Origin of the sequence: Galbitalea sp. SE-J8, from assembly GCF_030345695.1 — a bacterium.
Classification (GTDB): Bacteria; Actinomycetota; Actinomycetes; order Actinomycetales; family Microbacteriaceae; genus JAUASV01.
Map to the genome: position 1 here is coordinate 1 of NZ_JAUASV010000021.1, position 57,671 is coordinate 57,671.

Consider the following 57,671-nt stretch of genomic DNA (forward strand, 5'->3'; position numbering starts at 1 on the left):
ATCTCGTGCGGCTCGCACGCAACGCCGACCGCGGCGAGCTGTTCCCCACACGCCGAGCCGCGGTGACCGTGCACGTGCGAGCCCGCGACCTACGCGACGGCACCGGCTTCGCGTGGATCGAGGGCACCACGGCGTCCGTGTCGACCGTGACCGCTGAACGCATCGCGTGCACCGACGGTTCCGTGGCCGTGCGGTTCGACACGAGCGGGCAACCCATCGACCTCGGCACCGAGCAGCGCACATTCACCCGCGCGCAACGCCGCGCTCTCGCGGCCCGCGACGGCGGATGCGTCATCGAGGGATGCACCGCCCCGCCCGCGATGTGCGAGGCACACCACACCAACGAACACAAACTCGACAGCGGACGAACCGACATCGCCGACGGGGTCCTGCTGTGCCGGTTCCACCACCTGTGGACACACGCCAACCACTACCGGATACAACGACGACACACCAGCACCTACGAACTCGTCGCCCGCGACCCCCACACAACACCCCCACCCATCACCCTGCGATCACAGAACCCGATCACACAACACACCCCCTAACCACCACACCCCGCACCCACCACACCCACCACACCCCCGCACAGCCCACCCCACCCGCAGCACGCGCTACACGAGCACGCGCTACACGAGCACGCCGGGCGACGCTTACGCACCGCACCGACGAGATCCGCAGCGGCCGCTCGCGAACCTCGGGCCTCGTCCTGTTCGCCGTCGGCTGGACGGGGTCCAGCAGGTCATCCACGGGGCGAGACCCCTCGCGGATCTCTCCGATCTCGACCGACTCGCGACAGTGTTCACGGTGGCGACCATATTCACGCGACCACGTTCACGTTCACGTTCACGGTGGTGACCACCGCATGCTCAGGACCCCGCTCCCGTCGATCCCGTGCGCCACTCAGCGGCCGTTCGGACTGAGTCACCTGCGAGCCGAACTCGCTGGGCGCTGACGCCGTCGACAGCTGGAGGAGGCTCGACTTCTGCCGCCTCCCGATGTAGCTTCGACTTGATACTGCGCGGTATCGAGTCGGGGGGAAGCACAATGATCCGTGTTCGACGTGCCGTCATGGCGCTCGTCGTCATCGCCGCCGTTGCGGCGGGTTCGCTCGTCAGCGCCGCGCCCGCGAGCGCGTTCCCCGGGGACGTCGTCTCCGTGTCGCCGACCGGACCATACGCTCCGAACACCATCATGGTCGTGCGCTTCATCTGCACGGCCGACTCCCCCTACGACGACGGCCGCACCCTCGTCAAGGCCTCGTACAACATCTCGACCGGCTCGGGCACACACGGGCCCGACCAGCCCGTCACCCTGATCGGGACCGAGTCCGGCACCAGCACCTTCGAGTTCAGCTACAGCGACACCCGGTCGGCGACCGTTCTGATGATCTGCTGGTACGGCGGCAGCTACTACTCCGGTGTCGGGTCGAGCGTCGAGTACACCATCGCCGTGCCGACGACCACCGTGCTCAGCGGTGCGACGTCGACCAGCTACGGCGCCAGCGCGTCCCTCACCGCGACGGTGACGAGCGAAACCGGCAGCCCGAGCGGCTCCGTCACGTTCCACCTGGGGTCGACGGATGTGCCGGTCGCCCTCAGCGACGGCGTCGCCACGCTCGATCTCGGCACGCTGACGCCGGGCGACTATGTCGTGACCGCGACCTATACGGGATCGGGCGAGTGGACCGCCTCCGAATCCGGAGCGAGCACCGTCAGGGTGAACAAGGCGTCATCGGCAGTGCGCATCGACGCGCCATCCGTCACCTGGGGCGCCGCGAGCACCGCGACCGTGCAGGTGGCGAGCGTCGGCCGCACGCCGACCGGACTCATCGGCTACCGACTCGACGGAGATTCCGGCTACGCACTCCTCGCGGACGGCACTGCTCTGCTCGCACTCGGCTCCCTGGAGCCGGGTGACCACACTCTCGTCGTGAGCTACGCCGGGGACGACTACTACGACGCCGTGATCGCGTCCACCACGGTCCATGTCGACCCCTCGGCGCCCACGATCACCGCGGAGACACTGCCCCGCGCCACCGTCGACGCCGCCTACGACCACACCTTCCTGTCCGCCGGTCACCCCGCGCCCGCCTGGGCCCTCGCCGCGGGCAGCGGCCTGCCGCCCGGGCTCAGCCTGGCGTCCTCGACCGGACAGGTCAGCGGCACTCCGACCGTCGCAGGCAGCTACACCTTCACCCTGACCGCGAACAATGGCGCGACGGCCTCGCAGACGTTCTCCCTGACGGTCGACCCGGCGCAGTTCACCGGTGCAAGCCTCACCGTCGACGTCGTCGATAACGGCGGCGCCACGATCGATCGCGACGCCACCGCCGTGCTCACGAGCGCCGTCGCTCCGACGAGCGTGCGCTACGACTGGTACGTCGGCGCGACGTTGGCCCAGTCCGGCGCGAGCCCGACGTTCCACCTCGGCTCAGGCGCGGCGAACAAGACGGTGACGGCGGTCGCCCACATCGAGCGCGACGAGTACATGCCCGCGGATGTGCAGAGCGACCCGTTCGTGGTCGCTCCCGTGGCGCCCGTGATCGCCACGGCATCCGTGCCGGACGGCACGTTCGGGGCGTCGTACAGCGCGCGACTGGACGCGAGCGGCGATCCTCGGCCCGACTGGCGGCTCGCGCCGGGCGATGCGCTCCCGGACGGGCTGACGCTCGCCACCGATGGCACCATCACGGGCTCGCCGACGACCGACGGCGACACCACGTTCAGCGTCGTCGCGGACAACGGCCTCACTGCCACGAAGCAGTTCACGATCACGATCGCGAAGGCCGAGTTCGCCGGCGCCGGCGTCGACGTCGCCTGGAGCGACGACGGCGGCGGCCGCACCATCGACGCCACACTCACCGCGAGCGTGCACAGCACACCGGCCCCGTCGACCGTGACGTACGACTTCGTCGTCGGCGGGACCGTCGAACAGAGCGGCGCGTCGAACACGTTCCACATCTCGAGCGCCTACGCCGGTCGCACGGTGCACGTCGTCGCGCATCTCGGGCGTGAGCACTACGTCGACGTCGACGCCGAGAGCGCACCGCGACTCATCGCGCCGATCACGCCCGTGATCACGACCGACTCCCTGCCGGACGGCACCGTCGACGCCGACTACGACACGCAGCTCCTCGCCACCGGCGACCCTGTTCCCAGCTGGCACGTGTCGCGCGGCGTCCTGCCCGCCGGCCTCGAGCTGACGACCGCCGGCCGGCTGCACGGCACGCCGATCGCCGACGGCGACGCCACGATCGAGGTCACGGCGGACAACGGAGCGACCGCCTCGGCAGAACTCGACCTGCACATCGCGCCGGCCGCGTACTCCAGCGTGCCCGTGCCGACGATCGACGGGTCGGCGACGTTCGGTGAGACGCTCACCGCGGTCGAGTCCGCCAGCACGCCCACGTCGACGCCCGTCTACCAGTGGCGCGTCTCCGGAACGGATGTCGCCGGAGCCACCGGCACCGCGTTCGACCTCGACAACCCGGCCTGGGTCGGCGGGCACGTCACGGTCGCGGTCACCGTGCACCGCGACGGCTACGCCGACGTGACGGCGGAGTCCGAACCGCTCGCCGTCGCCGCGCGGCAGTTCACCGCGGGTCCGACCGTCGGGATCGAGGGCGCGGCGCGCGTGGGGCAGCCCCTCGACGCCGTCGTCGGCGAGAGCGCTCCGAGCGCCGACCGGTACGTGTACCGATGGTTCGCGGACGACGTGCTCATCCCCGGAGCCACCGGGGCTCGCTTCGCGCCGTCCGCGGCGGAGGAGGGCACGAGCATCCGGGTTGAGATCGACGCCGTGCGTGCCGGGTACGTGACGGCCGGCGCGGGCTCCGACGTCATCGGGCCGGTCGTCGCCGACCCTGCACCGGTCGCCAACGACCCTGTACCGGTCGGAACCGACCCCGCACCGGTCGCCACCCCCGCCGCGCCCGCGAAGCTGCGGGTCACGGCGCCGTCACGAGTCATCACCGGCGAGAAGTCCCGGATCCGCGCGACCGGGCTGGCCCCCGCCGAGGTCTACACCGTGACGATCGGCGGCCGGATCGTTGCGCACGGCACGGCGAGCGCGAGCGGCGTCGTGAACCGGCTCGTCGCGGTGCCGAAGAGCCTCGCCGCGGGCGTGAAGGGGGTCGCCGGAGTGAAGCGGGCCGTCGTCGTCACCGGGTCGGCTTCCGATCGCACCGGCCGTGACACGACCATCGCCAACCGGCTCGTGGCGCCGCGGGTCGCGCGGGCTGCGACCTGGTTGCGGGCCTCGCGCGATGAGACCATCACCGTGAGCCGGCTGCTGCCGGGGGAGCGGGTGCGGGTCGTCTACAACGGGCACCGCATCTCACCGAAGAAGGCGGCTGCGAACAGCCGCGGTCGGTACCGCCTCACCTTCGACGTCGGCGAGAACTGGGGCAGACGCACCCTCGTCGTGACCGCCGGTCACGACGGCCGGCACACGGTCAGCCACGTCACGGTGAGCCCGTTCCGCGCCGAGTAGGGGCGACAGCGCCACGAGCGACGGCCGCGTCGATTCAGCGACGGATCGCGAGCAGCACCTTCACGATGAGGTCGCCCGCCGTCGGAGTGCCGGGAACGTCGGCGTCGAGGGCGAGGCCGGCGAGGATCGCGTTGCAGACGCTCGCCACCTCATCCGGAGTGAGCGCCAGTCGGGTCTCCGGATGCAGCGCCAGGTAGCCCTGCACCCAACCGCGCACCTGGTCGTGCACCGCCAGACGCGTGCGCACGAATCCCGGCAGCGCCTCGGGATGACGTTCGGTGTGCAGGCGCAACTCGGTCGCGAGCGCCCACCCGGCTCGCCGCTCGGGCGTGATCGGACCGTACGCGGTGCGGATGACCTGCGCCATCGACGCCTCATCGCGACCTCCGACGGCGATCAGCTTCTCCGTCGCGTCGAGCTGCGCCGTCGTCAGATGATCCATGAGCGCGACGATGAGCTCGGACTTCGTGGCGAAGTTCGAGTAGATCGCGCCCTTCGTGAACCCGGCCGAGGCGGCGATGTCGTCGAGACTCGCCCCCGCGATGCCGCGCTGGGCGAAGAGCGCGGCGGCCGCCGCCAGCAGCCGCTCGCGCACCTCGGAGCGGGGAGTGCGGCGGCGGGTGTCGTCGACCATGTGCCGACTGTAGTGGCCGGGTGCGAGCGGCTGCGTGCGCGGGCGCCCTGCGCCGGGTCGGATACTCTCATTGAGGATTTGACCGCCCACCGCGAACAGCGCAGCGAGGAACCGCAATGAGCAGAATCATCGTCACCGGCGGCGCCGGTTTCATCGGATCGAATTTCGTGCATTACGTGCTCGCGAACACCGATCACAGCGTCACGGTGCTCGACGCTCTCACCTACGCGGGCAACCGGGCGAGCCTCGACGGACTGCCCGCCGACCGGTTCGAGTTCGTGCACGGCGACATCCGTGACGCGGCACTCGTCGACGAGCTGTTCGCGCGGCACGACGCCGTCGTGCACTACGCGGCCGAGTCGCACAACGACAACTCGCTGCACGACCCGCGCCCGTTCCTCGAGACGAATATCATCGGCACGTACACGCTGCTCGAGGCGGCGCGCAAGCACGACATCCGCTTCCACCACATCTCGACCGACGAGGTCTACGGCGACCTCGAACTCGACGACCCGTCGCGGTTCAGCGAGTCGACGCCCTACAACCCGAGCTCGCCCTACTCCAGCACGAAGGCCGGCAGCGACCTGCTCGTGCGCGCCTGGGTGCGCTCGTTCGGCGTCAGGGCAACGATCTCGAACTGCTCCAACAACTACGGTCCCTACCAGCACGTGGAGAAGTTCATCCCGCGCCAGATCACGAACGTGCTCACCGGGGTGCGCCCGAAGCTCTACGGCACGGGCGAGAACGTGCGCGACTGGATCCACGCCGACGACCACAGCTCGGCCGTGCTGACGATCCTCGAGAAGGGCGTCATCGGCGAGACCTACCTGATCGGTGCCGACGGCGAGCACAACAACAAGGCCGTCGTCGAGCTCATCCTCGCCGAACTGGGGCAGCCGACGGATGCCTACGACCTCGTCAGGGACCGCCCGGGTCACGACCTGCGCTACGCGATCGACTCGACCCGCCTGCGCACCGAGCTCGGCTGGCAGCCCAGCTTCGGCGTGTTCGCCGCCGGACTCGCCGCCACGATCGGCTGGTATCGCGACAACGAGTCGTGGTGGGGGCCGCAGAAGGCCGCCGCCGAGGCCCGCTACGCGGCCCAGGGCCAGTAGACCGTGGTCGCGTTCGGCAAGCAGCTCGCCGGCACGTCCACGAGCATCCCGGGTCTCGTCGTCTACGACCTGCCCGTGCACGGCGACAATCGCGGCTGGTTCAAGGAGAACTGGCAGCGCACCAAGATGATCGCCGCGGGCCTGCCCGACTTCGGCCCGGTGCAGAACAACATCTCGTTCAACGACGCCGTCGGCACGACGCGCGGCATCCACGCCGAGCCGTGGGACAAGTACGTCTCCGTCGCCACCGGCCGCATCTTCGGCGCCTGGGTCGACCTGCGCGAGGGGCCCACGTTCGGCGCGGTGTTCACCGCCGAGCTCGACCCGTCGAGGGCGATCTTCGTGCCCCGCGGCGTCGGCAACAGCTACCAGACCCTCGAGCCAGACACGGCATACGCCTACCTCGTCAACGACCACTGGTCGGCCGACGCGCAGGCGCAGTACACCTTCCTCAACCTCGCCGACGAGACCGCCGCGATCGCCTGGCCGATCCCGCTCGACGAGGCCGAGCTCAGCGACAAGGACCGCGCCCACCCGCGCCTCGCCGACGTCACCCCGATGCCCCCGCGGCGCACGCTCATCGTCGGCGCGGGCGGCCAGCTCGGCCTTGCCCTGCAGCGCGCCCTGCCCGCCGCGGATGCGCTCGGTCGCGCCGACCTCGACCTGAGCGATGCGGATGCGGTGGCCGCCGTCGACTGGAAGCGGTACGACACGATCATCAACGCCGCCGCGTACACGAAGGTCGACGCCGCCGAGAGCCCCGAGGGCCGGGCCGAGGCGTGGGCCACGAACGTCACGGCCACCGCGACGCTCGCCCGCATCGCCACGGAGCACCGCCTCACGCTCGTGCACGTGTCGAGCGACTACGTCTTCGACGGCACCGTCGAGGTGCACGACGAGGCCGAGCCGTTCACACCGCTCGGCGTCTACGGGCAGACGAAGGCCGCCGCCGACGCGATCGTGACGACCGTGCCGAAGCACTACATCATCCGCACCAGCTGGGTGATCGGCGACGGCGCCAACTTCGTTCGCACGATGGCGTCCCTCGCCGAGCGCGGCGTCGACCCGTCCGTTGTCGACGACCAGTACGGCCGGCTGAGCTTCACCGACGACATCGTCGCGGGCATCCTGCACCTGCTCGGCATTCGACGGGCTCAGGCAACGGACAATCCCTCCCCGAGCTCGTCGACGGGCGCTCCCCACGGCACGTACAACCTCAGCAACGAGGGCCCGGTGCAGTCCTGGGCCGACATCGCGCGCGAGGTCTACGTGCTCACCGGCCACGCCGGCGACCGGGTCACCGGCGTAACGACCGAGAAATACTTCGCCGGTAAGGTGGCGGCGCCGCGCCCCGCGCACAGCACGCTCTCCCTCGAGAAGCTGGCCGCGACGGGATTCCGCCCGCGGCCGGCAGCCGACGCGCTGCGCAGCTACCTCGACACGGGCAGTGCCCCCGACACGGGCAGTGCCCCCGACAAGGACAGTGCATGACCGAGTACCGCCTGATCGCCTTCGATCTCGATGACACCCTCGCGCCGTCCAAGTCGGCGATGGACGCCTCGATGGTGCCCGTGTTCGCGGGCCTGCTGGAGCGCTTCGAGGTGTGCGTCATCTCGGGCGGCCAGATCGGTCAGTTCCGTTCCCAGTTCCTCAGCTCGCTCGGCGAGGTGCCCGACGCGCTGCTCGCACGCCTGCACCTCATGCCGACGTGCGGCACGCAGTACTTCCGCTTCGTCGGCGGCGACTGGTCCCGCATCTACGCCGAGGACCTGACGACGGATGAGCGCGAGCGCGCGCTCGCCGCGCTCAAGTCCGGCGCGCTGAGCCTCGGCCTGTGGGAGACGACGACGTGGGGGCCGGCGCTCGAGGACCGCGGCTCGCAGATCACCTACTCGGCGCTCGGCCAGGAGGCGCCGCTCGACGCCAAGAAGGCCTGGGATCCGACCGGGGCGAAGAAGAACGCCCTGCGCGAGAAGGTGCAGGCCGAGCTGCCCGACCTCGAGGTGCGCTCCGGCGGGTCGACCTCGATCGACATCACCCGCAAGGGCATCGACAAGGCCTACGGGATGCGCAAGCTCGTCGAGCTCGCAGGCGTGCCGCTCGACGAGATGCTCTTCATCGGCGACCGGCTCGACCCGGACGGCAACGACTACCCGGTCAAGGCGCTCGGCGTCGCGACACGCCCGGTCGAGGGCTGGCAGGACACCCGTTCGGCGATCATCGAGCTGCTCAGTTGAGCCGAAGAAGCCCCGAAGAATCGGGCTCGCCGGCCTCGAATCGCCGAAATGCCCCCCGTTCGGGGGCCGATCTTGGGCAACGAATTCATGAAGATGTAACATTTCGGGCAGCGATCGCCCGCTACCATGGGCGTGCAGCCGGATCGCCAGATCCTCATTCGGTCAATGACTGACCACCTTCTTCGGGGGATGGCTTGTCATCCCTTTGCCCAGACCACAAAGGGAGAAATCACATGAGCACCACCATCAAGAGAAGCGTCGGTACCGCCGTCGCGGGCCTCGCTCTCGCGGGGGCCCTCATCGCGACGTCGGCCGTCTCGGCCGAGGCCGCGTACCCGCCCGTCACGCCCCCGTCCGTCTCGCTGAAGGGCACGCCCGCGTCGAGCACGGTCGGCAAGCTCGTGACCGTCAAGGGCGTGACCAAGAACACGAAGGCCGGCACCAAGGTCACCATCACCTACGTGAAGGCGACGACCCTCAAGAAGGCCAAGAAGGTCAAGAAGGCCACGAAGGTCGGCACGACCAAGGTCAAGAAGGGCGGCAAGTACTCGCTCAAGAAGCTCAAGATCAAGAAGGTCGGCACCTACTTCATCAAGGTGAAGATCGGCAAGATCACGACGTACAAGAAGATCGTCATCAAGAAGAAGAAGAAGTGACGTCAACGACGCACGTCGTCTGAGAGAGTTGAGCGGGCGCCCCGGCCGGGGCGCCCGCTCAACCGCGTTCTGGGGGTTCAATGAGGTCGACGCGCGCCGTCGGGGTCGTCACGATAGCCGTAGCTCTCGTGGCACTGCTGGTCATCGCGGGCTCCGTGGTGAGCTTCCGGGTCTCGACTCTCGCCGGGGCGTTCGCGACGTTCGTCTCGTACGCGAGCGTCACCAAGCAGCACGCGGCGAACGCCGACCTCGACGTGTTGGCGAAGGACGTCGAGCACCTCGATGACCTCGCACACGACATGCTCAACGCGGCGACCGATCCCGTCATCAGTGCGGCGAGCGGCGCACCGTTCATCGGCGACTATCTCGCGGCCACGCGCACGCTCGCGGCGGCGACCGTGCAGATCAGCACGGCGGCACGGCCGCTCGCCGAGCTGCTCCCCGAGCTCGATACGGCCTCCGTCTCGTCGGGCGGCCACTACAACGTCGACGCCCTGCGCCGGCTCGACACCCGCCTGACGGACCTGAACAGCGCGATCGGGGTCGCCTCGACGCAGATCGACTCGGTGGACACCACGGGTCTCGATTCGCGCGTCGTCTCGGCGATCGACTCGCTGACGAGCGCACTGGGCGGCGTGCAGCAGTTCATCTCGTCGAGCCAGCCGCTGCTCGCGATGCTGCCCATCCTGCTCGGCACGGATGGCACCTGGTTCGTCGGACTCCAGAACCTCGCCGAGGCGCGCGGCACCGGCGGCCTGCTCGGTGCGTTCTCCGTGCTCTCGACGAAGGGCGGCACCGTGACCCAGACGGCGAGCGGCTCCGACCTCGATCTCATCCCGGTCCCGATCTCCACGGCCGGCCTGTCGTCGGACTACCTCGACATCTGGGGCGACCAGCTCACGGAGTGGCGAAGCCTCAACAGCTCGGCGGACTTCCCCGACACCGGCCGAATGGTCAGCAACGTCTGGAAGACGAAGACCGGCACCGAGCTCGACGGGGTCGTCAGCTTCGGTCAGGGCACCGTGCCCTACCTGCTCGCCGCGACCGGGCCGATCGACGTCGACGGCACGACCGTGGACGCGTCCAACGTCATCCAGTTCCTCACCCTCGACGTGTACGCGAAGTACCCCGACTTCACGGACAAGAACGCGATCGTCGGCCACCTCGTGCAGCAGATCTTCGCGCGTCTGCAGAGCGGCCAGTTCGACTTCCAGTCGCTGTTCGCCGGCGGTTCGTTCGGCGCGACGCACGATCGGGTGCAGCTCTGGTCGCCGCACGCCGAGGTCGAGTCGGAGATCACGGCGGCCGGCCTCGACGGCGCCCTGAGCTCGGCGTACGGGCCCGACGTCTACGTCGCGCTCAACAACTCGGCGGGCAGCAAGATCGATCAGTTCATCGACGTCGCCGTCGACTACGAGCTCGGCACGTGCAATCCGACGGACGAGTGGAGCGAGGAGCGGGAGGCGAAGGTCACCGTGACCGTCACGAACAACGCGCCCACGTCGGGTCTGCCCGAGTACGTCGACATCCGCGCGGACCGGGAAGAGACCGGCGCCCCCTACGTGCGCGGCTCGAACGCCGACGTGATCTCCGTGTACGGGCCGGTCGGGTCGTACGAGAACGAGACGACGCTCGACGGCGAGACCATCGGCGGGTACGTGGGCGACGAGAACGATCGCCCGCTGTACGCCGTGAACGTCGACCTCGACCCCGGACAGTCGTCCACGCTCGTGATCGACTGGAATGAGCCGACGATCGGCGACGACATCACCGACGTGCTCTCCGCGCAGCCGAGCGTGCAGTTCGCACCCTCGATCCGGCCGTGGTCGGCGACGACGCCCGCGGCGCCGGTCTGCCCGGCATCCTGAATCCCGCGCGGCGGTCGTAACGCAACGGTTACGCGCCGAAAACGAAGGATGACATCCGCTCGATATAGTCAAGACTCGTGACTACTCGAATTAGCAAGGCCGTCATCCCCGCGGCGGGGCTCGGCACTCGATTCCTGCCCGCGACGAAGGCGATGCCGAAGGAGATGCTCCCGGTCGTCGACAAGCCGGCCATCCAGTACGTCGTCGAGGAGGCGGTCGCGGCCGGCCTCGACGACGTGCTCATGATCACGGGCCGCAACAAGAACGCGCTCGAGAACCACTTCGACCGGGTGACCGAGCTCGAAGCCACCCTGCAGGCCAAGGGCGACGCGGAGAAGCTCGCGAAGGTCATGCACTCCACCTCGCTCGCGCAGATGCACTACGTGCGTCAGGGTGATCCGCGGGGTCTGGGTCACGCGGTGTTGCGGGCGAAGATGCACGTGGGGCATGAGCCGTTCGCGGTGCTGCTGGGTGATGATCTGATCGATGCGCGGGATGTGCTGCTGTCGCGGATGATCGAGGAGGCGGAGTCGCGTACGGCGACGGTGATCGCGTTGCTGGAGGTGGAGCCGGAGGCGGCGCACCTGTACGGGATCGCGACGGTGGAGGAGACCGGCACGGATGATGTGGTGCGGGTGACGGGTCTGGTGGAGAAGCCGCCGACCGGTTCGGCGCCGTCGAACTTCGCGGTGATCGGGCGGTATGTGCTGCAGCCGGAGATCTTCGAGGTGCTGGAGCAGACGCCGCCGGGCAAGGGTGACGAGATCCAGTTGACGGATGCGTTGCAGACGCTGGCGCGGACCGGTCAGGCGGGCGGGGTGTACGGGGTGGTGTTCCGTGGTCGCCGGTACGACACCGGCGACCGGCTCGACTACATCAAGGCGACGGTGCGCCTGGCCGCCGAGCGGGACGACCTCGGCCCGGCGTTCACCGCCTGGATCAAGGAGTACGCCGCCGGCCTGTGACGGGACCCCCGGAACGGGGCGTATCGGCGCCGCCGCGCCATCCGTAGCGTGTGCGCCGTGAATCCAGCACGCTCGGCCGCCATCGTCGTCGCCGCCGCTCTCCCACTCGGCGCGGTCGCGGGCGCGCCGGGCACGGCGAGCGCCGCTGCGCCCGGCACCGTCTCGGGACGCATCAGCTTTCCGCCGGATGCCGTGCCGGCCGTCGCGCTCTACGACGGCAGCGACGAGGTCGCGGAGGGCGACGTGGCGCCCGACGGCTCGTACACGATCACCGCGCCCGCCGCGGGCGAGTACACGGTCGCCTTCAGTGACGACGGCGACACCTACCTGACCCGGTTCTGGAACGGCACGGCCGCGGGCGTCGTGCTCGACGACGGGCCCGACGGTGCGACCTTCTTCTCCGTGGCCGACGACGCGCAGGTCGCGGGGATCGACGGCACGCTCGGCCTCGTGCCGCTCGGCGCCACGGCGCCGACCATCGGCGGAACGCCTCGCGTGGGCAGGACGCTCACGCTCGTGTTCGGGGACTGGGCCGACGTCGCCGACCTCGACATCGTGTGGCGCCGGGACGGGGTGGCGATCGCGGGCGCCGAGGACGCGGAGTACGACGTCGACATCGCCGACGCGGGGCACCGGCTCTCGGCGGTGATCGTCGCGACCGCGGACGGCTACGAGGACGCGACCGTGAGCACCGCATCCGTCTCGGTGCCGGGCAAGAGACTGCGCGGGGCGCGGCCGACGATCACGGGAGCCGCGAAGGTCGGTGCCCGGCTCGTGGCGAAGCCCGGCAGGTGGACCGCCGGTACGAGGCTCCGATACCAGTGGCTCGCGAACGGCAAGCCGATCGCGAGGGCGACGAAGAGCGGGCTGCGTCTCACGAAGCGGCTCGCGGGCGCCCGGATCTCCGTGGTCGCCACCGGCTACCGGAAGGGCTACGCGCTGCTCGCCACGACGAGCAAGCGCACGGGCCGGGTGCGCTGAGCGGTCCCGGGCTCGCGCTGGCGATGGGAGCGCTTCCACGGGATACTCGTCGGATGAGCACCACCACCCCGTCGCGACCCTTCCCGCCCGACTTCCTGTTCGGCGCGGCCACCGCCGCCTACCAGATCGAGGGCGCCGCGCACGAGGACGGCCGCACCGACTCGATCTGGGACGCGTTCGCGCGCCTGCCCGGCGCGGTCGTGAACGGCGACGACGGCGAGGTCGCGTGCGACCACTACCACCGCTACCGGGATGACGTGGCGATCATGCGGGAGCTCGGCCTGCAGACCTACCGGTTCTCGACATCCTGGTCCCGGGTGCGTCCCGACGGCGGCGCGGTGAACCACGCCGGCGTCGACTTCTACTCCCGGCTCGTCGACGAACTGCTCGAAGGCGGCATCCTGCCCTGGCTCACGCTCTACCACTGGGACCTGCCCGAGGCGCTGCAGCAGACCGGCGGCTGGGCGGACCGCGACACCGCCTACCGCTTCCTCGAGTACGCCGAGACGGTGCACGACGCGCTCGGCGACCGCGTCACGAACTGGACGACGCTCAACGAGCCGTGGTGCTCGTCCTTCCTCTCCTACCTCGGCGGGGAGCACGCGCCCGGGCACACGTCCGAGACCGAGGCGCTCGCCGCCGGGCACCACCTCCTGCTCGGCCACGGGCTCGTGACGCGGGCGCTGCGCGAGCGCGACCCCGCGCTGCGCCTCGGCATCACGCTCAACCTCACCGTCGCCGATCCCGTGGACCCGACGGATGCCGGCGACGTCGATGCCGCACGCCGCATCGACGGACAGTTCAACCGGTTCTTCCTCGACCCGATCTTCCGCGGGGCGTACCCGCCCGACCTCGTCGACGACGTGCGCGAGTGGGACCTCGAGCGGTTCGTGCAGCCCGGCGACCTGGAGCTCATCAGCACCCCGATCGACGTGCTCGGCGTGAACTACTACCACGGCGAGCTCGTGTCGGCGCACCCCGCAGCGGGCGCCGACGTGACGACGCAGGCGCCGTCGCAGCATCCGAAGCGCTCGCCGTTCCCGGCCGCGGCGGGAGTGCACTGGCATCCGCGGCCGCTGCCGCTCACGGCCATGGGCTGGGAGGTGCAGCCGGAGGGCCTCACCCGGCTGCTGCACCGCATCCACGCCGAGTACACGGATGCCGCCGGCGTCGCGCTCGTCGTCACCGAGAACGGCGCGGCGTACGACGACGTCGTGACGGCGGACGGCGCCGTGGTGGACGAGGAGCGCACGGCGTTCCTGCGCGCGCACCTCGACGCCGTGCTCGACGCGATCGAGGGCGGCACCCCCGTGCGGGGCTACTTCTACTGGTCGCTGCTCGACAACTACGAGTGGGCGTGGGGCTACGCGATGCGCTTCGGCCTCGTGCGCGTCGACTACGGCACCCAGCAGCGCACCCTCAAGCAGAGCGCCCGCGAGTACCAGCGCATCATCGCCGCCCGCGCGCTCTGAGCCGGGCGCTCCGGGCGTCCCGCTCGTCGGCCGAGCGGGCGCGGCAGCGCCGTGTCGACGCCCCCGGCCCCGCGCCCCTACACGAACCGTAAACTCGGGAGCGTTCCCACGACCGTTGGAGGTGCGATGGCGCCCGATCGGATGGTGCGCGCCACCGCGCCCACGCTCGAGGACGTCGCATCCGCCGCGGGCGTGTCGCGGTCGACCGCATCCCGGGTCATCAACGGCTCGCCGCACGTCAGCCCGACCGTGGTGCGGGCGGTGCACGACGCGATCGACCGGCTCGACTACGTGCCGAACCGCGCGGCCCGCTCCCTCGCGAACCGGCGGACCGGCGCGATCGCGCTCGTCGTGCCCGAGGACACCACCCGGTTCTTCGGCGACCCGTACTTCTCGGCGGTGATGCGCGGCATCTCCGAGGTGCTGCACGACAGCGACTACGTGCTCACGCTGCAGCTCGCCCACGAGATCGAGTCGAGCGCGAAGACCATCCGCTACCTGCGCGGGGGCAACGTCGACGCCGCGCTCATCGTGTCGCACCACGCCGGCGATCACATCCTCGACGCGCTCGGCGGCGCCCTGCCCGTGGTGTTCGGCGGACGCCCGATCGCGGACGGCGACTCCGGCGCGTACTACGTCGACGTCGACAACACGGATGCCGCCCGCCGCGGCGTGCAGCACCTCATCGACTCCGGGCGCGAGCGCATCGCGCACATCGCCGGACCCGCCGACATGCCCGCCGGCGTCGATCGCCTCGAGGGCTGGCGGCTGGCGCTCGACGGGGCGGGACTCGACGCGACCCGCGTCGTGCACGGCGACTTCAGCCGGTCCGGCGGCAGTGCCGCGATGCGGCTGCTGCTCGAGCGGTTCCCCGACCTCGACGCGGTGTTCGCCGCGAGCGACCTGACCGCGTTCGGTGCGATGAGCGTGCTGGCGGGCAGCGGCATCCGCGTGCCCCGGGATGTTGCGGTGCTCGGCTTCGACGACAGTCCCGCGGCGGCCGAGCACGACGTGCCGCTCACGACGGTGCGGCAGCCCGCGGTCGACATGGGTCGGCGGATGGCGACCATGGCGATCGACCTGCTCGCCGGCCGGGAGGTGCCCCACCGCGCGATCATGGACACCGAGGTCGTGGTGCGCGCGAGCGCCTGAGCGCCCCGGCCCGCGCAGGTCGGGAGCGCCTGCCGCTGGTCGAGGAGCGCCCGAGCGGAGCGAGGTCGCGTCTCGAGACCACCGCGGGTGCGTGTGGCTGGCTGGTGGGTGTTGGTTTCGAGGCGCCTGCTCGCTTCGCTCGCGGGCTCCTCAACCAACGGCGTGGGGCCTTCGCTGGTCGAGGAGCGCCCGAGCGGAGCGAGGTCGCGTCTCGAGGCCACCACGGTTCGGTGTGGGTGTTGGTTTCGAGACGCCTGTTCGCTTCGCTCGCGGGCTCCTCAACCAACGGGGTGCGGGCTTCGCTGGTGGGCGTTGGTTTCGAGACGCCTGTTCGCTTCGCTCGCGGGCTCCTCAACCAACGGCGTGGGGCCTTCGCTGGTCGAGGAGCGCCCGAGCGGAGCGAGGTCGCGTCTCGAGACCAGGACGGTTCGGTGTGGGTGTTGGTTTCGAGACGCCTGTTCGCTTCGCTTGCGGGCTCCTCAACCAACGGCGTGGGGCCTTCGCTGGTCGAGGAGCGCCCGAGCGGAGCGAGGTCGCGTCTCGAGACCGCCACGGTTCGGTGTGGGTGTTGGTTTCGAGACGCCTGCTCGCTTCGCTCGCGGGCTCCTCAACCAACGGGGTGCGGCCCTTCGCTGGTCGAGGAGCGCCCGAGCGGAGCGAGGTCGCGTCTCGAGACCAGGACGGTTCGGTGTGGGTGTTGGTTTCGAGGCGCCTGCTCGCTTCGCTCGCGGGCTCCTCAACCAACGAGTGGGGCCGTCCGCTCGGTCAGTCGCTCACCGAGCCGGCGGATGCCGTCGACGATGTCGGCCTTGGAGACGTTGGAGAAATTGAAGCGCGCGTGGTTCGACCGCGACTCGCCGGCGAAGAACGGCTCGCCCGGCACGTACGTGACGTGGGCATCCGGCACCGCGACCTCGCGCAGGAAGCGCGCCGCGTCGAATCCGCCGGGGAAGGTGACCCAGGTGAACAGCCCCCCGTCGGGGCTGGTGTGCGTGACGCCGGGCGGGAAGTGCTCGTCCATCGCGGCGAGCATCGTGTCGCGCTTGCCGCGGTACACCGCCCGCACGCGGTCGATGTGCGCGTCGATGTCGTGCCGCTGCAGAAACCGCAGCGCGGCCGTCATGTTGAGCGTCGACGACTGGGTGTCGGCGGCGAGCTTGAGCAGGCCGAGGCGCGCGAGCACGTCGGGGGACGCCACCATCCAGCCCAGGCGCATGCCCGGCGCGAGGATCTTCGAGAACGTGCCGATCTGCACGACCCGGCCCTCGGTGTCGAGGCTGCGGAGCGTCGGCACGTGCTCGCCCTCGAAGCGCAGCTCGCGGTACGGGCTGTCCTCGACGACGAGCAGGTCGTGCTCGTTCGCGAGCTCGATGAGCCGACGGCGGCGCGCGAGCGACAGGGTGACCCCGGTGGGGTTGTGGAAGTCGGGCACCGTGTAGAGCACACTGGCCCCCGGATGCGCGCGCAGCACCCCCGCGAGGTCGTCGGTGTCGAGGCCGTCCGCGTCGATGCGCACGGTGGCGTACCGCGGCTGGAACGGGTTGAACGCCACGAGCGCCCCGAGGAAGGTCGGGTCCTCGACGACGATCGTGTCGCCCGGGTCGATCATGAGCTTCGCGACGAGGTCGAGCCCCTGCTGGCCGCCGTGCACGACGAGCACGTCGTCGGCGGTCGCGGGGGTGCCGTCGGCGCGCAGGCGTTCGGCGATCGCGGCGCGCAGCTCGGGAAGTCCGTCCGAGGTGGTGTACTGCAGCGCGTCGGCGTGCTCGGCACGCAGCAGCTCGTCGTAGATGCCGCGCAGCTCGTCGATCGGGAACAGCGACTGGTCGGGATACCCGCCGCCGAACGCGATCAGCTCGGGGTCGGCGCCGTAGATCAGCAGCTCACGGATGGCGGAGGGGCGCACGCGGTCCATGCGGCTCGCGAAGGTCGGCGGCATCCGGGCGGGTTCCTTTCACAGGCGACAGCAGATTCAAACCTTACTATGTGAAGGACAAGACGGATGTCGCCTGCTACTGTGCACTGGTCATGGCATCCCCGCACTCCTCCGATCGCAGCACCGCGGCCGTCGCACAGGGCGCGATCGTCGCCTCCGGGTTCGCGCTCGTCCTCGCGGGCACCAACGCGATCAACCCGCTGCTGCCCGTCTATCGCGACACCCTGGGGCTCAGCGCGCTCGTGATGTCGCTCACCTTCGTCGCCTACGTCGGCACGCTCGTCGTCGTGCTCCTGCTCATGGCGCGGCCGAGGTTCACGCGCCATGCGCCCGTGCTGTTCGGCGCCGGCCTCGCCGTCGCAGTCGCCTCCGACGCGCTGCTGTCGCTCGCGTCCGAGCCGGCCGTGCTCGTCGGCCGAGCGGTCGCCGGGCTCGGCGGCGGCATCGCGACGGGAGCGGCGTCGGCCCTCGTCGTCGCCGCGATCGGCGACCCCGGGCGCGGCGTCTCCGCGACCGGCAACCTCGTGGGCGCCGTGATCGGCTCGGGCGGCGCGCAGGCGATCGTGTCCCTCGCGCCCGCCGTCGCGCCGTACCTGGTGTTCCTCATCCACGGCGCCCTGCTCGTCGTGGTTCTCGTCGCGAGCGTCTCAGCGCTCCTCGTGCGCCGGGCGCCCAATGCCGACGCACTGCGACCGGTGACGAGCGCGGCCGAGCCGCTCGCACTGCGCCGGCGGGATATCGCGCTCTTCGCGAGCGGATGCATCGGCTGGGTCGCCGTGAGCCTCGCCCTCGTCGACAACGCCACGGTCTTCGTCGACCTCGGCCTTCCCGCGGCGCGGGCTCTCGCGAGCACCGTCATGCTCGTCGCGAGCGCCGCCGCGCAACTCGCGAGTCCCGTCCTCGCGCGACGGCTGCCGTGGGCATCCGGACTCGGCGCCCTGGCGCTCGGAATCGTCGTCGCCGGTCTCGGCGCGATCGCCCGGATCGAACCGGTCGTGATCGCCGGGTTCGCGATCGTGGGCGTCGGGATCGGGGTCTCGTACCGCACCGCGCTCGTCGTGCTCACGCGCGGATCGAGCCCCGCGCGCCAGGGGGCGCTCGCATCGCTCTACGCGGCGGTCACGTATGGGGCGGCAGCGACATCCGTTCTCGTGGTGGGCGCGATCGCCGACGAGGCGGGGCTCGTGCCCACCCTGGTCGCGGCGGCCGGCGTCGTCGCGGCGCTCGCCGTCGTCGCGTGCATCCGCGCGCCGCGTCTGCGCGACACGATCGCGTCCGCGGACGTCGCCGCTAGGGTGAGGACGTCGCGGGCCGATCCCGTCGTGACGGGGCCGGCTCGTCGTCCGGCTCGCCGTCGTCGATGGCGGACCTCACCGAGCACACCGGCGCGATCGAGGGGATGACGTCATGACCGACGGCAGCAACAGCTCGCCGCTCAGCTCGCTCGCCGACCGGATGACGCCCACCGGCCCGAGCGTCGAACTCGACGCGACGGACCGTCGGCTGCTCGTCGAACTCTCCGCGGACGCCCGCGTGCCGCAGCGTCGGCTCGCGGAGCTGCTCGGGATGTCGTCGCCGGCCGTCGCGGATCGCATCGCGCGGCTCAAGGCGCGCGGCGTCATCCGTGGCTTCCGTGTCGATATCGACTGGGACCGGCTCGGCCACTCGACCGTCGCCTTCCTGTCGATCGTCGTCGACAGCACCCACGATCCGAACGGCGTCATCTCGCGGCTGCTCGAGGTGCGCGGCGTCGAGGACATCACGCTCGTCACCGGGAGCACGGACCTCGTCGTGCGGCTGCGCACGCACGGCTTCGACGACCTGCGCTGGATCCTCGCCTCGGAGATCTGGAACATCCCGGGCGTGCAGCAGACCGAGACGTCGATCTCGCTGCTACGGGCCGAGCCCGAGAACGCCACCGCGCGCATGCTCACGGCGCTCGACGGCGCGGCGGAGCAGCATGGGGTGTCGGCTGGCGAGCATGCCGGTGGCGAGCGGACCGGTGGCGAGCGGAAGGGGCACGGATGACGCGCGAGGTCGTGAATGACGGGGCACAGAAGCGCTTCCTGCTGCTCGTCGACGGCGAGCAGGCGGGGCTCATCGACTACGACGTGACGCCGACGGGCGTCGTCGACATCCTACACACCGAGGTCGACCCGGACAAGCGCGAGCACGGCCTCGCGTCCTGGTTCGTGCAGCAGGTGCTCGACGGATTCCGGGCCTCCGGCACCCGCCTCGTCGCGCACTGCCCGTACGTGCAGCACTGGCTCGCCGACCCGACGCACGAGGAGTACCGCGCCCTGCTGGGCTAGCCGGTCCCCGTCCGCTGAGCGGCCGCGTCGCCTCGGCGGCGGAAAAATGGCGCGCGAGCGGAGCTGCCCCTCCGGTGGTTGAGTAGCCCGCGAGCCGAGCGAGCCGGCGTATCGAAGCCGGGGTGCGGGCGGGGGTGCGCGCTTCGATACGCATCGCTCCTTCGTCGTGCGCTGGTCAGCGAGCGGTTGCAGGATGCGGTGTCTAGGCTGGGCCCGTGCGCGTCCCTCGTCCTGTCATCGCGGCCGCGGCATCCGTCGCCCTCGTGCTCGGCGCGAGCGTCGCGCCGGCGGCCGCCGCGTCCGCGCCCGGCGACGGCTTCGACCGCACCGCCCGCTCGCTGACCGACCCGGCGAGCACGTGGGTGATCGTGAACAAGGTCCACCCGCTGAAGCCCCGCAGCTATGCGCCGGCCGACCTCGTCACGGTGCCCGTGCCGCACGCGAACCCGGTGAAGCTGCGTAAGCCGGCGGCATCTGCTCTCGTGCGCATGTTCCGCGCGTACACGAAGGCGACCGGCAAGCGGATGCAGTCGCAGAGCGCGTACCGCAGCTACAGCGCGCAGGTGTCGACCTACAACGGATGGGTCGCCCGACTCGGCCGGAAGGGCGCCGACCTGACGAGCGCGCGGCCCGGATTCAGCGAGCACCAGACCGGGCTCGCGATCGACATCAGCGCCGTCGGCGGCACGTGCACGCTGCGCGCGTGCTTCGCGTCGACCTCGCAGGGGAAGTGGCTGGCGAAGAACGCGTGGCGGTACGGATTCATCCTGCGCTACGCGAAGGACAAGACGAAGGTCACGGGCTACGAGTTCGAGCCGTGGCACTTCCGCTACGTCGGCGGGGCGCTCGCGCGGGAGATGCGCGCGACGGGCGTCAAGACGCTCGAGGAGTTCTTCGGCTACCGGAAGGCGCCCGACTACCGGTAGCGGCAACCGCTGGTCGTCTCGCACGTAGCCGGGCAGCCGCTGGTCGAGGAGCGCGCGACGGAGTCGCTCGTGTCTCGAGACCACAGGGGGCGTCGCAGTGGTCTCGAGACGCCGGCTCGCTGCGCTCGCGGGCTCCTCGACCAGCGGGGTTGGTCCTCGACCAGCGGTGGGGGGCGTGCGGTTGCTGCGCTCGGGGGTTCTTCGGCGCTCTTCGACCAGCGGGGTTGGTTCTCGACCAGCGGTGGGGGGCGTGTGGTTGCTGCGCTCGGGGGTTCTTCGGCGCTCTTCGACCAGCGGGGTTGGTTCTCGACCAGCGGTGGGGGGCGTGCGGTTGCTGCGCTCGGGGGTTCTTCGGCGCTCCTCGACCAGCGGGGTTGGTCCTCGACCAGCGGTGGGGGGCGTGTGGTTGCTGCGCTCGCGGGTTCTTCGGCGCTCTTCGACCAGCGGGGTTGGTCCTCGACCAGCGGTGGGGGGCGTGTGGTTGCTGCGCTCGGGGGTTCTTCGGCGCTCTTCGACCGGAGCGGGGCTCAGCCGCCGAGCGCCGCGTCGACGATGCGCTTCGCCTCGGCCTGCACGAGCTTCAGGTGCTCCGGCCCACGGAACGACTCCGCGTAGATCTTGTAGACGTCCTCCGTGCCCGAGGGGCGCGCGGCGAACCACGCGTCGGCCGTCGCGACCTTGACGCCGCCGATCGCCGCGCCGTTGCCGGGCGCCGCGGAGAGCTTCAACGCGATCGGCTCGCCCGCGAGCTCCGTCGCCTCGATCGCGTCGCCGTCGAGCTTGCCGAGCCGCGCCTTCTGCTCCTTGCTGGCCGCGGCATCCACCCGCTCGTAGGCGGGCTCACCGAACCGCTCGACGAGCTCGGCGTACAGCTGCGACGGGCTCCTGCCGGTCACGGCCCGGATCTCGGCGGCGAGCAGACACAACAGGATGCCGTCCTTGTCGGTCGTCCACACCGTGCCGTCCGTGCGCAGGAAGCTCGCGCCCGCGCTCTCCTCTCCGCCGAACGCGACGGAGCCGTCGACGAGTCCCGGCACGAACCACTTGAAGCCGACCGGCACCTCCCACAGGCGGCGTCCGATCGACTCGGCGACGAGGTCGATCATCGAGCTCGACACGAGGGTCTTGCCGATCGCGGCATCCTCGCGCCAGCCGGGGCGGTGCGCGTAGAGGTACTGGATCGCGACCGCGAGGTAGTGGTTGGGGTTCATGAGCCCGCCGTCGGGCGTCACGATGCCGTGCCGGTCGGCATCCGCGTCGTTGCCGGTCGCGATGTCGTAGCCATCGGCCTTCGCGACGACGGATGCCATCACCGACGGACTCGACGGATCCATGCGGATCTTCTCGTCCCAGTCGAGCGTCATGAACGGCCAGCGCGGGTCGGTCTCGGTGTTGAGCACGGTGAGATTGAGCCCGAACTTCTCGCCAATCAGCTGCCAGTAGTGCACGGATGCGCCGCCGAGCGGGTCCGCCCCGATCGAGATGCCGGACTCGCGGATCGCGTCGACGTCGATGATCGTCGCGAGGTCGGCGACGTAGTTCTCGCGGAAGTCGTACGTCGCGACGGCCGTGTCGGACGCGCGCAGCACATCCGCGTTGCCGCCCGCGATGATCTCGTTCGCACGGTTCGCGATCCAGCCGGTGGCATCCGAGTCGGCCGGTCCGCCGTGCGGGGGGTTGTACTTGAAGCCGCCGTCGCGCGGCGGGTTGTGGCTCGGCGTGATGACGATGCCGTCGGCAAGACCCTGGCCGGCGTAGGTCGACGAGTCGAGCAGGCCGCCGAGGTCGGCGCCGAGCTCGCGGTTGTACGTCAGGATGGCGTGGCTGAGCGCCGGTGTCGGCACCCAGTCGTCGAACTCGTCGACGCGCACGTCGACGCCGTTCGCGACGAGCACCTCGAGCGCGGTCGTCTCGGCCGGACGGCTGAGGGCGTGCGTGTCCTTGCCGATGAACAGCGGGCCGTCGATGCCGAGGCTCGTGCGGTACTCGACGATCGCCTGGGTGATCGCGGCGATGTGCACGTCGTTGAACGCGGCGTCGAGGCTCGAGCCGCGGTGACCGCTCGTGCCGAACACGACCTTCTGGGACGGGTTCGTCACGTCGGGGGAGAGCTCGAAGTAGGCCCGGATGAGCTCTTCGACGTCGATGAGGTCGGATTCGGCGGCGGGCTGCCCTGCCCGCGAGACCGTGTTCTCGATAGCCATGCCGTCAGTCTGGCAGCACGGATGCGGTCTGGCAGCACGGATGCCGCGGGTGGCCGAGCCGGGGGACGCGCCGGTGACCGAAAACGAAGGAGTTCCGAGCCGTTCGACGCGTTGCGGGGCCGATTCGGCCGCATCCGTTCGCAACCTCCTTCGTTTTCGGGTGCAGCGTTCGGGTGCAGCGTTCGGGTGCAGCGTCCGGGGGCAACGCGGGAGCAGTGTCCGGGAGCAGCTCCCGCCGCGACGATCCGGCGGCGCGGCCGCGCTGGTACGGTGATCCCGCTCACACTGCGGCCTCCCGAGGCCGCCTCACGAAGGAGTGCCGATTTGCTCATCGCCGGTATCGACTCGTCGACGCAGAGTTGCAAGGTGGTCGTGCGGGATCTCGAGACGGGGGCCGTCGTGCGCGTCGGACGGGCTCAGCATCCCGCGGGCACCGAGGTCGACCCGGAGCGCTGGTGGGACGCCCTGCAGGAGTCCGTGCGCGATGCCGGCGGCCTGGACGACGTGGCCGCGGTCTCGGTCGCCGGCCAGCAGCACGGCATGGTGGTGCTCAACGCGCGCGGCGAGGTCATCCGCCCCGCACTGCTCTGGAACGACACGCGGTCGGCCGCCGCTGCGCAGGAGCTCATCGACGAGTTCGGAGCGGCTGAGCTCGCGCGTCGCACGGGCTCGGTGCCGGTGGCCTCGTTCACGGCGACGAAGCTGCGGTGGCTGCGCGACGCCGAGCCGGATCACGCCGCCCAGGTCGCCGCGGTGGCCCTGCCGCACGACTGGCTCACCTGGCGGCTGCGCGGGTTCGGACCGCAGAACCCGCGCCTCGACGAGCTCGTGACCGACCGCTCGGATGCGAGCGGCACGAGCTACTGGAACCCGACGATCGGCGACTACGACCGCGAGCTGCTCGTCGCCGCGCTCGGTCACGACGCCGTGCTGCCCCGCGTGCTCGGCCCCGCTGAGCGTGCCGGGGTGACGACCGCGGGCACGGTCGTGGGTGCCGGTGCCGGCGACAACGCGGGTGCGGCGCTCGGTCTCGGATGCGGTCCCGGCGACGCGGTGGTGTCGATCGGCACGAGCGGCACGGTCTTCGCCGTCACCGCCACGCCGGTGCGCGATGAGAGCGGCACGGTGGCGGGATTCGCCGACGCGTCGGGCGCGTTCCTGCCGCTCGTCGCGACCCTGAACGCGGCGCGCGTGCTCGACTCGATCGCGGGGCTGCTCGACGTGGACCACGAGACGCTCGGCGCGCTCGCCCTGACGGCCGCGCCGGGAGCGTCGGGAGTCGTGCTGCAGCCCTACTTCGAGGGAGAGCGCACCCCGAACCTGCCGCGCGCGACGGCGACGTTCTTCGGACTCACCCTCGGATCGACCACCCGTCCCGCGATCGCGCGCGCAGCGATCGAGGGGATGCTGTGCGGGCTCGCCGACGGACTCGACGCGGTGCGCGGCCTCGGCGTCGATGCCCGCCGCATCCTGCTCATCGGCGGTGCTGCGCAGAACGAGGCCGTCGGATCGATCGCGTCGCAGGTGTTCGACGTCGACGTGGTCATCCCGGAGCCGGGCGAGTACGTCGCCGCAGGCGCGGCCGTGCAGGCGGGATGGGCTCTCACGGGTGAGCGGCCCGGGTGGCCCATCGACGTCGTGTCGTCGCCGACGGGCGCGTACGCTCCCGTGATCCGCGAGCAGTACGTGGCTCGGGCCGTCGCATCCTGACCGGCACGGTCAGACGCGCAGCAGCTGTGAGCCGTACTGCATGAAGCGGCGCGCCTGCGACAGCGGCAGTCGCTCGCTCGTGACGAACACCTCGATGTCGGAGACGTGCGCGAAGCGCGCGAACGACGTGACGCCGAACTTGCCGTGATCGCCGACGAAGACGCGTCGCTGTGAGACCTGCACGGCCATCGCCTTGATGGTCGCGACGGCGGGATCCGGGGTCGTCAGGCCGGCCTCCATCGTGACCCCGTTGGCGCCGAGGAACGCGATGTCGATCGCGAACCCGGAGAGCATCTCGCGCGCCCAGTGATCGACGGCGCCGAGGGTGCGACCGCGCACGCGCCCGCCGAGCACGAGCACCTCGTGGGGAGTGGACGCGGCCAGTTCGGCCGCGACGGGGATGGAGGGCGTGACGACGGTCAGCGGGCGATCGCTCGGCAGTCGCGTGGCGACCATGCGGGCCGTCACGCCCTCGTCGATGTAGACCGAGGTCTCGGTGCTGAGCAGCCCGACCGCGGCGTCCGCGATGGCCGACTTCTCATCCGGATGGCTGCTGGCGCGCCACGCGAGCGGCGTCTCGAACCGGCTGCGCTCGACGGCCGCGATCATGCCGTAGGAGCGACGCACGAGACCGCGCGCCTCGAGCAGGCGCAGGTCGCGACGCACCGTGGCGGGGGTGGCCTGCAGGCGCTCGGCCAGCTCGGCGACCGCGAGCTCTCCGCGTTCCCGCACGTGCTCGAGGATGCGGATGCGCCGGTCGGACGACTCCATGCGACTCCAGTGTCGAGTGTTGGCGGTCACAACGTACAACAAACGTGCACTCAGGGTGCCGAAGTGTGCACCGAATGTTCGCCGGACGCTTCCTAGCCTGGGATCACTGTCAACAACGCAGTTGAATAGGGAGGCCCGGGATGACTCGCAATCGCACGGCACGGTCCACGGCGCTGAGTGTCGGTCTGGTCGTCGGATCGTTGATCCTCGGGGGGTGCGCCGGCGCCGGCGGCTCCACCGACGGGGATGCGAACGGCGACGTCACGCTGACGCTCGCGACCGTCAACAACCCGCAGATGAAGGACATGGAGGAGCTGAAGGGTACCTTCGAGAAGGAGAACCCCGGCATCAAGGTCAACTTCATCCAGATGGAGGAGAACGACCTGCGCGATGCCGTCACCAAGGACGTCGCGACGAAGGGCGGCCAGTACGACGTGGTCACGGTCGGCGCGTACGAGGTGCCGATCTGGGCGCAGAACGGATGGCTCACCGACCTCACCGACACGACCTCGAGCGATGCCGAGTACGACGTCGACGACCTGTTCCCGCCGGTGCGCGCGGGACTCACGGTCGACGACAAGCTCTACGCGCTGCCGTTCTACGGCGAGTCGTCGATGCTCATGTACAACAAGGACATGTTCGCGGCCGCCGGTCTCGAGATGCCGAACAACCCGACGTGGGACCAGGTCGCCGACTTCGCCAAGAAGCTGAAGACGGATGACGTGGCCGGCATCTGCCTGCGCGGCAAGCCCGGCTGGGGCGAGCTCTTCGCCCCGCTCACGACGGTCGTGCAGACCTTCGGCGGCAACTGGTACGACGAGGACTGGAACGCAACCGTCAACGCGCCCGAGTTCGTGGACGCCGTGACGTTCTACACCGACCTCGTGAAGGCGGCCGGCGAGCCCGACCCGGTCTCGAGCGGTTTCACCGAGTGCCTCAACGCGCTGAGCCAGGGCAAGGCGGCGATGTGGTACGACGCGACGAGCGCCGCCGGCTCGATCGAGGACCCGAACGCGTCGACGGTCGCGGGCAAGGTCGGCTACGTGCACGCTCCCGTCAAGGAGACGACGGAGAGCGGCTGGCTCTGGTCGTGGAACCTCGCGATCCCCGAGACCAGCAAGCACAGGGACGCCGCCGAGACCTTCGTCAAGTGGGCGACGAGCAAGAAGTACGAGCAGCTGGTCGGGACCGAGCTCGGCTGGAGCCGCGTGCCCCCGGGCGCACGCACCTCGACCTACGAGATCCCCGAGTACGTCGACGCCGCCAAGGCGTTCGCACCGATCACGAAGGAGATCATGGAGGCGGTCGATCCGAACCAGCCCGGCGTCGATCCGCAGCCGTACACGGGTGTGCAGTTCGTCACGATCCCGGAGTTCCAGGACCTCGGCAACACCATCTCCCAGGACCTCGCCGACGTCTTCGCCGGACGCAGCGATGTGAAGACGGTGCTCGACAAGGGACAGAAGCTGGCCCAGACGGCCGGCGACGCCCAGAAGTAGTCGCATCCGATCACGAAAGCGACGACGACAATGACGACGATCATCGAACCGGTGGAGGCGATCGCCGACGTCGAGGGCGACGTCCCGCCTGAGCGGCTCGCCCGGCCCGCCACCAGGAAGGGCATCGGCGTCTCGCGCGCACTGCTGTGGCCCGCCCTCGCGACGTCGCTCGTGCTCACGCAGATCCCGTTCCTGGTCACGATCTACTACTCGTTGCAGGAATGGAACCTGCTGAAGCCCGGCGACCAGCACTTCGCGTGGTTCCAGAACTACGTCACGGTCTTCAGCAACGGATCGTTCGTCTCGTCGCTCGTGGCGACAGTGCTGATCACGGGCAGCGCGGTCATCCTGTCCACGCTCTTCGGGCTGCTGCTCGCGGTGCTGCTCGATCGCAGGTTCCGCGGTCGAGCCCTCGCGCGCACCCTGCTGATCACGCCCTTCCTGATCATGCCGGCGGCCGCCGCGCTCATCTGGAAGTGGTCGATGTTCGAGGCCACGTCGGGCATGGTCAACTGGCTCATCGGCCTCGTCGGCATCCCTCCGGTGGCGTGGAACACCGACGCCCCCGTCGTGACCGTGATCGGCGTGCTGACCTGGCAGTACACCCCCTTCTTCATGCTCATCCTCCTCGCCGGCCTGCAGTCACAGTCCCGCGACGTGCTCGAGGCGTCGAGCGTGGACGGCGCCGGTCCGGCGCGCCAGTTCGCGCTCATCACCCTCCCGCACCTGCGCCAGTACATCGAGATCGCCGTGCTGCTCGGCTCGATCCAGCTCGTGCAGGTGTTCGATCCCGTCGCGATCATGACCCGCGGATCGGGCGGCACGAAGACGCTCTCGTACCTGCTGTACGAGCGGGCTTTCGTCGGCCTGGAAGTCGGCGAGGCGGCCGCCTACGGCGTCGTCACCGTGATCGTCACGATCGTCATCGCGACCGTGGCGCTGCGCACCCTGTTCAAGATCTTCACGGAAGGCACCCGATGACCTCCGCCACCCTGGCCCCACCCGCTCGCCCGCGGCGCGTCAGGCCGGTGGGCCGTGCGCAGCGCCGGGTGCGGGCGAGCGCCATCACCCTCATCACCTGGGGACTCGTGGTGCTGTTCTTCTTCCCCGTCGCGTGGATGGTGCTCACGGCGTTCAAGCCGGAGCGGCAGGCCGCTACGAGTCCGCCCACCTTCCTCGCCGATTGGACGCTCGACCAGTTCGCCGCCGTGTTCAACCGCGACATGGCGCCCTACCTGATCAACTCGCTGACGGCATCCATCGCCTCGACGGTGCTCGTGCTCCTGCTGGCCATCCCCGCCGCGTACGCGCTCAGCATCCGCCCGATCGTGAGGGTGCGCGACGCGCTGTTCTTCTTCATCTCGACGCGGTTCATGCCGGTCGCGGCCGGCATCATCCCCGTGTACCTGCTGCTGCAGGGGCTGGGGCTGCTCGACAACATCAGCGCCCTGAGCATCCTCTACGTCGGCATCAACCTGCCGATCGCGGTGTGGATGATGCGGTCGTTCTTCTCGGAGGTGCCGGTCGAGATCGTCGAGGCCGCCCAGATCGACGGTGCTCGATTGCACACGGAGCTGTTCCGCGTGGTGCTGCCGATCGTGCTGCCCGGCGTCGCGGCGGCGGGGCTCATCTGCTTCATCTTCGCGTGGAACGAGTACTTCCTCGCGAACCTGCTGACGTCGACCGCAGCGCGTACGACCCCGCCGTTCCTGACGAGCTTCGTCGACGGGCGCGGACTGTTCCTCTCGGTGCTGTCCGCAGCCTCCAGCATCGCGGTGCTGCCGGTCGTGATCGCCGGCTGGATCGCGCAGAAACAACTGGTCCGCGGATTGGCGATGGGAGCCATCAAATGACGAATCTCGACTCCACGGCGTCCCTCGACGCGAGCCTCCTCGGGTCGCTCGCGGCGACCGTGCCGGTGCCCTCCTACGATCGCTCCGCGGTGACGACAGGGATCGTGCACTTCGGCGTCGGCGGCTTCCACCGCGCGCACCAGGCGATGGTGATCGACACGCTCATGAACGAGGGCCTCGCGCTCGACTGGGGGATCTGCGGCGTCGGCGTGCTGCCCGGCGACGCGACGATGCGTGACGTCATGGCGGCGCAGGACGGCCTCTACACGCTCGTCTACAAGCACGCGGACGGCTCCCGCGATGCGCGCGTCGTGGGCTCGATCGTCGAGTACCTGTTCGCCCCCGACGACCCGGAGCGGGTGATCGAGAAGCTCGCCGATCCGGCGATCCGCATCGTGTCGCTCACCATCACCGAGGGCGGCTACAACTTCGACCAGGTGAGCGGCGAGTTCGACTCGTCGAGCCCGGCCATCCAGGCCGACCTCGCCGCGGGCGCCGTGCCGGCCACCGTGTTCGGCCTCGTCGTCGAGGCGCTCGCCCGTCGGCGCGAGCGCGGCGTGCCGCCGTTCACGATCATGTCGTGCGACAACATCCAGGGCAACGGGCACATGGCCCAGCGCACGTTCTCGACGTTCGCGTCGCTGCGCGACCCGGAGCTCGGCGAGTGGCTGCTCGAGAACGTCGCGTTCCCGAACTCGATGGTCGACCGGATCACCCCCGTCACGACGGATGCCGACCGCGCGGAGGTCGCCGAGCGCCTCGGCGTCGCAGACGCGTGGCCCGTCGTGTGCGAGCCGTTCTTCCAGTGGGTGCTCGAGGACGCGTTCCCGCTCGGACGCCCACCGTTCGAGCGGGCGGGCGTGCAGCTCGTCGACGACGTCGAGCCCTACGAGCTCATGAAGCTGCGTCTGCTCAACGCGTCGCACCAGGCCATGTGCTACTTCGGTTACCTGAGCGGGTACCGCTACGCCCACGAGGCGACGGCGGATGCCGCGATCGCGACGCTCCTGCGCCGCTACATGGATCGCGAGGGCACGCCGACGCTGCGCCCGGTGCCGGGCGTCGATCTGGACGACTACAAGGACACCCTCATCGAGCGGTTCGCGAACCCGGAGATCCGCGACACGCTCGCGCGACTGTGCGCGGAGTCGTCGGATCGCATCCCGAAGTGGCTCGTGCCCGTCATCCGCGAGAATCTCGCGTCGGACGGCGAGGTCGCGCTGTCGGCGGCGATCGTCGCGAGCTGGGCGCGTTACGACGAGGCGATCGACGAGCAGGGCGAGCCGATCACGATCGTCGACCGGCTGGCGGACGAGCTCGTCGCGATCGCGCAGGGACAGCACGAACGGCCGATCGCGTTCATCTCCAACCGGCAGCTGTTCGGCGACCTCGTGGACTCGCCGCGGTTCGTCGCCGCGTACGTCGCGGCGCTCGAGTCGCTGTGGGACCGGGGAGCCCACGCGACCGTGGAGCACCTGGTCGCCGACTGACGCCCGCCGCGCGGGGGGTGCAGGGGCCGCGCGTGCGGAGGGCCGCGCGGCGGCGGCGCGCGGCGGCGGCGCGCCCGCCCGCGGCGATCCCGCGCGCCGCCCGCCGGATCGCGCCCCACGTCATCGCCGACCGGGAGCGCCCGCCCGAGCGCATCCGAGCAACGGATCTCCATCCGAACAACGGATCTCACGGAGAAACGAGCTGTTCGTCACACGCCAGGCGGCCTCGCGGCGACGATCCCGTCGAGACTCCGTGAGATCCGTTGTGGGGCCGACGCGGCGCGCGGCTCGCGCGGCTCGCGCGGCGCATGCGGCGCATGCGGCCGGCCGCTCGGCCGAGACGCGCCGATACAGTGAGAGCGTGACCGCGACGTACAGCTACCTCGGCCCCCGCGGCACGTTCACCGAGGCCGCGCTCAAACAGGTTCCGGATGCGGCGGGCGCCGACTGGCGCAGCGTCAACAACGTCGGGGAGGCGCTCGCCGACGTCGTCGACGGCACGAGCGTCGCGGCGATGATCGCGATCGAGAACTCCGTCGACGGCGGCGTATCCGCGACCCAGGACGCCCTCGCGACGATCCCCGGGCTGCAGATCGTCGGCGAGTACCTCGTGCCGGTGCGGTTCGACCTGGTCGCCCGCCCGGGCACGACGCTCGCCGGCGTCGCGACGATCGTGGCGCATCCGGTCGCCTATGCGCAGAGCCGGCGCTGGCTCGACGCGCACCTGCCGAGCCACGGGCACGTGCCCTCGTCGTCGAACGTCGCGGCGCCCGCCTCGCTCATCGAGGCGCCCCTCGTCGCGGATGCGGCGCTTGCGCCCCCCGGCATCGCCGACGTGTACCCGCTCGACGTGCTCGCCGAGGACGTGGGCGACAACACGGATGCGGTGACGCGCTTCGTGCTCGTGAGCGGCATCCGTCCCGTGCCGCCGCGCACGGGCGCGGACAAGACGAGCATCATCGCCGAGCTGCCGGTCGATCGCGCGGGCGCGCTGCTCGAGATGCTCGAGCAGTTCGCGACGCGCGGCATAAACATGAGCCTGCTCGAGTCGCGGCCGGTGGGCGACGCGCTCGGGCGGTACCGCTTCGTCATCGACCTCGACGGGCACGTGCTCGACGAGCGGGTCGCGGATGCCCTGCTCGGCCTCAAGCGGTTCAGCCCGAACGTCGTGTTCCTCGGCTCGTACCCGCGTGCCGACGGCCGGGGCTCGTCGGTCGAGGAGCGCTACCGCGACGAGGCGTTCATCGAGGCGCGCGACTGGCTCCGGGCGCTCATCGCGGGCGAGCCGCGCTGAGCTATCCGACCCCGTTCCGGGGTCCCGGCGCCCGATGCCCGTTTCCGGGGTCCCGATCTCGACCCCGATCACGGATCCCGATGCCCGATGCCCGACCCGCGACCTAGACCCCGCGATCTCGACCCCGATCACGGAAATGCAGGAGCTGAGCATCCGGAATGGCGCCACCGGTGCCGAATCGCGGCATCCGCGTGCACGCGCTCCTGCATTTCCGTTGTCTCCTGCATTTCCGTTGTCTCCTGCATTTCCGTTGTGGAGCCGCGGGAAGCGGGCGTCCGTTGGCGCGCGACCGGGCGGCGTCGCGGCGGTGCTGCCCGGTGTCGCCCCGCGGCGGTGATGCCCGGTGTCGCCCCGCCACCGCGCCGCGCCCATCGCCCCGCCACCGCGCCGCGCCCATCATCCCTCGGAGCGCGGCACCTTCACCGTGAGGCCGAGGTGCTCCGTCCAGCACCGCACGGAGGTCGCGGTCCCGAACTCGTCACCGTCGAGCTCGACCTCCTGGGCGCTCTCGAGCTCCACGTCGAACCGGCGTCCGGTCAGGTAACGCACGTCGCGCACATCCTTCGACAGGTCGATGATCTTGCGGCCCACGGCGCTCTTGCGCAGCACGCCGTTCTCCCAGCCGATCTTGCGCCACACCGTGAACCAGCCGAACGGCCCGCGCGGACGCAGCGCGACCACGTCGAGGATGCCGTCGTCCGGCTTCGCGTCGGGCATCAGCAGGATGCCGCCGGTGAGCGACCCGCAGTTGCCGACGAGCACGGTGAGCACGTCGACCGAGCGGCGCGGACCGTTGTCCACGCTGTAGCTGATCTCGACGGGCTCGATCTCCGCGAGCGCGCGCACCCCGCCGTCGACGTAGGCGAGCCAGCCCACCGCCTTCTTGAGCCCCGGCCGGGTGTTGGCCATCATCTTGGCGTCGAGTCCGAACCCGGCCATGACGAGGAACGCGTGCTCCTCGGTCGCGCCGTCGTCCCGGGTGAGCTCGACCACGCCGAGGTCGATGTCGCGCTCGCCGCCCTCGAACGCCACGGCGACGCTCTCCGCGAGCGAGCCCAGGGTGAACTCGAGGTTGCGGGCGAGCAGGTTGCCCGTGCCGGACGGGAGCAGCGCGATCGGCACGTCCGATCCGCGCAGGCCCTCGGCCACGGCGCGCACGGTGCCGTCCCCGCCGACCGCCATGACGACATCCGCCCCCTGCTCGACGGCGAGCCGGGCGCCCGAGACGCCGAAGTCGTCCGGATCGGTCTCGAAGTACAGGGTCGTGCCCCAGCCGGCCGCCTCGGCTCCGGCCTGCACGGCCGCTCTGAGCTCGTCGAGGTCGACCTTCGTCGGGTTGAACACGACCGCCGCGACCTTCTGCGGCTCGGAGACCGCCCGGGCCGGGGTCGGCTGCGCGGTCTCGTTGAGGGTCACGATCGCAAACCTAGGGCATCCGGGCGATCGGATGCGGCCCACATCCGCACGATCTCGCGGAGGGCGCCGCCCGGTGCCGCGCCGGCGAGCAGCCGACCGTAGCCCGTGCCGCACCGGCGAACAGCCGGCCGCCGACCCGGCCCCGCCTGTGCCCCCCGCGCGAACAGCCAGCCCGCGGGCCCGCGCCCGCGCCCGGGCAGGGCCCCGTCCCACCCGGAAACTAGACTGGCCCGCGTGATCGACCCCCAGCTCCTCCGCGACGACCCCGACCTCGTGAGACGCTCGCAGGAGGCCCGCGGATCCTCGGTCGCCCTCGTCGACGAGGCGATCGGTGCGGATGCTGCCCGCCGCGCCGCGATCACCGCGTACGAGAACCTGCGCGCCGAGCAGAACGCGTTCGGCAAGACGGTCGCGCAGGCGCCGAAGGACGAGAAGCCCGCGCTCGTCGCGCAGGCCCAGCAGCTCGCGGCCCGCGTGAAGGCGGCCCAGGCCGAGGCGACGGATGCCGAGGCCGCGTTCGCGACGACCGTCGGCGCGATCCAGAACCCGATCATCGACGGCGTGCCGGCCGGCGGCGAGGAGGACTTCGTCACGCTGCGCACGCACGGCGAGCCGCGCGCGTTCGACTTCGAGCCGCGGGACCACGCGGAGCTCGGCGAGCTGCTCGACATCATCGACATCCCGCGCGGTGTGAAGGTGTCGGGCAGCCGGTTCTACTTCCTCAAGGGCTGGGGCGCGCGCCTCGAGCTCGCGCTCATGAGCCTCGCCCTCGACACCGCGCTCGAGTCGCACTTCGTGCCGCTCATCACGCCGACGCTCGTGAAGCCCGAGGTGATGGCCGGCACCGGCTTCCTCGGCGAGCACGCCGACGAGATCTACTACCTGCCCGCCGACGAGCTCTACCTCACCGGCACGAGCGAGGTCGCGCTCGCCGGCTACCACGCCGACGAGATCATCGACGTCTCGAAGCCGCTGCGCTACGCGGGGTGGTCGACCTGCTACCGGCGGGAGGCGGGCGCCGCGGGCAAGGACAACCGCGGCATCCTGCGCGTGCACCAGTTCAACAAGCTCGAGATGTTCAGCTACGTCGACCCCGCCTACGCGGAGCAGGAGCACCAGAACCTCGTGCACCTGCAGGAACGGATGCTGCAGGCCTGCGAGCTGAGCTACCGCGTCATCGACGTGGCGGCCGGCGATCTCGGATCGAGCGCCGCCCGCAAGTACGACATCGAGGCCTGGGTGCCGACGCAGGGCACCTACCGCGAGCTCACGTCGACGTCGAACTGCACGACCTATCAGGCTCGCCGCCTCGACATCCGCGCCCGCGGCAGCGACGGCAGGACCGCGCCGGTCGCGACCCTCAACGGCACCCTCGGCACGACGCGCTGGCTCGTGGCGATCCTCGAGACGCACCAGCAGCGCGACGGCAGCGTGCGCGTGCCCGAGGCGCTGCGTCCCTACCTCGGCGGCGTCGAGGCGATCACCCCCGCCGCATGACCCCGCGCCACCTCATCGCGCTCGACATCGACGGCACGGTGCTGACCGAGACGGGCGAGCTGTTCCCGGCGATCGTGGACGAGGTGGCGCGCCTCGCTGCGGCCGGGCACGAGGTGATGCTCGCGACCGGACGCGGCGTCTCGATGACCCTGCCGGTGCTCGACCGGCTCGGCATCGCGCCCGAGTACGTCGTGAGTGCGAACGGCGCGATCACCCTGCGTCGCGAGCCGGATGCGCCGCTCGGCTACGTGCGGCACCACATCGAGACGTTCGATCCGACGGAGGCGCTGCTCGGCATCCGTCCGTACCTCGCCGAGGCGCAGTACATGGTCGAGAACGAGCAGGGCGAGCAGCTGTTCCTCGGCGACGTGCCGGGTGCCGCGCTCGACGCGTCGAGCCGCCGGGTCGAGTTCGAGCAGATGCTGCACATCCGCGCGACGCGCGTCGTGGTCGTGTCGCCCGAGCACACGTCGCAGGACTTCCTCGAGCTCGTCGAGCGGATGGGGCTGGACAGCGTCGCCTACAACGTCGGCTGGGCGGCGTGGCTCGACCTCGCGCCCGAGGGCGTCACGAAGGCGACGGCGCTCGAGCGGGTGCGCGCGGAGCTCGGCATCGACCCCGCGCGGGTCGTCGCGGTCGGCGACGGACGCAACGACATCGAGATGCTGCGCTGGGCGGGCGCCTCCGGCCGCGGCGTCGCGATGGGGCAGGCACCGGATGAGGTGCGCGCCGCCGCCACGGAGGTCGCGGGCACGGATGCCGAGGGCGGCCTCGCGGCGGTGCTCGCGTCCGTCGGCTGACGGGCCGGCGGATGATCGGCCGTCGTCTTGCCGGCCGTCGTCTTGCCGGCCGGCGGCGCCTGCGCCGGCGTGGCTCACAGCGCGCAGTGCGTGAAGCGGCCGGCGAGCAGCGTCGCGGCCACCGGCATCCGGCGCAGGTCGCCGTCCGCGAACGGGTCGCGTTCGACGACGACGAGGTCGGCGGCCTCGCCGACGTGCAGCGACCCGCGAGCGCTCGCCGCGAGCGCGACCTCCACGGGTATGCGCTCGTCCGGATGCCACGGCTCGCGCCCGTCCCGGGAGCGCGACACCGCCGCGTCGGCGGTGATCCACGGGTCGAGCGGGGCCACCGGGGCGTCCGAGCCGAGGCGCAGGGACGCTCCGGCCCGCCACAGCGACCCGTACGCGAACGCGCGGTCGGAGCGGCCGCGCCAGTGCCGGTCGGCCGCGTCCCGATCGTCCATGGCGTGCTCGGGCTGAACGCTCGCGACGACACCGAGAGCTGCGAATCGCGGCAGGTCCCGCCGCGCCACGAGCTGCGCGTGCTCGATGCGACCGGGCACGCCGAGCGCCTCGAAGGCGTCGAGCACCTCCGAGTTGGCCCGATCGCCGATGGCGTGCACGGCGGCGTCCAGCCCGTGGTCCCGGGCGAGCGCGAGCAGACGACGCAGCTCCGCGGGTGCGACGCTGTCGACGCCGCACGCGTGCGCATCCGTCGGCGCCGAGTCCGGGTACGGATCCCAGGTCCAGGCGGTGCGGGTGTTGAGCGAGCCGTCGACGACGATCTTGAGCGGTCCCATCGTCACGAGCCCGGCGTCGTCGAGCACGTCGCGCGAACGGATGCCACGGGCGATCACGGCGTCTAGCCGGTCGGGCCATACCGAGGCCTCCACGCGCACCGAACGGATGCCGTCGGCGCTCCGGGTCGTCCAGTCGGCGACGTTGTCCGCGTTCTCGAGGTCGACGATCCCGACGACACCGCGTTCGGCTGCCGCTCGCACGGCATCCGCGATCGCGCGGCGAGGCAACGACGCGACCTCGTCGGAGGCGCTGAGCACGGCGATCCACGGGCCCTCCCGCAGCACGCCGCTCGCGTCGGTCTCGACCCCGGCGCGCCTGGCCGCGGCCCCGTTGAGCCAGCCGCAGTGCAGGTCCCCGCTGATGAGCGTCACGGGCACGTCGCCCGTGACCGCGTCGAGGGCGTTCCGCGTCGGTGCATCCGGCCAGAGCGCGTCACGGAAGCCGTAGCCGACGAGCGGATCCGTGGACTCGCGCGACGCGAGGTGGGTCGCGACGAGGTCGAGCACCTCGGCGGCGCTCCGCGCGCCGGACAGGCCCAGCCGGCCGCGGGCCACGGCGTGCTGAGCGAGGTGCACGTGCTCGTCCCAGAGGCCGGGGCCGAGGTAGCGACCGTCCAGGACGACGCGCTCGACGGCGTCGGCGCGCAGGCCGGTTCCGACCGCGGCGATGCGACCGTGACGCACCAGGATGTCGACGGGCGCTCCGCCGTATCGTCTCCCGCCCGCGAGCAGCACGTCGGTCACGGATGCCCCGTCTCGCTCAAGCGCTCCCTCAGCTCGTCGAGGCGCACCGCGATGCCGATGCGGAACAGCCGTTCGTCGTCGCGCCAACCCTCGCCGAGCACGCGGTCGAGGCGTTCCAGCCGTTGCAGGATCGTGTTGGTATGGAAGGTCAGGGCTCGCGCGGTGCGGGTCGGGCTCGCGCCGTTCTTCACGAACGCGCGCAACGTGCGCAGCAGATCCGACCCGCGCTCGTCGTCGTGGCGGCGCACGACACCGATCGTGTCGTGCAGGAAGGCCGCGAGCGTGCGCTCGTCCGTGTCGAGCACGGCCGCATACGGCAGGTAGTCCTCGCTCGCGACGGCCGCCGCGTCGACGCCGAGCGCCCCGAGCAGGCGAGCCGTGCGCATCGCGATCGAGAACGACGCCGGCAGGGCGTCGGGCGCGGGCGGAACCGACACCGCGAGCACCGGCGCATCGAGCGCGCGGGCCACGCCGTCGCGCAGCGCGGCCGCTCCGGGCCCGTCGCGCGACGACCGCGCGAGCACGACGTAGCCGAGGTGCTCGCCGACGAGGGCGCCGTCGCCGACGAGCGGGGCGAGCGCACGCGCCGTCGACACGCGCAGCTCCCCGGGCACGGCGAAGAGCACGAGCGCGTCGAGGTCGGCGATGTCGATGCCCAGCCGCTGTGCGCGCCGGGCAACGTCGGGCCGGCGCTCCGGAGCGCCCGCGAGAAGGTCGGCGAGCACGTCGCTCTGCACCCGGTGCTCCGCATCCGTCACCGCCGTGAGCTGCTGGGCGATGAGCGCGCCGGCCTGCGCGGCCCGCTCGACGATCTGTCGGTCGATCGCCTCGAATCCGTCACCGCGATCGCCGACCACGAGGGCGCCGTATCGGTGCGAACCGGCCGACATCGCGGCGACGAACCCGCCGGGCACGCCGCGTGGCGCATCCGCGGTCACCGTTCCCGAGGCGCTGCCCCGCTCGAGAAGCACCGGATCGAGGGGCGTGCCGGATGCCGTGACGACGCGGCCGCGGTCGTCGACGACGGCGACCCCGCGGTCGAGCACGCCTGCCAGCACCCGGGCCAGGGCGTCGAAGCCCGCGCCCGCGAGCACGACCTCGAGCAGGGCGGCCTGGGCGCCCGCCGCGCTCTCGAGATCGGCGACCGCGCTCGCGAGCGACGCGCTGACGGCGTGCGCCTCGCGCTCGGACGCGCGCAGCTCGCCGATGAAGCGCACCGTGCGCAGCGCGATCGCCGCGTGATCGGCGAGCGCTGCGAGGAGCGCGATGTCATCGGGGCCGAATCGGTGCTCGTCGCGCGTCGCGGCGACCGCGACGGCCACGACCGCCTGCCCATCGGTGATCGGTGCACCGACGAGCGAGACGACACCCTCGTCGACGAGTGCGCGCTCGAGTGCTCCACCGTCGACGACATCGCTCAGACGCTCGACCGCGTGCGTCGCACGGGTCGCCGCGACGGTGCCGACGAGGGCGGAGCGCGTGGGGGTCGCGAGGCCGAGCAGCGCTCCCGTGGTGGCGCCGCTCGTCGCCCCGACACTCGCGTGCGGCCCGACACTCGCGTGCGCCCCGTCGACGAGCAGCACGACGCCGAGGTCCGCGCGCAGCATCTCTCGCGTACGCACGGCGAGGTGCTTCAGCACGTCGATCTCGCGTCGCGCCTCGGTCAGCTCGCGCGAGCCCGCATCGAGCGAGCCCAGCTCTTGCTCGCGGCGCTGCAGGCGGGCGTTCTCGCGCCGGGCGCGATGCACGAGCTCGGCGATGCGCACGCGCCCCTTGCCCGTGATGCCCAGCCCCTGCAGCGCGGAGATCACTGCGGCGGCGTTGGCAGAGCCGTCGGCGAGCGTCGCGTCGAGCAGTGTCGCGATCGCATCCGCACGTTCGTCATCCACCATCAGGCCGTCGCTTTCGCGCGCGGATCCACGACCCCGTTCACGACATCGATGACGACGTTGGAGACGATGATGAGGAACGCGCTGAACAGGGTGAAACCGACGACGAGCTGCAGGTCGACGACCGACACGCCCGTGACGAGAAGCGCGCCGAGACCCTGCATGGAGAACACGCGCTCGACGATGACCGTGCCGCCCAGGAGCGTGCCGAGGTCGAGGCCGAATACCGTCACGACCGGCAGAATCGCATTTCGCAGGCCGTGCCGCACGACGACGCGACTCTCCCGCAGCCCCTTGGCGCGCGCCGTGCGGATGTAGTCCTCACCGAGCGTCTCGATCATCTGCCCCCGGGTGAGCCGGGCGTAGACCGCCGCCGTGGTGAACGCGAGCGTGCACCACGGCAGCAGGAGGTGCGCGAACCACTGCACCGGATCGGTCGCGAACGGGATGTAGCCACCGGTCGGAAGCCAGCGCAGCACGAACCCGAACAGCAGGATGGCCAGCAGCCCGACGAGGTACACGGGCGCCGAGACGCCCGCGATCGAGACCATCATCACGCCGCGGTCGACGACGCTGCCTGGGCGCATACCCGATGCGACGCCGCCCGCGACCCCGGTGACGAGCCAGAGCACGGCGGCACCGATCGCGATGGAGGCCGTGACGGGGAAGCGGGACAGGATCAGCTCGGTGACGCTCGCGTTCTGCTGGAACGAATAGCCGAAGCACGGCGCGGCGCAGTGCACGGCGGCCGCGCCCGATCCGAAATCGCGGCCGAGCACGATCCCCCGCAGGAACTCGAGCAGCTGCTGCCACCAGGGCAGGTCGGTGCCCATGAACTCCGCGGCGCGCCGCAGGTTCTCCGGTGTGCACGGCCGCCCGCAGCTCAGCTGGGCCGGGTTCGCCGGCAGCAGGTAGAACACGGCGTAGGTGAGCACGGTGATGAGCAGCAGCACGACGATCGCGCCGAGCACCCGCACGCCGGCGAACCGCAGCATCCTCATCGGCGGCCGCCTCTCGGGTCGAGGGCGTCGCGGAGGCCGTCGCCGAACACGTTGAACGCCAGGGTGATGATGAAGAGCGCGAGCCCCGGGAAGACGAGGTAGAGCGGATCGGTCTGCACCCAGCCGATCGCATCGCCGAGCGTGCGGCCCCACGACGGGGTGGGCGGCACGACACCGACCCCGAGGAACGACAGGGCGGCCTCGACGCCGATCATGCCCGGCACGAGGATCGTCGACACGACGATGATCGTCGCGCTGACGTTGGGCAGCACGTGCGCGGCCATCACGTGCCGCGCCGGCGCTCCCATCGCGGTGGATGCCGCCACGAACGACCGCTCGCGCAGCACGAGCACCTGCGCGCGCACGATCCGGGAGATGCCGGGCCAGCCGAACAGGCCGATGATGAGCACGATGAAGAGCGGTCGGGGCAGCCAGGACGGCGCGATGGTCGTGAGCGCGATGAGGAAGACGAGCACCGGGAACCCGAACAGCACGTCGACCCCGCGGCTCGCGATGCGGTCGTACCAGCCCCCGACGAAGCCGGTCGTGATGCCCACGACGACCCCGATGACGACCGAGACCGCGGTGGCGGCGACGCCGATGAGCAGCGACGTGCGGGCGCCGTAGACCACGATCGAGAACAGGTCCCGTCCGGTGAGCGGCTCCACCCCGAACCAGTGCGTGGCGCTGACGCCGCCGCCGAACCCGAGTGGCACGCCCGAGCCATCGAGCAGGTCGACGTGGTACGCGTACGGATCCTGTCCGGTGATGCCGGTGAGCCATGGCGCGCACGCCGCCGCGAGCACGAACAGCAGGATCGTGACGGCGCTCGCCGCGGCGGCACGGTCGCGGAGGAGCTTGCGCAGCGCGGCGCGGGCACCCGTCTTGCGGGCGGGGACCGCCTCGAGGTCGATGGTCGTCGCCGTCGTGCTCATGCCGCATCCCCGTCTCCCGCGGCCGGATCGGCCTCCGCGGCGAGGCCGCGCCACGCTCGTCGTCGCGCGGCCTGCTGCGCGGGGTCGGCGACGGGCGCCGCGGCGAGGAGGCGCCGCGTGTAGGGGCTGTCCGGGGCGCTGAGCACGCGCTCGGTCGGGCCGAGCTCGACGATCCGCCCCGCGCGCATGACGGCGACCTCGTGCGCGAGCTCCTGAACGACGGCGAGGTCGTGGCTCACGAAGAGGCACGCGAAACCGAACTCGCGCTGGAGGTCGGCGAGCAGGTCGAGCACCCGCGCCTGCACGCTCACGTCGAGAGCGCTCGTGGGCTCGTCGGCGATGAGCAGCGACGGATGCAGCGCGATGGCCCGCGCGATGGCGACGCGCTGGCGCTGCCCACCCGACAGCTCGTGCGGAAACCGCTCGAGGTGGGATTCGCTGAGTCGCACCGCGTCGAGCAGCTCGAGCACGCGGGCGCGTCGCTCGCGGGGCGTCTTGTCGCTGCCGAGGCGCAGTGGCTCGGCGATGGCGTCGCCGACGGTCCACCGTGGGTCGAGGGACGATGCCGGGTCCTGGAACACGTAGCCGATGGCGCTGCGCAGCTCGCGCAGCTCGCGGCGCGAGGCGCGAGCGAGGTCGATCCCGCCGACGAGCACCTCGCCGGATCGCACGGGCACGAGTCCCGCGAAGGCCCGGCCCAGGGTCGACTTGCCCGAGCCCGATTCGCCGACGAGACCCAGGGTGCGACCCGGGCGGATGGCGAAGGTCGCGCTCTCCACGGCGACGACGGCCGGCCGGCCCCATCCGCCGCCGTACTCGATGCGCGCGGCGCGCACCTCGGCGGCGGCGCTGAGCTCGGCCGGAAGGGGTTCGGACGATCGCAGCCGGGCGGCGGTCTCGCCGAGCCGGGGCACCGCGCGCAGCAGCTCGCGGGTGTACCCGGCCTGCGGAGCCGCGAACAGCGCGGGGGAGGACTCGCGCTCCTCGACGTGACCCGAGCGCATCACGACCACGTCGTCGGCGAGGTCGGCGACGACGCCCATGTCGTGGGTGATGAGCAGCACGGCCGTGCCGCGGTCGTCGCGGAGCGAGCGGATGAGGTCGAGGATGCCCGCCTGCACCGTCACATCGAGCGCGGTCGTGGGTTCGTCCGCGATGAGGGCGATGGGGTCGGACGAGATGGCCATCGCGATCATCGATCGTTGCAGCTGCCCGCCCGACAGCTCGTGCGGGTGCGACCGCGCGATGCGCAGCGGCTCGGCGATCCCGACCGATTCGAGCAGCTCCAGCGAGCGAGCCCGCACCTCGCGTCGGCGCAGCCGCGGATGGTGGGTGACGATCGCCTCGGCGATCTGCGCCCCGAGCGTGAGCACCGGGTTGAATGCGCTCATCGGCTCCTGGAAGATCGTGCCGATCCGGCCGCCGCGCACCGCGCGCACCGTGGCGGCATCCGCTCCGACCAGCTCGCGGCCCTCGAGGCGGATGCTGCCCTCGACGCGCGCGTTCGCCGGCAGCAGACCGAGCACCGACATCGCGGTGACGCTCTTGCCGGAGCCGGACTCGCCGACGAGAGCGAGCACGCGGCCGTGGCCGAGGTGGAAGTCCACCCCGTCCACGACCGTGCGCGGCGGCGCCGTCGGGGCGTCCCGGTCGGCGAACGCCACCGAGAGGGCGTTCACCGCCAGGACGTCCCGCGTCTCGATTTCCGTCACCGCTGCTCCGTCACTGCGCGATCGAGATCTCGAGGTAGTTCTGGTAGCCCGGGTAGTCGGTCACGAAGTAGTCCGCCACCTCGCTCCCGCCGAGGAACGACTGCCGTGCGAAGCTCAGCGGCACCGCGACCGCGGCATCCATGAGCGCCCTGTCGATCGCCACCCAGTCGGCCTGCGACTGCTTCGGGTCGATCTCGGCCGTGGCGGCGGCGATGGCCTCGTCCTGACCGGAGTACCGGGACAGGTTGAAGCCGCCGTTGCCGATCTGGCTCGAGTCGTAGAGCGGGAACAGGTTGCTCGCGGCGCTCGGGTAGTCGGCCAGCCACCAGTTGAGGATGAGGTCGTAGTCCGGGTCGTCGCCGGTCGCGTCCGCGTACCAGACGCTCGGGTCGAGCACCCTGAGGTCGATCGTGATGCCGGTGCGCTCGAGCGCCTGCTGCAGCGCCTGACCCTGCGCCTGCGAGGTCGGGTCGTTCTGCACCCACAGCGAGAGCGTGAGGCCGGTGGCACCGGCATCCGCGAGCAGTGCCTTCGCCTTGTCGACGTCACCCTGGTCGCCGCTCGGATAGCTGTCGAACTCCTCGCGGCCGGGGATGCCGGGAGTGATGAGCGTCGTGGCCGGCACCGCGGCGGCCTCGCCGCCCTGAGCCAGGATGTTGGACTTGCGGTCGACCGCGTACTCGAGCGCTCGGCGCACGCGCAGGTCGGTGATGCGCTCGGTGTTGATCGCGAGGTACGCGAGCGGGCCGGCGCCGGACGTGATCATGCGCGCCTTCGCGGCCGGGTTGCCGTTCACGAGCGCGAGCTGCGCGGCATCGAGCGGTTCCGAGTTGATGGAGCTCGTCGCCTCGCCGACGTCCGAGATGAGGGACTGCACGGTCGTCGACGACTCCTGGCTCTCCTTGAACACGATCTCGTCGGGCGCGGCCGTGCGCGCCTCGTCGGTCGCGCGATCCCAGTGCTCGTTCCGCACGAGCGTGAGAGACGTGCCGTTCTCGTTCGACTCGACCCGATACGGCCCGGATGCGACCGGCTTGCGGGTGTAGGTGGCCGGGTCGTCCTGGGCGGCCGGCACCGGGGAGAACGGGTTCATCGCGACGATCCAGGGCCAGTCGCCGTATGCGGTCGTGAGGTGGAACACGATCGTCTTGTCGTCGGGGGTCTCGATCGAGTCGAGCTCGGCGCCGTCGTACGGTCCCGCGTACTCGTCGCCGCCGACGAGAAGCGCTTTGTGGTAGGCGAGCCCGCCCGAGAGCTGGGGGGCGTACGAGCGCTCGACACCGTATTTGATGTCGGCCGAGGTGATCGGCGTGCCGTCCTCGAACGCGATGCCGTCCTTGAGCGTGTAGGTCCAGGTGGTGCCGTCGTCGCTCGGTGTGCCCGTGTCGGTGGCCAGGTCGGGAACGACCTCGGGGGTGGACCCCGCCTCGAGCTTCCACGTCGTGAGCCGACGCGTGATGAGCCCGAGCCACGTGGTCGGCAGATTGAGGCTCGTCGCCGGGTCGAGCTCGATGCTCGTCGCCTGGGTGAGCACGGTGAGCGTGCCGCCGAGCTGTGCTGCGGCGGGAGTGGCGGATGATGCGCCGGGCGCGGGTGCGGCGCATCCGGAGAGCAGAATCGCGGCGGCGGCGATCGTGGTGATCGCCCCGGCCGTGACGCCGGCGCGGCGGCGGCGGGTGGGACTGGTCGTGGTCATTGCGCGTGCCTCCTCGTGCGCGCCGTCGGCCGGCGCGGCTGGTGTGGGACGCCGAGTGGACGTGGTGCAGAGCCATCCAGCGACGCTCGCCGTCGGGAGGCGGGCGCGTTTCCGACGCTAACGGCGGCCTCGCCGAGGCCGACATGTGCCGTTCACCCATGATTCCCGTTCGCCGGGTGTGCGATCGATCCCCCGGTCGCGGGGTGCCCGCGCGCCGTGGGTGAACGGCACATCCGCACGCGTGGCCGGTGTGCGGGGCATCCGTGGTCGGCGGCGCGGCCGCGCGACAGGATCGGGGCATGTCGCCCACGTTCACCACTCCCGCCGGCATCGCGCTGCACTACGTCGTCGACGGCGACGCGTCCGGCCGTCCGCTCGTGCTCGTGCACGGCACGAGCGCACAGCTCATCGGATGGCACGACGGCTTCGTCGCCGCGCTCGTGCGCGCGGGCTTCCGCGTCATCCGTTTCGACAACCGCGACGTCGGCCTGAGTGAGCAGACCGGAGCGCCGGATCAGCTCGAGGCGCACTACGACCTCGCGGACATGGCGGATGACGTGGTCGCGGTGCTCGACGAGCTCGGCGTCGCGCGCGCGCACGTCGCGGGCATGTCGATGGGCGGCTACATCGCGCAGCTCGTCGCCATCCGGCACCCGCGGCGCGTCGCGAGTCTCGGACTGCTGTCGACGTCGCCGTCGAGCGAGCCGGAGTTCCTGGTCGGCGATCACGGCGACGGCTCGCCCGAGACCGCGCTGCCCGCGCTGCAGGATCGGGACGCGTACATCGCCGAGTTCGTGTCCGACCAGCGCTGGCTGCAGTCGCCGGGCTTCCCGTTCGATTCCCGGGAGGCGGCCGAGCTCGGAGCCCACTCCTTCGACCGGATGTACCGGCCCGACGGCGTGCTCCGCCAGTGGAACGCTCTCGTGCGCGGTCCGCTCGAGCGGCGCGAGCTGCTGCGAGCCGTGACGGCCCCCGCCGTCATCATCCACGGACGCGGCGACCAGAGCCTGCACTGGCACGCGGCGCTCGTGCTCGCCGAGCTGCTGCCGCAGGCCGAGGTGCACATCTTCGAGGAGATGGGGCACGACGTGCCCCGGGAGCTGTGGCCCGAGTTCGCCGCCGCGCTCGCCCGGACGGCCCTGCGCGCGGAACGGCCCACGGATGCGTGAGAACCCCGACTACGCCGGCGGCGATCTCGGCTGGGCGGCGGCACTCGTCGCCGACCACCCGTGGGCGACGATGGTGTCGAACGGCGTCGGCGGCGCGGGGCCTGTCGTCTCCCACTACCCGTTCCTCGTCGAGTCGGCGGGCGCCGACGAGCTCGTGCTCGTCTCGCACGTCGGGCGTCCCGACGAGCGCCCGCACCGTCTCGGGGACCAGGAGCTGTGCGTCGTGATCCACGGCCCGAGCGGGTACATCTCGCCCGGCTGGTACGGCCTGCCCACCGCCGTGCCGACCTGGAACTTCGCGACCGCGCACCTCTACGGCGTGCCCGAGATCCTCACGGACGCCGAGAACCTGGCGGTGCTCGACCGACTCGTGGCGCACTTCGAGGCACCGATGCCGAACCCCTTCCTCCTGCGCGGCACGCTCGACAACGCCGCCTACGCGGCGCGTATCGTGCACGGCACCGTCGGATTCCGCCTGCGAGTGACCCGCGCGATCACGAAGGAGAAGATGAGCCAGGACAAACCGGATGGGGTGGTCGACCGCATCCTGGCGGCTCTCGACGGTGCGGGACCGCACGCGAACGCGCCGCTCGCCGCGCGGATGCGGATCGCGCACGGCCGGGCATCCGCCGGCTGAGCACGACCGGCTGGTGACGCTGCGAGGATGGTCGTCCAGCGGATGATCGGGGGACCACCGGATGACACGCATCGCCACGCTGCCGAAGGCCGAGCTGCACCTGCACGTCGAGGGCACGCTCGAGCCGGAGCTCGCGTTCGCACTCGCTGCGCGCAACGGCGTCGACCTGGGGTTCGCCGACGTCGATGCGCTGCGCGCCGGCTACGAGTTCGACGACCTGCAGAGCTTCCTCGACCTCTACTACGCGTGCATGACCGTGCTGCGCGAGCGTCGCGACTTCGCCGAGCTCGCGACCGCGTACCTCGAGCGCGCGCACGTCGACGGCGTGCAGCACGCGGAGCTGTTCTTCGACCCGCAGGTGCACGCCGCGAACGGCGTCGCGATCGACGATGTCATCGACGGCCTGCTCGACGCGCTGCGGGACGCCGCCGGGCGCTTCGGCATGAGCGGCGGGCTCATCCTGTGCTTCGTGCGCGACCAGAGCGTGGACTCCGCCGCCGCGACCCTCGAGGCGGTCGCCCATCGCGCGGGCGACCTGCTCGGCGTCGGCCTCGACTCGGCCGAGGTCGGCTACCCGCCGGCGCTGTTCGCCGGGGTGTTCGCGCGCGCCGCGGAGCTCGGCCTGCACCGGGTGGCGCACGCGGGCGAGGAAGGTCCGCCGGCGTACGTCGTCGAGGCCCTCGACGCGCTCGGCGCGGAGCGCATCGACCACGGCATCCGCAGCATCGAGGACCCGGCGCTCCTCGCCCGCCTCGCCGCGAGCGGCGTGCCGCTGACGGTCTGCCCGCTCTCGAACGTGCGCCTGCGGGCGGCGCCGACGATCGGCGAGCACCCGCTGCGGCGCCTGCTCGCGGCGGGCGTGCAGGTCACGATCAACTCCGACGACCCGGCCTACTTCGGCGGATACGTCGCCGACAACTACCGCGCCGTCGCCGACGCGTTCGCCCTCGACGACGACGAGCTCGCGCGGCTCGCCGCAGCATCCGTCCGGGCGTCGTTCGCGGCGCCGGAGCGCAAGCGCGAGCTGCTCGACGCCGTACAGGCGTGGCGCGCCGCGCGCTGACGGATGCCGTGCGGGCCGCCCCCGGGCGCGCGGGCGCGCGGGGCGCGAAAGAATTCTCGCGAGCGTGCAACGGATGCGGCACCCGGCCGAGTCGTAGAGGCATGAGAGGGAAGCGCCCATGACGGGGGACCCGCGATGAGCTGGGGTGCCGACGCGCAGTACACGCGGCTCGTCGCGGAGCACGGCACGGCGCTGCTCCGGCTCGCCGTGCTGCTCACCGGCAACCGCTTCGACGGCGAGGACGCGCTGCAGGACGCCCTCGTCAAGGTCGCCGCGAGCTGGACCCGCACCCGGCCCACGAAGGCGCTGCCCTACCTGAAGCGGGCGGTCGCGAACGCGAGCTTCGACCTCATCCGTCGTCGGCGCGAGACCGCCGTCGAGGAGGTGCCCGAGCGCGCGCAGCTGGAGCGCGGCTTCCTGCGCTACGAGCAGGACGTCGCGTTCTTCGCCCTCGTCGACGCGCTCCCCGACGGGCAGCGGCGGGTGCTGATCCTGCGCTACTTCGCCGACCTCGACGATCGCGCGATCGCCGAGACCCTCGACATCACCCCCGAGACCGTGCGCAGTCAGGCGCATCGCGGCCTCGCGAAACTCCGCGCCGACCTGGCCGTCACCGCGGGAGGAGCATCATGAGCGACCGCAGCCCCCTCGACCGCACGCCCGAGGCGCTCTTCGCGCGCCTCAGGACCGACGACGACCGCTGGGTCGACACCGACTACCGGACGGATGCTGCGGCCGCCGGCCCGGCGCCGCATCCGTCGCGCTGGTCCGCCTCGGCGCTCAATCCCGCGCACTGGCCGCTGTGGGCGCAGCTCGGCTCCTCGCTCGCGGTCGGCGCGGCGATCGCGCTCGTGATCGTGCTCGGCGTGGGCGCGCTGCGCGCCCCGACGTCGGTGTCGCCGCCGGCGCATACGCCGAGCCCGTCGCCGACGGCGAGCTCGCCCGTGGCCGGCGCGACCCTCGACGACGGGCGAATCGTGAACGCGGCGCTCGCGTCGGTGCTCGACACGAAGGTCGAGCCCGTCGTCACGGTCCCGGCGACCCTGCCGACGAGCGCGCCGGGCGGCAGCGCGAGCGGCGTCATCGATCCGGCGACGCAGTCGAGCGCGCCATGGGCGGTGGTGAGCGGGTCACCCGACGCGGACACGATCGCGATCGGCTACGTCGCCGACGGCGACTTCGGCGACTGCGGAGCGCACGTCGGGGTGGCGGTCGTGGAGGATGCGACCTCCGTCACGATCGCCGCGGTGAGCGCGGCGGCCGACGACTCGTGCACCGAACTGCTCGCGCTCGGCGGCGGCACGGTGCAGCTCGCCGCCCCGCTCGGCGATCGCACACTCTTCCACGCGCCGCTCTCCGCGCCGTGGGCCACGATCGCGAACCCGATCGTCACGGTCGAACCGGGGACGTCGACGCCCGACCCCGGCACGTGCGACGCCCTGTTCAGCGCCGATCGGCGTGCTGCGTTCGAGGACGACCACCTCGTGCTCGACGGAGGCCCGGCCGGGGACGGCTATGCCCAGAAGGCCGTCGAGGAGTGGGCGTCGAGCGCCGCCGATCAGCGGGCGGGGCTCGCGGACGTCGTGCAGTTCGGCGGCCTCGCCTGCCGATGGGGTGTCGAGAACGGCGATTCGTCGATCCCGTTCGGATTCGGCCCGATCACCGACGAGCAGACGGCCGCGATGCAGGCCTACCTCGACGCATCCGGCGCGAAGCGCGTCGAGGAGGACGGGTGGGTGAGGTACACCGGCGACGGCGAGCTAGCGTTCGGCGACGGATGGTGGGCGCGCGTCTACGACAACCTCGGCCTCGAGCAGCAGGGCGTCGACGCGCTCGCCGAGCTCGTCGCGGCCAACCCCCACCCGGGGGCGTTCGGTGGCGGGGCGAGCGCGACATCGGTTCCCGGCGACGGCGCGACCGGCGATCCGACGCACAACCCCACCGGCACGGCGACGCCGAGCTCCACGCCGACGGGGGCGTACGTGACGACCGGCGGCTACGGCGACCTCCGACTCGGCAAGCCGGTTCCGGACGACACGACGCTCGTCGAGTGGAAGCCCGACCAGTGCTACGCGGGCCGGTGGACGACGCCGGGCGTGACCGAGGTCACGCAGGATCCGGTCACGGTGCGCACCGACGGCAACGAGAGGGCCGGGAAGATCCTCTTCATGGTGTTCACCGACGCGACGATCACGACGAAGTCGGGAGCCCACGTCGGAATGACCGAGGCGGAGCTGAAACGGACCCTCCCGAACGCGCAGAAGGCGACGACCCAGGGAGCGACGATCTACACCGTGTCCGACGCCGTCGGCATGCTCATGTTCGAGTTCCAGGGCGGCACCGTGTGGGCCATCACGCTCGTCGACGCGGGATCACCGGTGGAGAGCATCGTCGGTGACGGCTACGGCCCCTGCTACGGCGGCTGAGCTACTCCATGTCCTCGGCGGTCGCGACCCGGCCGTGCTCGATGAGCGCGTTCGGGTTCGCGGGCTGCGGACGACGCCTGCGTTCCGCCTCGATCGCCTCCCGGTCGGCGATCGAGACGAGCTCGTCGTCGCCCGTGCCGCTGCCCGTCGCGGTCGACGCGGGGTACAGCGCTCCGTCGGCGGTGACGTCGGGCAGCGGCTCAGCGTCGGAGCGGCGGCCGGTCGCGGGATCGGGCTCGGCGCGGTCGTCGGGCTCGGCGCGGTCGTCGGCGGGAGCGGGTGTGGCGTCCGTGGTCATGGCGCGAGGCTAGTCGGCTGCGCAGAACTCCGGACGAATCGGGCGGGCTCCCCGGGCGACGCCCGGTATTCCGCGGGGCGCTCCGCGGCAAGCCCCATCTGCACAGGAGTTCTGAACACGTCGACCGGGCCGCGTGCTTCGCCGAGCGCGACCCCGTGGGGTCCGCCGATAGACTCGCGGCACCGGGAGGGCTGTCCGAGCGGCCGAAGGATCCAGTCTTGAAAACTGGTGATGCGCAAGCATCCGTGGGTTCGAATCCCACGCCCTCCGCAAGAAAAACGCAGGTCACAGACGTCTGCGCAGCTCCGTGAGCTGGTCGAGGAGGGCGGCGGGCATCCGCCCGCCGAACGTCGCGAAGTGCTCGGCGATGCCCTCCGCCTCCGCCTCCCACTCGTCGCGGTGCACGGCGAGCAGTTCGCCGAGCGCCGCCGGCGGGAGGTCGAGACCGTCGAGGTCGAGGTCGCGGGCGCGCGGCTCGAGGCCGATCGGGCCGTCCTCGGCGCCGACCTCGCCGTGCAGCCGGCGCATGATCCAGTCGAGCACGCGCACGTTGTCGCCGAACCCCGGCCAGAGGTACTCGCCCGCCGGGCCGCGCCGGAACCAGTTCACCTGGAAGACGTGCGGGGTGCCGCCCGCGCGGCGCAGCGAGTCGCCGACGTCGAGCCAGTGCTGGAAGTAGTCCGCCATGTCGTAGCCGCAGAACGGCAGCATCGCGAACGGATCCCGCCGCACGCGCCCGACCGGCCCCTCGGCGGCCGCCGTGGTCTCGGACGACACCGTGGCGCCGAGGAACACGCCGTGCTCCCAGCTGCGCGCCTCCACCACGAGCGGCACGGACGACGACCGGCGGCCGCCGAAGACGATCGCGTCGACGACGACGCCCCGCGGGTCGTCCCAGTCGTCGGCGATCGACGGGCACTGCGCCGCGGACACGGTGAAGCGCGAGTTCGGATGCGCGGCGGGACGACCGGATGCCGCATCCCACGGCTCGCCGCGCCAGTCCGTCAGGCCCGCGGGTGCCTCATCCGTCAGCCCCTCCCACCACACGTCGCCGTCGTCGCGGAGGGCGACGTTCGTGAAGATCGCGTTGCCCCAGAGGGCGTCGATGGCGGCCGCGTTCGTCGCGGGACCCGTGCCGGGAGCGACGCCGAAGAACCCGGCCTCCGGGTTGATCGCGCGCAGCCGTCCGTCGGCGTCGGGCCGCAGCCAGGCGATGTCGTCGCCGATCGTCTCGACCGTCCAACCCGGCAGCGACGGCTGCAGCATCGCGAAGTTCGTCTTGCCGCACGCGCTCGGGAACGCGGCGGCGACGTGCGCGACGCGCCCCGCGGGGTCGGTCACCCGCATGAGCAGCATGTGCTCGGCGAGCCAGCCCTCGTCGCGCGCGATGACGCTCGCGATCCGCAGCGCGAACGCCTTCTTGGCGAGGATGGCGTTGCCGCCGTACGCGGACCCGAACGAGATGACCTCCCGCGTCTCCGGGAAGTGGCTGATGTACTTCGTCGGGTTGCACGGCCACGGCACGTCCTCGGCGCCCGGCGCGAGCGGCGCGCCGACGCTGTGCACGCAGCGCACCCAGTCGGCACCGGCGGCGATGAGCTCGAGCGCGGCCGTGCCCATCCGGGTCATGGTCGCGGTGCTCACGACGACGTACGGCGAGTCGGTGACCTGCACGCCGAGCTTCGCGAGCGGCGACCCCACCGGCCCCATCGAGAACGGGACGACGTAGAGCGTGCGTCCCGCCATGCTGCCGGCGAGCAGGCCGTCGAGCGTCATCCGCATCCCGGTCGGGTCGGCCCAGTTGTTGGTGGGCCCGGCATCCGCGGCGCGCTCGCTGCAGATGAAGGTGCGGCTCTCGACCCGGGCGACGTCGTCGGGGTCGCTGCGCGCGAGAAAGCTGTAGTGCCGGTGCTCGGGGTTGAGCGGCAGCAGCGTGCCGGTCTCGACCATGCCCTGCAGCAGGTCGTGGCGTTCGGCCGTCGACCCCGTGCACCAGACGACCCGGTCGGGGCGGGTGAGGCGCGCGATGTCGTCGACCCAGGCGGCGACGTCGGCGGGGCGCGGTGCGGATGCGGTCGGGCGCTGCTCGGCGATGAGAGACATGGGGTGGATCGACCTCCTTCGGGCGTCCCGGTGACGCGCGGGAGTTCATCGTGAACCGCCGGGGGGAGACGGATGCGGCGCCCGCCTCGGCAAATCCGGTGCTTTTTCGCGATCCCGGTGCTTTCGCCCGATTCCCGGCCCGCGGGTCCGGCCTCAGGGTGCGGTGAGGTGCGCGCGGGTAGCATGTCCCGGTCCGTGCCCCCGTCGGGGCTGTGCCCGTTGCGAGAGGGATGTGCATGACCGAGTCGACACCGACCCGGCGCGCCGCACGCGCTGCGCCGGTGCGCCACGGCCGGCTGAAGCGGCAGCGCCTGACGCGTCGCATCATCCAGGTCGTCGGCATCATCGCCGCCGTGGCCCTCGTGAGCACGGTGTCGGTCGCCGCGATCACCACCTGGCGGCTCGCGTTGAACATCAAGACCATCGACACCGGCGACAACGACCTGCCCGCGATCGGCAAGATCGAGGGCGGCTTCAACATCCTCGTCGTCGGCAGCGACCAGTGCACGAAGGACTGCAAGGGCTACGGCGTGCGAGCGTCGAAGCTCAACGACGTCAACATCCTGCTGCACGTGTCGCAGGACCAGACCAACGCGGTCGCGGTGAGCATCCCCCGCGACATGGTCGTGCCGATCCCGTCGTGCGAGCGGGAGGACGGATCGGGTGTCACGTCCGCCATGTCGGCGATGCCCATCAACGTCGCGCTCTCCGACGGCGGCCTGCCGTGCGTCGTGAAGACGGTCGAGCAGCTGACGGGACTCGACGTGCAGTTCTCCGGGCTCGTCACGTTCGGCGGCGTCATCGAGATGACGAACGCGATCGGCGGCGTGCCGGTGTGCGTCACGGCGAACGTGAGCGACCGGCGCACGGGACTCGATCTGAGGGAGGGCGTGACGTCGCTCAAGGGCAAGCAGGCTCTCGCGTTCCTGCGCACGCGGCACGCGTTCGGCGACGGCTCCGACCTCTCGCGCATCGGCGCCCAGCAGGTGTACATCTCCTCGATGATCCGCACGCTGCAGTCCAAGGACACCCTCGGCGACCTGAACAAGGTGTACAGCCTCGCGCAGGCCGCGACGCAGAACATCGAGATGTCGACGTCGCTCGCCTCGGTGCCCCGGCTCGTCTCGATCGCGCTCGCGCTCAAGGACATCCCGACGAAGAACATCACCCTCGTGCAGTACCCGTCGACGACGGGCGTCGGCGGGGTCTACGAGGACAAGGTCGCGCCGATCGCGGACCAGGCGAAGACGATGTTCGACTACATCAAGAACGACGAGCCGTTCACGCCGAAGGACCTCAGCACCCGCAACTCGGTCACCGAGGACCCGACCGCCACTGCCGTGCCGACGAACACCCCGTCCGAGACTCCGCCCGCGACGTCGGCGCCGACGAAGACCTCGACGCCGACCCAGGCGCCGACGGCACCGGAGACCACGCCGCCGACTCCCACGCCGACGCCGACCCGCGCGCTCGGCACCGGCACGACGGCCGACGAGCAGACCTGCGTCATCCCGCGGTGAGTTCGGCGGCATCCGCCGCTCGGCTATAGTGGCTGAGCGCCATCGGGAGACGTCGCATAGTTCGGCCGAGTGCACCACCCTGCTAAGGTGGAGACCCTCGTTAGGGGGTCCGTGGGTTCAAATCCCACCGTCTCCGCTCTAGAAATCCCTGGTCAGGGCCCGCCGGGTCGAATCACTCGGCGGATGAGGTCCTCCCAGCCGCGGGACAGGCGCTGCTCGAAGTCCCCATCGTCACGTCCGGGGGCGTGCGGCTCCGGGTAGAGCAGCAGGGGCACGTCCAGCGCCGCGGTCAGCTGCATCGCCAGGATCTCGGCGTCCGGGGCTTCGACGGCCAGCTTCGCCAGCAGCATCCGGATGTGTCGCTGGGTCATGGCGGCCGGCGGCCCGGATGGCACGGGCGTGCGGCCGCCGAGCGCGGCGCGCGCTATCTCCCGGTTCTCCCGCAGGAATCGGAGGCGCGCGGGGCCGAACGCGATCAGCCGGTCCGCGGGCTCCGCCCCGGGGCCGAGCGGCGGAGGACCCGAGAGCACTCGCGCCTGGAACTCTCGCTCCCCGGCGTCGAGGAGCGCCATGAAGATCCCCGCCCGGGTGCCGAACCGCCGGAAGACGGTGCCCTTGCCGAGCCCGGACCGCTCGGCCAGGGCGTCCATGGTGATCTTGTCGACCCCCACGTCGGCCACCATGTCCCGCGCGGTCTCGATCAGCACGGCCCGATTCCGGGCGGCATCGGCGCGCTCCGCGTTCGCGCTCGCTCCGCTGTTCGTCACGTCCCGACTGTACTTTCCCGTCGCAAACGGGGTAGCGTTCTGTTTAGCCAAGCGGGGGAAAGTCCGTTTAGCCGGGTCTCGGTGCGATGCCGAGACCCCGAGCCCGCGATCGAAGGAGCGGCAGTGGACATCGCAGTGTGGATCGTCACCGGGGTCGTCGTCCTCATCCTCGGGGGGTCCGGCGTGAGCAAGCTCGCCCAGTCCAGGGAGCGGATCCTGGCCGACCCCCGGATGGGATGGGCGAACGACTTCGGCCAGCGGCAGATCAGGCTCATCGGAGTCGCCGAGGTCGCCGGCTCGCTCGGACTCGTCCTGCCGTGGGCGCTCGGCATCCTTCCGGTGCTGACCCCGGTCGCCGGGTATGCGCTCGCGGCGCTCATGCTCGGGGCCACGGGGGTCAACATCCGTCGTCGTGAATACGCCGGGCTGCCGTTCGTGCTGCTGCTCGTCGCAGCACCGCTGTTCGTCGCGATCGTGCGCACCATCGCGCTCGCGAACGCGGGGGCGTGACGATGGAGTTCGGCACCCTGAGCATCGGCGACGTCACCCGCGACCCGGTGAGCGGCGAGCTCGTCTCGGAGCACGAGCGCATCCACGCGCTCACCCGCATCGCCGTGCACGCCGAGGAAGCGGGCTTCGACGTGTTCGCGATGGGCGAGCACCACAACCCGCCGTACATCTCCAGCGCGGACTCGACCCTGCTGGCCTACATCGCCGCGCGCACGTCCCGGATCACCCTGTCGACGGGCACGACGCTCATCACCACCAACGATCCGGTGAAGATCGCGGAGGACTTCGCGACGCTGCAGCACCTCTCGGACGGCCGGGTCGACCTGATGCTCGGGCGCGGCAACACCCCGATGGTGTACCCGTGGTTCGGGTACGACTACGTGGACAGCCTCGGGCTCACCGTCGAGCACTACGACCTGCTGCGTCGGCTCTGGCGGGAGGAGGACCTCGACTGGTCGGGCCGCTACCGCGCGCCGCTGAGGCAGTTCACCTCGGTCCCGCGTCCGCTCGGCGGGATTCCGCCCTTCGTCTGGCACGGGTCGATCAGCAGCCCCGAGATCGCCGAGCAGGCGGCCAGGTACGGCGACGGCTTCTTCGTGAACAACAACTTCGCGCCCATGGAGCACTACGCCCGCTCGGTCGCGCTCTACCGGGAGCGCTTCGCGGCCCACGGCCACGGCCGCCCCGAGGACGGCATCGTCGGCGCTGGAGGCGGGATCTGGGTGCGCCCGAGGTCCCAGGACGCGATCGACGAGTACCGACCGTACTTCCGGGCGCACCCCATCCACGCCCGATCGGGTCTCACGCTCGAGGAGGAGGTCGCGCAGACCGGTCTCACGGTCGGCAGCCCGGCCCAGGTGATCGAGAAGGTGCTGACCTTCCCGCAGCACTTCGGCCCGCTCCGCCGGGTGCTGTTCGGATTCGACTTCGGCGGCATCCCCGAGGCCAAGATCCACGACGTCATCGACCTCGTCGGCTCCGACGTGCTGCCCGTGCTGCGGAGAGAGCTGGCCTCCGGCGAATGACGGGATCTCCGGCCGGTCCCGGTGGACGGGTCCCGGTGGACGGGTCCCCTGGACGACCGGGCGGTGCCTCGCATCGACGCATTACCGCCACGACGCAGCACCGGCCGAACGGATGTCGTGGCCCGGTCGTAGGGTGAGCGCCGTGAACCGCCGCGCCATCCTGCTCTTCGCCGGCCTCTCGGTCGCGTGGGGCATCCCGTACCTGCTCATCAAGGTCGCCGTGGGGGAGCTCGACCCGGCGATGGTCGTGCTCGGGCGCAGCGCGCTCGGCGCGCTCCTGCTGCTGCCGCTCGCGCTCGGCCGCAAGCAGCTGCTGCCCGTGCTGCGCCGCTGGAAGCCGCTGCTCGCCTACACCCTCGTCGAGATCGTCGTGCCGTGGTGGTGCCTCAGCTCGGCGGAGCAGCACCTGCCGAGCTCGACCGCGGGCCTCCTGCTCGCGGTGATCCCGCTCGTGGGGGTCGCGATCGCGTTCCTCACGGGCCGCCCCGAGCGGCTCTCCGGACTCAACTGGACCGGCATCGCACTCGGCATGGTCGGCGTCGCCGCGCTCGTCGGGCTCGACGTCGGCGGTTCCGACCTCGGCGCGGTCGGGCTGATCGGACTCGTCGTGCTGGGCTATGCGCTCGGGCCGGTGATCCTCGCCCGCTGGATGTCCGACCTGCCGGGCATCGGCGTCGTCGCGGCGTCGCTCGCGGTGACCGCGGTCGTGTACGTGCCGGTCGTGCTGCTCACGGGCGGCTGGCCGACCGCGGTGCCGTCGGCATCCGTGATCGGGTCGATCGTCGCACTCGCCGCGGTATGCAGCGCGGGCGCGTTCGTGCTGATGTTCGCGCTCGTCGCCGAGATCGGGCCCGTGCGCGCGACGACGATCACCTACGTCAACCCGGCGGTCGCGATCGTCGCGGGCGTCGTCGTGCTGCACGAGGCGGTCACGGTGTGGACGATCGTCGGCTTCGCCCTCGTGGTCGGCGGCGCGGCGCTCGTCACGCGCAAGCGCCGTACGGATGCGGTCGAGACCGCCGCCGACGCCCCGCCGGCTCCCGAGGCGGTCGCCGTCGTCGAGGAGCCCTGCCCGCGCTGACCGCATGGGCCATGGGCCGCATGGGCCGCGCTGGCCGTGCGTCGGGACGTCGAGGTTCCGTGCGCCGGGGCCAGGGCCGGGCCGGGCCGCGCGTCAGGCCCCGGCGAGCTGCACAGCGGCCCCGGCGATCGCGCGACTGAGCTCCTCGTCGCGCATCCACAGCGGCACGGCGCGGGCGCGGATGCCGAGCGCCTCGACGTCGGCGACGGACGCCGCGTCCTCCTCGCCCACGAGCCAGCCGTCGATGAGGCCGCCCTGCGCCCGCGCGCCGTAGTGCCGGGCGACGGCCGCGGCATCCGTCTCGACGCCGATCGCGGCGAGGCACGCGTCGGCCATCCCGCGCACCACGGCGCCGCCGATGATGGGCGAGACCCCGATGACCGGGGCGGATGTGGTGCGCACCGCGTGCGCGACGCCCGGGACCGCGAGGATCGCCCCGATCGAGACGACCGGGTTCGAGGGCGCGAGCAGCACGACGTCGGCGTCCGCGATGGCCTCGAGCGCTGCGGCGCTCGCGGGGGCGTCGCCGCGGAACTCGAACGCCTCGGCGGGGGTGCCGCGCAGCCGCACCCACCACTCCTGGAAGTGCACGGTCGAGCCGTCGGCTAGGCGCACGAACGTCGGTCGCTCGCCGTCGGTCGCGGGCAGCAGCCGCACGCCGATGTCCCAGCGGCCGGCGAGGCGCTGCGCGGCATCCGTCAGCGGTAGCCCCTCGCGCAGCCACGACGTGCGGGCGATGTGCGCGCCGAGGTCGAGGTCGCCGAGTGTGAACCACGGCCAGCCGACGCCCCACGCCGTGAGCTCGGCGCTCACGCGCTCGGACTCGCCCTGGCGCCCCCAGCCGCGCTCCTCGTCGTTGACCCCGGCGAGCGCGTACATGATCGAGTCGAGGTCGGGCGTCACGTACAGCCCGGCGACCCAGGCGTCGTCGCCCGTGTTCACGACGGCGCGGATGTCGTGGTCACCCGCGAGCGCGCGCACGCCCTTCAGGAAGCGGGCACCCCCGACGCCCCCGGCGAGAACGGTGATCCGCA

Annotated in this window: 47 protein-coding genes and 2 tRNA genes (1 of these 49 running past the window's edge); 34 read left to right on the forward strand and 15 right to left on the reverse strand. The window is 71.4% G+C overall.

All coding sequences use genetic code 11. The features are described 5' to 3' along the window. Both QT381_RS12675 and QT381_RS12680 read left to right on the forward strand, forming a co-directional pair. The coding region (locus QT381_RS12675; protein ID WP_289249398.1) for an HNH endonuclease signature motif containing protein at positions 1 to 548 on the forward strand (548 nt) is incomplete at its 5' end. A gap of 499 nt (positions 549 to 1,047) precedes the next feature. Then, the gene (locus QT381_RS12680) at positions 1,048 to 4,494 is read left to right on the forward strand and encodes an Ig-like domain repeat protein (RefSeq protein ID WP_289249399.1); all 3,447 of its coding nucleotides are present in this window, start codon (positions 1,048 to 1,050) and stop codon (positions 4,492 to 4,494) included. A gap of 34 nt (positions 4,495 to 4,528) precedes the next feature. Here the strand turns inward: QT381_RS12680 and QT381_RS12685 are convergent, their stop codons facing one another. Then, positions 4,529 to 5,128 (reverse strand): TetR/AcrR family transcriptional regulator, encoded by a 600-nt coding sequence (locus tag QT381_RS12685; RefSeq protein ID WP_289249400.1) that lies wholly within the window; start codon positions 5,126 to 5,128, stop codon positions 4,529 to 4,531. Positions 5,129 to 5,244: 116 nt separating this feature from the next. On the opposite strand from QT381_RS12685, the gene rfbB reads away from it, so the two are divergent. The 9 genes from rfbB to QT381_RS12730 all read left to right on the forward strand — a co-directional run bounded on the left by rfbB (position 5,245) and on the right by QT381_RS12730 (position 15,574). Then, on the forward strand, positions 5,245 to 6,243 hold the full coding sequence (gene rfbB / locus QT381_RS12690) for a dTDP-glucose 4,6-dehydratase (protein WP_289249401.1): 999 nt from the start codon (positions 5,245 to 5,247) through the stop codon (positions 6,241 to 6,243). A 3-nt stretch (positions 6,244 to 6,246) separates the two neighbouring features. Continuing rightward, positions 6,247 to 7,734 carry a sugar nucleotide-binding protein gene (locus tag QT381_RS12695; RefSeq protein ID WP_289249402.1) on the forward strand — a complete coding sequence of 496 codons (1,488 nt, stop codon included), beginning with the start codon at positions 6,247 to 6,249 and terminating at the stop codon, positions 7,732 to 7,734. Continuing rightward, the gene (locus QT381_RS12700) at positions 7,731 to 8,480 is read left to right on the forward strand and encodes an HAD-IIB family hydrolase (protein WP_289249403.1); all 750 of its coding nucleotides are present in this window, start codon (positions 7,731 to 7,733) and stop codon (positions 8,478 to 8,480) included. Before QT381_RS12695 ends, QT381_RS12700 begins: the two co-directional genes overlap by 4 nt. Before the next feature lie 233 nt (positions 8,481 to 8,713). After that, the gene (locus QT381_RS12705; protein WP_289249404.1) at positions 8,714 to 9,136 is read left to right on the forward strand and encodes a hypothetical protein; all 423 of its coding nucleotides are present in this window, start codon (positions 8,714 to 8,716) and stop codon (positions 9,134 to 9,136) included. 128 nt (positions 9,137 to 9,264) lie between these two features. Continuing rightward, complete coding sequence (locus tag QT381_RS12710; protein ID WP_289249405.1) at positions 9,265 to 11,004, forward strand: DUF4012 domain-containing protein; 1,740 nt, start codon at positions 9,265 to 9,267, stop codon at positions 11,002 to 11,004. 77 nt (positions 11,005 to 11,081) lie between these two features. Beyond that, positions 11,082 to 11,969 carry a UTP--glucose-1-phosphate uridylyltransferase GalU gene (gene galU / locus QT381_RS12715; RefSeq protein WP_289249406.1) on the forward strand — a complete coding sequence of 296 codons (888 nt, stop codon included), beginning with the start codon at positions 11,082 to 11,084 and terminating at the stop codon, positions 11,967 to 11,969. 57 nt (positions 11,970 to 12,026) lie between these two features. Next, positions 12,027 to 12,950 (forward strand): hypothetical protein, encoded by a 924-nt coding sequence (locus QT381_RS12720; RefSeq protein WP_289249407.1) that lies wholly within the window; start codon positions 12,027 to 12,029, stop codon positions 12,948 to 12,950. A 53-nt stretch (positions 12,951 to 13,003) separates the two neighbouring features. Further along, positions 13,004 to 14,422: a GH1 family beta-glucosidase gene (locus QT381_RS12725; RefSeq protein WP_289249408.1), complete on the forward strand. Its 1,419-nt coding sequence runs from the start codon at positions 13,004 to 13,006 to the stop codon at positions 14,420 to 14,422. Positions 14,423 to 14,548: 126 nt separating this feature from the next. After that, complete coding sequence (locus QT381_RS12730) at positions 14,549 to 15,574, forward strand: LacI family DNA-binding transcriptional regulator (RefSeq protein WP_289249409.1); 1,026 nt, start codon at positions 14,549 to 14,551, stop codon at positions 15,572 to 15,574. Between the two features lie 736 nt (positions 15,575 to 16,310). Here the strand turns inward: QT381_RS12730 and QT381_RS12735 are convergent. Beyond that, positions 16,311 to 17,513, reverse strand: a complete 1,203-nt coding sequence (locus tag QT381_RS12735; protein WP_289249410.1) for an aminotransferase-like domain-containing protein — start codon at positions 17,511 to 17,513, stop codon at positions 16,311 to 16,313. Positions 17,514 to 17,560: 47 nt separating this feature from the next. Here QT381_RS12735 and QT381_RS12740 point away from each other — a divergent pair, with 47 nt between their 5' ends. The 4 genes from QT381_RS12740 to QT381_RS12755 all read left to right on the forward strand — a co-directional run bounded on the left by QT381_RS12740 (position 17,561) and on the right by QT381_RS12755 (position 20,748). After that, positions 17,561 to 18,913, forward strand: a complete 1,353-nt coding sequence (locus QT381_RS12740) for an MFS transporter (protein WP_289249411.1) — start codon at positions 17,561 to 17,563, stop codon at positions 18,911 to 18,913. A 4-nt stretch (positions 18,914 to 18,917) separates the two neighbouring features. Further along, positions 18,918 to 19,538 carry an Lrp/AsnC family transcriptional regulator gene (locus QT381_RS12745; protein WP_289249412.1) on the forward strand — a complete coding sequence of 207 codons (621 nt, stop codon included), beginning with the start codon at positions 18,918 to 18,920 and terminating at the stop codon, positions 19,536 to 19,538. Next, positions 19,535 to 19,822 carry a GNAT family N-acetyltransferase gene (locus QT381_RS12750; RefSeq protein WP_289249413.1) on the forward strand — a complete coding sequence of 96 codons (288 nt, stop codon included), beginning with the start codon at positions 19,535 to 19,537 and terminating at the stop codon, positions 19,820 to 19,822. Before QT381_RS12745 ends, QT381_RS12750 begins: the two co-directional genes overlap by 4 nt. Positions 19,823 to 20,037: 215 nt before the next feature. Further along, the gene (locus QT381_RS12755) at positions 20,038 to 20,748 is read left to right on the forward strand and encodes a M15 family metallopeptidase (protein ID WP_289249414.1); all 711 of its coding nucleotides are present in this window, start codon (positions 20,038 to 20,040) and stop codon (positions 20,746 to 20,748) included. Between the two features lie 527 nt (positions 20,749 to 21,275). On the opposite strand, the gene pgm is transcribed toward QT381_RS12755, so the two are convergent. Further along, the gene (gene pgm, locus QT381_RS12760; protein WP_289249415.1) at positions 21,276 to 22,952 is read right to left on the reverse strand and encodes a phosphoglucomutase (alpha-D-glucose-1,6-bisphosphate-dependent); all 1,677 of its coding nucleotides are present in this window, start codon (positions 22,950 to 22,952) and stop codon (positions 21,276 to 21,278) included. A gap of 324 nt (positions 22,953 to 23,276) precedes the next feature. On the opposite strand from pgm, the gene xylB reads away from it, so the two are divergent. Beyond that, complete coding sequence (gene xylB / locus QT381_RS12765) at positions 23,277 to 24,662, forward strand: xylulokinase (protein WP_289249416.1); 1,386 nt, start codon at positions 23,277 to 23,279, stop codon at positions 24,660 to 24,662. Positions 24,663 to 24,671: 9 nt separating this feature from the next. Here the strand turns inward: xylB and QT381_RS12770 are convergent, their stop codons facing one another. Further along, the gene (locus QT381_RS12770) at positions 24,672 to 25,433 is read right to left on the reverse strand and encodes a DeoR/GlpR family DNA-binding transcription regulator (protein WP_289249417.1); all 762 of its coding nucleotides are present in this window, start codon (positions 25,431 to 25,433) and stop codon (positions 24,672 to 24,674) included. Between the two features lie 140 nt (positions 25,434 to 25,573). On the opposite strand from QT381_RS12770, the gene QT381_RS12775 reads away from it, so the two are divergent. The 5 genes from QT381_RS12775 (at position 25,574) to pheA (ending at position 31,569) form a co-directional block, all read left to right on the forward strand. Beyond that, positions 25,574 to 26,932 (forward strand): ABC transporter substrate-binding protein, encoded by a 1,359-nt coding sequence (locus QT381_RS12775; RefSeq protein ID WP_289249418.1) that lies wholly within the window; start codon positions 25,574 to 25,576, stop codon positions 26,930 to 26,932. 30 nt (positions 26,933 to 26,962) lie between these two features. Continuing rightward, a complete protein-coding gene (locus QT381_RS12780) occupies positions 26,963 to 27,913 on the forward strand; it encodes a carbohydrate ABC transporter permease (protein ID WP_289249419.1) in 951 nt (316 codons plus the stop codon). Beyond that, entirely contained in the window at positions 27,910 to 28,785 is an 876-nt protein-coding gene (locus QT381_RS12785; protein ID WP_289249420.1) for a carbohydrate ABC transporter permease, read from the forward strand. Before QT381_RS12780 ends, QT381_RS12785 begins: the two co-directional genes overlap by 4 nt. After that, on the forward strand, positions 28,782 to 30,275 hold the full coding sequence (locus QT381_RS12790; RefSeq protein WP_289249421.1) for a mannitol dehydrogenase family protein: 1,494 nt from the start codon (positions 28,782 to 28,784) through the stop codon (positions 30,273 to 30,275). Before QT381_RS12785 ends, QT381_RS12790 begins: the two co-directional genes overlap by 4 nt. A 361-nt stretch (positions 30,276 to 30,636) precedes the next feature. Then, positions 30,637 to 31,569 carry a prephenate dehydratase gene (gene pheA, locus QT381_RS12795; RefSeq protein ID WP_289249422.1) on the forward strand — a complete coding sequence of 311 codons (933 nt, stop codon included), beginning with the start codon at positions 30,637 to 30,639 and terminating at the stop codon, positions 31,567 to 31,569. A gap of 396 nt (positions 31,570 to 31,965) precedes the next feature. Here the strand turns inward: pheA and QT381_RS12800 are convergent, their stop codons facing one another. Continuing rightward, entirely contained in the window at positions 31,966 to 32,985 is a 1,020-nt protein-coding gene (locus QT381_RS12800) for a diacylglycerol/lipid kinase family protein (RefSeq protein ID WP_289249423.1), read from the reverse strand. 234 nt (positions 32,986 to 33,219) lie between these two features. Between QT381_RS12800 and serS the strand changes: the two genes are divergently transcribed. Further along, positions 33,220 to 34,482, forward strand: a complete 1,263-nt coding sequence (gene serS, locus QT381_RS12805) for a serine--tRNA ligase (RefSeq protein ID WP_289249424.1) — start codon at positions 33,220 to 33,222, stop codon at positions 34,480 to 34,482. Beyond that, entirely contained in the window at positions 34,479 to 35,282 is an 804-nt protein-coding gene (locus QT381_RS12810) for an HAD family hydrolase (RefSeq protein WP_289249425.1), read from the forward strand. The genes serS and QT381_RS12810 overlap by 4 nt, the downstream gene beginning before the upstream one ends. Before the next feature lie 74 nt (positions 35,283 to 35,356). Here the strand turns inward: QT381_RS12810 and QT381_RS12815 are convergent, their stop codons facing one another. Genes QT381_RS12815 through QT381_RS12840 form a run of 6 tightly spaced genes read right to left on the reverse strand, consistent with a single transcriptional unit; the run spans position 35,357 to position 44,038 of the window. After that, positions 35,357 to 36,805 (reverse strand): amidohydrolase, encoded by a 1,449-nt coding sequence (locus tag QT381_RS12815; protein WP_289249426.1) that lies wholly within the window; start codon positions 36,803 to 36,805, stop codon positions 35,357 to 35,359. After that, positions 36,802 to 38,697, reverse strand: a complete 1,896-nt coding sequence (locus QT381_RS12820) for a PucR family transcriptional regulator (RefSeq protein ID WP_289249427.1) — start codon at positions 38,695 to 38,697, stop codon at positions 36,802 to 36,804. The genes QT381_RS12815 and QT381_RS12820 overlap by 4 nt, the downstream gene beginning before the upstream one ends. Then, positions 38,697 to 39,695 carry an ABC transporter permease gene (locus tag QT381_RS12825; protein WP_289249428.1) on the reverse strand — a complete coding sequence of 333 codons (999 nt, stop codon included), beginning with the start codon at positions 39,693 to 39,695 and terminating at the stop codon, positions 38,697 to 38,699. Before QT381_RS12825 ends, QT381_RS12820 begins: the two co-directional genes overlap by 1 nt. Continuing rightward, positions 39,692 to 40,630: an ABC transporter permease gene (locus QT381_RS12830; protein WP_289249429.1), complete on the reverse strand. Its 939-nt coding sequence runs from the start codon at positions 40,628 to 40,630 to the stop codon at positions 39,692 to 39,694. Before QT381_RS12830 ends, QT381_RS12825 begins: the two co-directional genes overlap by 4 nt. Beyond that, positions 40,627 to 42,342, reverse strand: a complete 1,716-nt coding sequence (locus tag QT381_RS12835; RefSeq protein WP_289249430.1) for a dipeptide ABC transporter ATP-binding protein — start codon at positions 42,340 to 42,342, stop codon at positions 40,627 to 40,629. The genes QT381_RS12830 and QT381_RS12835 overlap by 4 nt, the downstream gene beginning before the upstream one ends. Before the next feature lie 10 nt (positions 42,343 to 42,352). After that, the gene (locus QT381_RS12840) at positions 42,353 to 44,038 is read right to left on the reverse strand and encodes an ABC transporter substrate-binding protein (protein WP_289249431.1); all 1,686 of its coding nucleotides are present in this window, start codon (positions 44,036 to 44,038) and stop codon (positions 42,353 to 42,355) included. Between the two features lie 299 nt (positions 44,039 to 44,337). On the opposite strand from QT381_RS12840, the gene QT381_RS12845 reads away from it, so the two are divergent. From QT381_RS12845 to QT381_RS12865, 5 genes are all read left to right on the forward strand, one after another. Then, positions 44,338 to 45,207 carry an alpha/beta fold hydrolase gene (locus QT381_RS12845; RefSeq protein ID WP_289249432.1) on the forward strand — a complete coding sequence of 290 codons (870 nt, stop codon included), beginning with the start codon at positions 44,338 to 44,340 and terminating at the stop codon, positions 45,205 to 45,207. After that, positions 45,200 to 45,844, forward strand: coding sequence for an FMN-binding negative transcriptional regulator (locus tag QT381_RS12850; RefSeq protein ID WP_289249433.1), 645 nt, complete (start codon positions 45,200 to 45,202; stop codon positions 45,842 to 45,844). Before QT381_RS12845 ends, QT381_RS12850 begins: the two co-directional genes overlap by 8 nt. A 61-nt stretch (positions 45,845 to 45,905) precedes the next feature. Continuing rightward, positions 45,906 to 46,907, forward strand: coding sequence for an adenosine deaminase (locus tag QT381_RS12855; RefSeq protein ID WP_289249434.1), 1,002 nt, complete (start codon positions 45,906 to 45,908; stop codon positions 46,905 to 46,907). Positions 46,908 to 47,042: 135 nt separating this feature from the next. Next, positions 47,043 to 47,540 (forward strand): RNA polymerase sigma factor, encoded by a 498-nt coding sequence (locus QT381_RS12860; RefSeq protein WP_289249435.1) that lies wholly within the window; start codon positions 47,043 to 47,045, stop codon positions 47,538 to 47,540. Further along, complete coding sequence (locus QT381_RS12865) at positions 47,537 to 49,333, forward strand: hypothetical protein (protein ID WP_289249436.1); 1,797 nt, start codon at positions 47,537 to 47,539, stop codon at positions 49,331 to 49,333. The genes QT381_RS12860 and QT381_RS12865 overlap by 4 nt, the downstream gene beginning before the upstream one ends. 1 nt (position 49,334) lies before the next feature. On the opposite strand, the gene QT381_RS12870 is transcribed toward QT381_RS12865, so the two are convergent. After that, positions 49,335 to 49,631 (reverse strand): hypothetical protein, encoded by a 297-nt coding sequence (locus tag QT381_RS12870; RefSeq protein ID WP_289249437.1) that lies wholly within the window; start codon positions 49,629 to 49,631, stop codon positions 49,335 to 49,337. A gap of 185 nt (positions 49,632 to 49,816) precedes the next feature. Here QT381_RS12870 and QT381_RS12875 point away from each other — a divergent pair. Then, positions 49,817 to 49,901 (forward strand) — tRNA-Ser (locus QT381_RS12875). Positions 49,902 to 49,916: 15 nt separating this feature from the next. Here the strand turns inward: QT381_RS12875 and QT381_RS12880 are convergent. Then, positions 49,917 to 51,734: a phosphoenolpyruvate carboxykinase (GTP) gene (locus QT381_RS12880; RefSeq protein WP_289249438.1), complete on the reverse strand. Its 1,818-nt coding sequence runs from the start codon at positions 51,732 to 51,734 to the stop codon at positions 49,917 to 49,919. 236 nt (positions 51,735 to 51,970) lie between these two features. Here QT381_RS12880 and QT381_RS12885 point away from each other — a divergent pair, with 236 nt between their 5' ends. Beyond that, a complete protein-coding gene (locus QT381_RS12885) occupies positions 51,971 to 53,254 on the forward strand; it encodes an LCP family protein (RefSeq protein WP_289249439.1) in 1,284 nt (427 codons plus the stop codon). Positions 53,255 to 53,299: 45 nt separating this feature from the next. Next, positions 53,300 to 53,390, forward strand: a tRNA-Ser gene (locus QT381_RS12890). 16 nt (positions 53,391 to 53,406) lie between these two features. On the opposite strand, the gene QT381_RS12895 is transcribed toward QT381_RS12890, so the two are convergent. Further along, entirely contained in the window at positions 53,407 to 54,021 is a 615-nt protein-coding gene (locus tag QT381_RS12895) for a TetR/AcrR family transcriptional regulator (protein WP_289249440.1), read from the reverse strand. A 123-nt stretch (positions 54,022 to 54,144) separates the two neighbouring features. On the opposite strand from QT381_RS12895, the gene QT381_RS12900 reads away from it, so the two are divergent. The 3 genes from QT381_RS12900 (at position 54,145) to QT381_RS12910 (ending at position 56,637) form a co-directional block, all read left to right on the forward strand. Then, a complete protein-coding gene (locus QT381_RS12900) occupies positions 54,145 to 54,531 on the forward strand; it encodes a DoxX family protein (protein ID WP_289249441.1) in 387 nt (128 codons plus the stop codon). A gap of 2 nt (positions 54,532 to 54,533) precedes the next feature. Beyond that, positions 54,534 to 55,556 (forward strand): CE1758 family FMN-dependent luciferase-like monooxygenase, encoded by a 1,023-nt coding sequence (locus tag QT381_RS12905; protein WP_289249449.1) that lies wholly within the window; start codon positions 54,534 to 54,536, stop codon positions 55,554 to 55,556. A 142-nt stretch (positions 55,557 to 55,698) separates the two neighbouring features. Next, positions 55,699 to 56,637: a DMT family transporter gene (locus QT381_RS12910; protein WP_289249442.1), complete on the forward strand. Its 939-nt coding sequence runs from the start codon at positions 55,699 to 55,701 to the stop codon at positions 56,635 to 56,637. A 93-nt stretch (positions 56,638 to 56,730) separates the two neighbouring features. Here QT381_RS12910 and cofD read toward each other — a convergent pair whose 3' ends face one another. Beyond that, positions 56,731 to 57,671, reverse strand: partial view of a 2-phospho-L-lactate transferase gene (gene cofD, locus QT381_RS12915; protein WP_289249443.1) — the 3' portion only. Its footprint extends 1 nt past the window's final position; 941 of the gene's 942 nt are visible here — the last part of the coding sequence; only part of the start codon is in view: it crosses the right edge, with 2 bases visible at positions 57,670 to 57,671; the stop codon is at positions 56,731 to 56,733.

What these genes read in the sequence shown, in the direction of transcription:
- QT381_RS12680 (WP_289249399.1), top strand. Translation starts at nt 1,048, where the DNA reads ATGATCCGTGTTCGACGTGCCGTCATGGCGCTCGTCGTCATCGCCGCC.
- QT381_RS12685 (WP_289249400.1), bottom strand. Translation starts at nt 5,128, where the DNA reads ATGGTCGACGACACCCGCCGCCGCACTCCCCGCTCCGAGGTGCGCGAG.
- rfbB (WP_289249401.1), top strand. Translation starts at nt 5,245, where the DNA reads ATGAGCAGAATCATCGTCACCGGCGGCGCCGGTTTCATCGGATCGAAT.
- QT381_RS12700 (WP_289249403.1), top strand. Translation starts at nt 7,731, where the DNA reads ATGACCGAGTACCGCCTGATCGCCTTCGATCTCGATGACACCCTCGCG.
- QT381_RS12705 (WP_289249404.1), top strand. Translation starts at nt 8,714, where the DNA reads ATGAGCACCACCATCAAGAGAAGCGTCGGTACCGCCGTCGCGGGCCTC.
- QT381_RS12725 (WP_289249408.1), top strand. Translation starts at nt 13,004, where the DNA reads ATGAGCACCACCACCCCGTCGCGACCCTTCCCGCCCGACTTCCTGTTC.
- QT381_RS12730 (WP_289249409.1), top strand. Translation starts at nt 14,549, where the DNA reads ATGGCGCCCGATCGGATGGTGCGCGCCACCGCGCCCACGCTCGAGGAC.
- QT381_RS12735 (WP_289249410.1), bottom strand. Translation starts at nt 17,513, where the DNA reads ATGCCGCCGACCTTCGCGAGCCGCATGGACCGCGTGCGCCCCTCCGCC.
- QT381_RS12745 (WP_289249412.1), top strand. Translation starts at nt 18,918, where the DNA reads ATGACCGACGGCAGCAACAGCTCGCCGCTCAGCTCGCTCGCCGACCGG.
- QT381_RS12750 (WP_289249413.1), top strand. Translation starts at nt 19,535, where the DNA reads ATGACGCGCGAGGTCGTGAATGACGGGGCACAGAAGCGCTTCCTGCTG.
- pgm (WP_289249415.1), bottom strand. Translation starts at nt 22,952, where the DNA reads ATGGCTATCGAGAACACGGTCTCGCGGGCAGGGCAGCCCGCCGCCGAA.
- QT381_RS12770 (WP_289249417.1), bottom strand. Translation starts at nt 25,433, where the DNA reads ATGGAGTCGTCCGACCGGCGCATCCGCATCCTCGAGCACGTGCGGGAA.
- QT381_RS12775 (WP_289249418.1), top strand. Translation starts at nt 25,574, where the DNA reads ATGACTCGCAATCGCACGGCACGGTCCACGGCGCTGAGTGTCGGTCTG.
- QT381_RS12780 (WP_289249419.1), top strand. Translation starts at nt 26,963, where the DNA reads ATGACGACGATCATCGAACCGGTGGAGGCGATCGCCGACGTCGAGGGC.
- QT381_RS12785 (WP_289249420.1), top strand. Translation starts at nt 27,910, where the DNA reads ATGACCTCCGCCACCCTGGCCCCACCCGCTCGCCCGCGGCGCGTCAGG.
- QT381_RS12790 (WP_289249421.1), top strand. Translation starts at nt 28,782, where the DNA reads ATGACGAATCTCGACTCCACGGCGTCCCTCGACGCGAGCCTCCTCGGG.
- QT381_RS12810 (WP_289249425.1), top strand. Translation starts at nt 34,479, where the DNA reads ATGACCCCGCGCCACCTCATCGCGCTCGACATCGACGGCACGGTGCTG.
- QT381_RS12820 (WP_289249427.1), bottom strand. Translation starts at nt 38,697, where the DNA reads ATGGTGGATGACGAACGTGCGGATGCGATCGCGACACTGCTCGACGCG.
- QT381_RS12825 (WP_289249428.1), bottom strand. Translation starts at nt 39,695, where the DNA reads ATGAGGATGCTGCGGTTCGCCGGCGTGCGGGTGCTCGGCGCGATCGTC.
- QT381_RS12830 (WP_289249429.1), bottom strand. Translation starts at nt 40,630, where the DNA reads ATGAGCACGACGGCGACGACCATCGACCTCGAGGCGGTCCCCGCCCGC.
- QT381_RS12840 (WP_289249431.1), bottom strand. Translation starts at nt 44,038, where the DNA reads ATGACCACGACCAGTCCCACCCGCCGCCGCCGCGCCGGCGTCACGGCC.
- QT381_RS12845 (WP_289249432.1), top strand. Translation starts at nt 44,338, where the DNA reads ATGTCGCCCACGTTCACCACTCCCGCCGGCATCGCGCTGCACTACGTC.
- QT381_RS12850 (WP_289249433.1), top strand. Translation starts at nt 45,200, where the DNA reads ATGCGTGAGAACCCCGACTACGCCGGCGGCGATCTCGGCTGGGCGGCG.
- QT381_RS12855 (WP_289249434.1), top strand. Translation starts at nt 45,906, where the DNA reads ATGACACGCATCGCCACGCTGCCGAAGGCCGAGCTGCACCTGCACGTC.
- QT381_RS12860 (WP_289249435.1), top strand. Translation starts at nt 47,043, where the DNA reads ATGAGCTGGGGTGCCGACGCGCAGTACACGCGGCTCGTCGCGGAGCAC.
- QT381_RS12865 (WP_289249436.1), top strand. Translation starts at nt 47,537, where the DNA reads ATGAGCGACCGCAGCCCCCTCGACCGCACGCCCGAGGCGCTCTTCGCG.
- QT381_RS12870 (WP_289249437.1), bottom strand. Translation starts at nt 49,631, where the DNA reads ATGACCACGGACGCCACACCCGCTCCCGCCGACGACCGCGCCGAGCCC.
- QT381_RS12880 (WP_289249438.1), bottom strand. Translation starts at nt 51,734, where the DNA reads ATGTCTCTCATCGCCGAGCAGCGCCCGACCGCATCCGCACCGCGCCCC.
- QT381_RS12885 (WP_289249439.1), top strand. Translation starts at nt 51,971, where the DNA reads ATGACCGAGTCGACACCGACCCGGCGCGCCGCACGCGCTGCGCCGGTG.
- QT381_RS12905 (WP_289249449.1), top strand. Translation starts at nt 54,534, where the DNA reads ATGGAGTTCGGCACCCTGAGCATCGGCGACGTCACCCGCGACCCGGTG.